Source organism: Candidatus Methanocrinis alkalitolerans, assembly GCF_029167205.1.
Taxonomy (GTDB): domain Archaea; phylum Halobacteriota; class Methanosarcinia; order Methanotrichales; family Methanotrichaceae; genus Methanocrinis; species Methanocrinis alkalitolerans.
Window position 1 is genome coordinate 1 of the sequence record NZ_JARFPL010000010.1, and the last position, 54,360, is coordinate 54,360.

At 57.4% G+C, this 54,360-nt stretch carries 64 protein-coding genes, 1 tRNA gene and 1 pseudogene; 14 read left to right on the forward strand and 52 right to left on the reverse strand.

Annotated features, from left to right (window positions below; genetic code table 11):
* The 7 genes and pseudogenes from P0O24_RS04280 to P0O24_RS04310 all read right to left on the reverse strand — a co-directional run.
* A pseudogene (locus tag P0O24_RS04280) lies at positions 1–199 on the reverse strand (IS1 family transposase); the annotation flags it as partial.
* A gap of 295 nt (positions 200–494) precedes the next feature.
* Positions 495–989, reverse strand: coding sequence for a metal-dependent transcriptional regulator (locus tag P0O24_RS04285; RefSeq protein ID WP_316968501.1), 495 nt, complete (start codon positions 987–989; stop codon positions 495–497).
* 159 nt (positions 990–1,148) lie between these two features.
* Complete coding sequence (locus P0O24_RS04290; protein WP_316968502.1) at positions 1,149–1,571, reverse strand: hypothetical protein; 423 nt, start codon at positions 1,569–1,571, stop codon at positions 1,149–1,151.
* 12 nt (positions 1,572–1,583) lie between these two features.
* Positions 1,584–2,888: a ferrous iron transport protein B gene (feoB, locus tag P0O24_RS04295; RefSeq protein WP_316968503.1), complete on the reverse strand. Its 1,305-nt coding sequence runs from the start codon at positions 2,886–2,888 to the stop codon at positions 1,584–1,586.
* The gene (locus P0O24_RS04300; RefSeq protein WP_316968504.1) at positions 2,888–3,589 is read right to left on the reverse strand and encodes a FeoB small GTPase domain-containing protein; all 702 of its coding nucleotides are present in this window, start codon (positions 3,587–3,589) and stop codon (positions 2,888–2,890) included. Before P0O24_RS04300 ends, feoB begins: the two co-directional genes overlap by 1 nt.
* A gap of 81 nt (positions 3,590–3,670) precedes the next feature.
* Positions 3,671–3,904 (reverse strand): FeoA family protein, encoded by a 234-nt coding sequence (locus P0O24_RS04305; RefSeq protein ID WP_316968505.1) that lies wholly within the window; start codon positions 3,902–3,904, stop codon positions 3,671–3,673.
* A gap of 245 nt (positions 3,905–4,149) precedes the next feature.
* Positions 4,150–4,803 carry a hypothetical protein gene (locus P0O24_RS04310; protein WP_316968506.1) on the reverse strand — a complete coding sequence of 218 codons (654 nt, stop codon included), beginning with the start codon at positions 4,801–4,803 and terminating at the stop codon, positions 4,150–4,152.
* 299 nt (positions 4,804–5,102) lie between these two features.
* Between P0O24_RS04310 and P0O24_RS04315 the strand changes: the two genes are divergently transcribed.
* From P0O24_RS04315 to P0O24_RS04325, 3 genes are read left to right on the forward strand one after another with little or no spacing between them, the layout of a single operon-like run.
* Complete coding sequence (locus P0O24_RS04315; RefSeq protein WP_316968507.1) at positions 5,103–5,555, forward strand: GerW family sporulation protein; 453 nt, start codon at positions 5,103–5,105, stop codon at positions 5,553–5,555.
* Positions 5,556–5,573: 18 nt separating this feature from the next.
* Positions 5,574–6,272 carry a DUF2953 domain-containing protein gene (locus P0O24_RS04320; RefSeq protein ID WP_316968508.1) on the forward strand — a complete coding sequence of 233 codons (699 nt, stop codon included), beginning with the start codon at positions 5,574–5,576 and terminating at the stop codon, positions 6,270–6,272.
* Positions 6,273–6,277: 5 nt separating this feature from the next.
* The gene (locus tag P0O24_RS04325; protein ID WP_316968509.1) at positions 6,278–7,333 is read left to right on the forward strand and encodes a ketopantoate reductase family protein; all 1,056 of its coding nucleotides are present in this window, start codon (positions 6,278–6,280) and stop codon (positions 7,331–7,333) included.
* Between the two features lie 44 nt (positions 7,334–7,377).
* On the opposite strand, the gene P0O24_RS04330 is transcribed toward P0O24_RS04325, so the two are convergent.
* From P0O24_RS04330 to P0O24_RS04345, 4 genes are all read right to left on the reverse strand, one after another.
* Positions 7,378–7,833, reverse strand: a complete 456-nt coding sequence (locus tag P0O24_RS04330; RefSeq protein ID WP_316968510.1) for a P-II family nitrogen regulator — start codon at positions 7,831–7,833, stop codon at positions 7,378–7,380.
* Entirely contained in the window at positions 7,833–8,546 is a 714-nt protein-coding gene (locus P0O24_RS04335) for a DUF1538 domain-containing protein (RefSeq protein WP_394356692.1), read from the reverse strand. Before P0O24_RS04335 ends, P0O24_RS04330 begins: the two co-directional genes overlap by 1 nt.
* Before the next feature lie 8 nt (positions 8,547–8,554).
* On the reverse strand, positions 8,555–9,250 hold the full coding sequence (locus P0O24_RS04340; protein WP_316968512.1) for a DUF1538 domain-containing protein: 696 nt from the start codon (positions 9,248–9,250) through the stop codon (positions 8,555–8,557).
* A gap of 111 nt (positions 9,251–9,361) precedes the next feature.
* Positions 9,362–11,032, reverse strand: a complete 1,671-nt coding sequence (locus P0O24_RS04345; protein ID WP_316968513.1) for a DNA-directed DNA polymerase II small subunit — start codon at positions 11,030–11,032, stop codon at positions 9,362–9,364.
* A gap of 108 nt (positions 11,033–11,140) precedes the next feature.
* On the opposite strand from P0O24_RS04345, the gene P0O24_RS04350 reads away from it, so the two are divergent.
* Positions 11,141–11,917 carry a S24/S26 family peptidase gene (locus tag P0O24_RS04350; RefSeq protein WP_316968514.1) on the forward strand — a complete coding sequence of 259 codons (777 nt, stop codon included), beginning with the start codon at positions 11,141–11,143 and terminating at the stop codon, positions 11,915–11,917.
* A 39-nt stretch (positions 11,918–11,956) separates the two neighbouring features.
* Here P0O24_RS04350 and P0O24_RS04355 read toward each other — a convergent pair whose 3' ends face one another.
* Both P0O24_RS04355 and nikR read right to left on the reverse strand, forming a co-directional pair.
* Positions 11,957–12,673: a fibrillarin-like rRNA/tRNA 2'-O-methyltransferase gene (locus P0O24_RS04355; RefSeq protein WP_316968515.1), complete on the reverse strand. Its 717-nt coding sequence runs from the start codon at positions 12,671–12,673 to the stop codon at positions 11,957–11,959.
* Between the two features lie 43 nt (positions 12,674–12,716).
* Complete coding sequence (gene nikR, locus P0O24_RS04360) at positions 12,717–13,139, reverse strand: nickel-responsive transcriptional regulator NikR (RefSeq protein WP_316968516.1); 423 nt, start codon at positions 13,137–13,139, stop codon at positions 12,717–12,719.
* A gap of 226 nt (positions 13,140–13,365) precedes the next feature.
* On the opposite strand from nikR, the gene P0O24_RS04365 reads away from it, so the two are divergent.
* From P0O24_RS04365 to P0O24_RS04380, 4 genes are read left to right on the forward strand one after another with little or no spacing between them, the layout of a single operon-like run.
* A complete protein-coding gene (locus P0O24_RS04365; protein ID WP_316968517.1) occupies positions 13,366–13,929 on the forward strand; it encodes a hypothetical protein in 564 nt (187 codons plus the stop codon).
* A gap of 38 nt (positions 13,930–13,967) precedes the next feature.
* Entirely contained in the window at positions 13,968–14,348 is a 381-nt protein-coding gene (locus P0O24_RS04370) for a hypothetical protein (protein WP_316968518.1), read from the forward strand.
* 55 nt (positions 14,349–14,403) lie between these two features.
* Positions 14,404–15,171 (forward strand): hypothetical protein, encoded by a 768-nt coding sequence (locus tag P0O24_RS04375; protein ID WP_316968519.1) that lies wholly within the window; start codon positions 14,404–14,406, stop codon positions 15,169–15,171.
* Positions 15,172–15,202: 31 nt separating this feature from the next.
* The gene (locus P0O24_RS04380; RefSeq protein WP_316968520.1) at positions 15,203–15,724 is read left to right on the forward strand and encodes a GNAT family N-acetyltransferase; all 522 of its coding nucleotides are present in this window, start codon (positions 15,203–15,205) and stop codon (positions 15,722–15,724) included.
* Between the two features lie 328 nt (positions 15,725–16,052).
* On the opposite strand, the gene P0O24_RS04385 is transcribed toward P0O24_RS04380, so the two are convergent.
* The 13 genes from P0O24_RS04385 to P0O24_RS04445 all read right to left on the reverse strand — a co-directional run bounded on the left by P0O24_RS04385 (position 16,053) and on the right by P0O24_RS04445 (position 26,350).
* Complete coding sequence (locus tag P0O24_RS04385) at positions 16,053–16,445, reverse strand: hypothetical protein (RefSeq protein WP_316968521.1); 393 nt, start codon at positions 16,443–16,445, stop codon at positions 16,053–16,055.
* A 20-nt stretch (positions 16,446–16,465) separates the two neighbouring features.
* A complete protein-coding gene (locus tag P0O24_RS04390) occupies positions 16,466–16,627 on the reverse strand; it encodes a hypothetical protein (protein ID WP_316968522.1) in 162 nt (53 codons plus the stop codon).
* Between the two features lie 16 nt (positions 16,628–16,643).
* Complete coding sequence (locus P0O24_RS04395) at positions 16,644–17,063, reverse strand: DUF61 family protein (RefSeq protein ID WP_316968523.1); 420 nt, start codon at positions 17,061–17,063, stop codon at positions 16,644–16,646.
* A 1-nt stretch (position 17,064) separates the two neighbouring features.
* Positions 17,065–17,451 (reverse strand): DUF22 domain-containing protein, encoded by a 387-nt coding sequence (locus P0O24_RS04400; RefSeq protein WP_316968524.1) that lies wholly within the window; start codon positions 17,449–17,451, stop codon positions 17,065–17,067.
* A 9-nt stretch (positions 17,452–17,460) separates the two neighbouring features.
* Positions 17,461–18,120 carry a V-type ATP synthase subunit D gene (locus P0O24_RS04405; protein ID WP_316968525.1) on the reverse strand — a complete coding sequence of 220 codons (660 nt, stop codon included), beginning with the start codon at positions 18,118–18,120 and terminating at the stop codon, positions 17,461–17,463.
* A 24-nt stretch (positions 18,121–18,144) separates the two neighbouring features.
* On the reverse strand, positions 18,145–19,539 hold the full coding sequence (locus P0O24_RS04410; RefSeq protein WP_316968526.1) for a V-type ATP synthase subunit B: 1,395 nt from the start codon (positions 19,537–19,539) through the stop codon (positions 18,145–18,147).
* Between the two features lie 5 nt (positions 19,540–19,544).
* Complete coding sequence (locus P0O24_RS04415) at positions 19,545–21,308, reverse strand: V-type ATP synthase subunit A (protein WP_394356689.1); 1,764 nt, start codon at positions 21,306–21,308, stop codon at positions 19,545–19,547.
* A gap of 13 nt (positions 21,309–21,321) precedes the next feature.
* On the reverse strand, positions 21,322–21,648 hold the full coding sequence (locus P0O24_RS04420) for a V-type ATP synthase subunit F (protein ID WP_316968528.1): 327 nt from the start codon (positions 21,646–21,648) through the stop codon (positions 21,322–21,324).
* A complete protein-coding gene (ahaC, locus tag P0O24_RS04425) occupies positions 21,645–22,820 on the reverse strand; it encodes an ATP synthase A1 subunit C (RefSeq protein WP_316968529.1) in 1,176 nt (391 codons plus the stop codon). The genes P0O24_RS04420 and ahaC overlap by 4 nt, the downstream gene beginning before the upstream one ends.
* The gene (locus P0O24_RS04430; protein ID WP_316968530.1) at positions 22,817–23,452 is read right to left on the reverse strand and encodes a V-type ATP synthase subunit E; all 636 of its coding nucleotides are present in this window, start codon (positions 23,450–23,452) and stop codon (positions 22,817–22,819) included. Before P0O24_RS04430 ends, ahaC begins: the two co-directional genes overlap by 4 nt.
* Positions 23,453–23,469: 17 nt before the next feature.
* The gene (locus P0O24_RS04435; protein WP_394356693.1) at positions 23,470–24,006 is read right to left on the reverse strand and encodes a V-type ATP synthase subunit K; all 537 of its coding nucleotides are present in this window, start codon (positions 24,004–24,006) and stop codon (positions 23,470–23,472) included.
* Positions 24,007–24,081: 75 nt separating this feature from the next.
* Complete coding sequence (locus P0O24_RS04440) at positions 24,082–25,998, reverse strand: V-type ATP synthase subunit I (protein ID WP_316968532.1); 1,917 nt, start codon at positions 25,996–25,998, stop codon at positions 24,082–24,084.
* A gap of 40 nt (positions 25,999–26,038) precedes the next feature.
* Positions 26,039–26,350 carry a V-type ATPase subunit subunit G family protein gene (locus P0O24_RS04445; RefSeq protein ID WP_316968533.1) on the reverse strand — a complete coding sequence of 104 codons (312 nt, stop codon included), beginning with the start codon at positions 26,348–26,350 and terminating at the stop codon, positions 26,039–26,041.
* Positions 26,351–27,010: 660 nt separating this feature from the next.
* Between P0O24_RS04445 and P0O24_RS04450 the strand changes: the two genes are divergently transcribed.
* Positions 27,011–28,291, forward strand: a complete 1,281-nt coding sequence (locus tag P0O24_RS04450; protein WP_316968534.1) for a hypothetical protein — start codon at positions 27,011–27,013, stop codon at positions 28,289–28,291.
* A gap of 239 nt (positions 28,292–28,530) precedes the next feature.
* On the opposite strand, the gene P0O24_RS04455 is transcribed toward P0O24_RS04450, so the two are convergent.
* From P0O24_RS04455 to P0O24_RS04495, 9 genes are all read right to left on the reverse strand, one after another.
* Entirely contained in the window at positions 28,531–29,004 is a 474-nt protein-coding gene (locus P0O24_RS04455) for a hypothetical protein (RefSeq protein WP_316968535.1), read from the reverse strand.
* A 123-nt stretch (positions 29,005–29,127) separates the two neighbouring features.
* Complete coding sequence (locus P0O24_RS04460) at positions 29,128–30,000, reverse strand: universal stress protein (RefSeq protein ID WP_316968536.1); 873 nt, start codon at positions 29,998–30,000, stop codon at positions 29,128–29,130.
* A 49-nt stretch (positions 30,001–30,049) separates the two neighbouring features.
* Positions 30,050–31,081 (reverse strand): DUF1646 family protein, encoded by a 1,032-nt coding sequence (locus P0O24_RS04465; RefSeq protein WP_316968578.1) that lies wholly within the window; start codon positions 31,079–31,081, stop codon positions 30,050–30,052.
* A 320-nt stretch (positions 31,082–31,401) separates the two neighbouring features.
* Positions 31,402–32,277 carry a universal stress protein gene (locus tag P0O24_RS04470; protein WP_316968537.1) on the reverse strand — a complete coding sequence of 292 codons (876 nt, stop codon included), beginning with the start codon at positions 32,275–32,277 and terminating at the stop codon, positions 31,402–31,404.
* Between the two features lie 43 nt (positions 32,278–32,320).
* Positions 32,321–33,373: a DUF1646 family protein gene (locus P0O24_RS04475; protein WP_394356690.1), complete on the reverse strand. Its 1,053-nt coding sequence runs from the start codon at positions 33,371–33,373 to the stop codon at positions 32,321–32,323.
* A 1,010-nt stretch (positions 33,374–34,383) separates the two neighbouring features.
* Entirely contained in the window at positions 34,384–35,247 is an 864-nt protein-coding gene (locus tag P0O24_RS04480) for a universal stress protein (protein ID WP_316968539.1), read from the reverse strand.
* A gap of 324 nt (positions 35,248–35,571) precedes the next feature.
* Positions 35,572–36,555, reverse strand: coding sequence for an archaeosine biosynthesis radical SAM protein RaSEA (locus P0O24_RS04485; protein ID WP_316968579.1), 984 nt, complete (start codon positions 36,553–36,555; stop codon positions 35,572–35,574).
* 82 nt (positions 36,556–36,637) lie between these two features.
* Positions 36,638–37,537 carry an NAD(P)/FAD-dependent oxidoreductase gene (locus tag P0O24_RS04490; protein ID WP_316968540.1) on the reverse strand — a complete coding sequence of 300 codons (900 nt, stop codon included), beginning with the start codon at positions 37,535–37,537 and terminating at the stop codon, positions 36,638–36,640.
* Between the two features lie 392 nt (positions 37,538–37,929).
* Positions 37,930–38,130 (reverse strand): AtpZ/AtpI family protein, encoded by a 201-nt coding sequence (locus tag P0O24_RS04495; RefSeq protein WP_316968541.1) that lies wholly within the window; start codon positions 38,128–38,130, stop codon positions 37,930–37,932.
* A gap of 88 nt (positions 38,131–38,218) precedes the next feature.
* On the opposite strand from P0O24_RS04495, the gene P0O24_RS04500 reads away from it, so the two are divergent.
* A complete protein-coding gene (locus P0O24_RS04500; RefSeq protein ID WP_316968542.1) occupies positions 38,219–38,350 on the forward strand; it encodes a hypothetical protein in 132 nt (43 codons plus the stop codon).
* 116 nt (positions 38,351–38,466) lie between these two features.
* Here the strand turns inward: P0O24_RS04500 and P0O24_RS04505 are convergent, their stop codons facing one another.
* Genes P0O24_RS04505 through P0O24_RS04520 form a run of 4 tightly spaced genes read right to left on the reverse strand, consistent with a single transcriptional unit; the run spans position 38,467 to position 39,630 of the window.
* Complete coding sequence (locus P0O24_RS04505) at positions 38,467–38,670, reverse strand: hypothetical protein (RefSeq protein WP_316968543.1); 204 nt, start codon at positions 38,668–38,670, stop codon at positions 38,467–38,469.
* Entirely contained in the window at positions 38,667–38,930 is a 264-nt protein-coding gene (locus P0O24_RS04510) for a hypothetical protein (RefSeq protein WP_316968544.1), read from the reverse strand. Before P0O24_RS04510 ends, P0O24_RS04505 begins: the two co-directional genes overlap by 4 nt.
* Positions 38,878–39,276: a hypothetical protein gene (locus P0O24_RS04515; RefSeq protein WP_316968545.1), complete on the reverse strand. Its 399-nt coding sequence runs from the start codon at positions 39,274–39,276 to the stop codon at positions 38,878–38,880. The genes P0O24_RS04510 and P0O24_RS04515 overlap by 53 nt, the downstream gene beginning before the upstream one ends.
* A gap of 57 nt (positions 39,277–39,333) precedes the next feature.
* Entirely contained in the window at positions 39,334–39,630 is a 297-nt protein-coding gene (locus P0O24_RS04520) for a hypothetical protein (RefSeq protein ID WP_316968546.1), read from the reverse strand.
* A gap of 98 nt (positions 39,631–39,728) precedes the next feature.
* Here P0O24_RS04520 and P0O24_RS04525 point away from each other — a divergent pair.
* Positions 39,729–39,800 (forward strand) — tRNA-Gly (locus tag P0O24_RS04525).
* A 202-nt stretch (positions 39,801–40,002) separates the two neighbouring features.
* On the opposite strand, the gene P0O24_RS04530 is transcribed toward P0O24_RS04525, so the two are convergent.
* Positions 40,003–41,223: an ORC1-type DNA replication protein gene (locus P0O24_RS04530; RefSeq protein ID WP_316968547.1), complete on the reverse strand. Its 1,221-nt coding sequence runs from the start codon at positions 41,221–41,223 to the stop codon at positions 40,003–40,005.
* Between the two features lie 1,071 nt (positions 41,224–42,294).
* On the reverse strand, positions 42,295–42,555 hold the full coding sequence (locus P0O24_RS04535; protein WP_316968548.1) for a UPF0147 family protein: 261 nt from the start codon (positions 42,553–42,555) through the stop codon (positions 42,295–42,297).
* A gap of 206 nt (positions 42,556–42,761) precedes the next feature.
* On the opposite strand from P0O24_RS04535, the gene P0O24_RS04540 reads away from it, so the two are divergent.
* Together P0O24_RS04540 and P0O24_RS04545 are read left to right on the forward strand one after the other, a co-directional pair.
* On the forward strand, positions 42,762–43,289 hold the full coding sequence (locus tag P0O24_RS04540) for an autoantigen p27 domain-containing protein (protein ID WP_316968549.1): 528 nt from the start codon (positions 42,762–42,764) through the stop codon (positions 43,287–43,289).
* A 186-nt stretch (positions 43,290–43,475) separates the two neighbouring features.
* Entirely contained in the window at positions 43,476–44,576 is a 1,101-nt protein-coding gene (locus P0O24_RS04545; protein WP_316968550.1) for an Ada metal-binding domain-containing protein, read from the forward strand.
* Positions 44,577–44,636: 60 nt separating this feature from the next.
* Here the strand turns inward: P0O24_RS04545 and P0O24_RS04550 are convergent, their stop codons facing one another.
* From P0O24_RS04550 to P0O24_RS04590, 9 genes are all read right to left on the reverse strand, one after another.
* Positions 44,637–45,227 (reverse strand): cobalt-precorrin-7 (C(5))-methyltransferase, encoded by a 591-nt coding sequence (locus P0O24_RS04550; protein WP_316968551.1) that lies wholly within the window; start codon positions 45,225–45,227, stop codon positions 44,637–44,639.
* Between the two features lie 128 nt (positions 45,228–45,355).
* Positions 45,356–46,474, reverse strand: coding sequence for a cobalt-precorrin-5B (C(1))-methyltransferase (locus P0O24_RS04555; protein ID WP_316968552.1), 1,119 nt, complete (start codon positions 46,472–46,474; stop codon positions 45,356–45,358).
* Entirely contained in the window at positions 46,461–47,093 is a 633-nt protein-coding gene (locus tag P0O24_RS04560; protein WP_316968553.1) for a precorrin-8X methylmutase, read from the reverse strand. The genes P0O24_RS04555 and P0O24_RS04560 overlap by 14 nt, the downstream gene beginning before the upstream one ends.
* Positions 47,094–47,109: 16 nt before the next feature.
* Positions 47,110–48,609, reverse strand: a complete 1,500-nt coding sequence (locus P0O24_RS04565) for an SAM-dependent methyltransferase (protein WP_316968554.1) — start codon at positions 48,607–48,609, stop codon at positions 47,110–47,112.
* On the reverse strand, positions 48,593–49,516 hold the full coding sequence (gene cbiG / locus P0O24_RS04570; RefSeq protein WP_316968580.1) for a cobalt-precorrin 5A hydrolase: 924 nt from the start codon (positions 49,514–49,516) through the stop codon (positions 48,593–48,595). Before cbiG ends, P0O24_RS04565 begins: the two co-directional genes overlap by 17 nt.
* Positions 49,471–50,181 (reverse strand): cobalt-precorrin-4/precorrin-4 C(11)-methyltransferase, encoded by a 711-nt coding sequence (locus tag P0O24_RS04575; RefSeq protein WP_316968555.1) that lies wholly within the window; start codon positions 50,179–50,181, stop codon positions 49,471–49,473. The genes cbiG and P0O24_RS04575 overlap by 46 nt, the downstream gene beginning before the upstream one ends.
* The gene (locus P0O24_RS04580) at positions 50,178–50,885 is read right to left on the reverse strand and encodes a cobalt-factor II C(20)-methyltransferase (protein ID WP_316968556.1); all 708 of its coding nucleotides are present in this window, start codon (positions 50,883–50,885) and stop codon (positions 50,178–50,180) included. The genes P0O24_RS04575 and P0O24_RS04580 overlap by 4 nt, the downstream gene beginning before the upstream one ends.
* Entirely contained in the window at positions 50,863–51,393 is a 531-nt protein-coding gene (locus tag P0O24_RS04585) for a methyltransferase domain-containing protein (RefSeq protein WP_316968557.1), read from the reverse strand. Before P0O24_RS04585 ends, P0O24_RS04580 begins: the two co-directional genes overlap by 23 nt.
* 72 nt (positions 51,394–51,465) lie before the next feature.
* Entirely contained in the window at positions 51,466–51,948 is a 483-nt protein-coding gene (locus P0O24_RS04590; protein WP_316968558.1) for a hypothetical protein, read from the reverse strand.
* Between the two features lie 99 nt (positions 51,949–52,047).
* Between P0O24_RS04590 and P0O24_RS04595 the strand changes: the two genes are divergently transcribed.
* Complete coding sequence (locus P0O24_RS04595; RefSeq protein ID WP_316968559.1) at positions 52,048–52,734, forward strand: thymidylate synthase; 687 nt, start codon at positions 52,048–52,050, stop codon at positions 52,732–52,734.
* Between the two features lie 67 nt (positions 52,735–52,801).
* Here the strand turns inward: P0O24_RS04595 and P0O24_RS04600 are convergent, their stop codons facing one another.
* Positions 52,802–53,614: a dienelactone hydrolase family protein gene (locus P0O24_RS04600; protein WP_316968560.1), complete on the reverse strand. Its 813-nt coding sequence runs from the start codon at positions 53,612–53,614 to the stop codon at positions 52,802–52,804.
* Positions 53,615–53,670: 56 nt separating this feature from the next.
* The gene (locus tag P0O24_RS04605; RefSeq protein WP_316968561.1) at positions 53,671–54,285 is read right to left on the reverse strand and encodes a superoxide dismutase; all 615 of its coding nucleotides are present in this window, start codon (positions 54,283–54,285) and stop codon (positions 53,671–53,673) included.
* Between the last annotated feature and the right edge of the window lie 75 nt (positions 54,286–54,360).

Here is a 54,360-nt window from a genome sequence, read left to right on the forward strand (position 1 = left end):
GGAGGCTCATTCCTTTCAAGACCAGCTTAAGTGCTAGCAGTATCTTTTCTTCCTCTGTCCTTAGATCGTAGAACGCGGTGTTGGTTCTGCTACAAAAAACTCTGCCACATGTGCGACAGATATACTTTTGCACCCTGCCACTCTTCGTGTTGTATGTGCCGTTACCTAATACATTTCCTTTGCCTGCAATTCCGTACAAGTCACAATCCTCGTTAGAACATGCAACATCATTGAATCCAGGTTTTGGACCTCTTCGACCCATCTTGCTACACCCACAATGAGATAGAACGTAATAGTATAAATAACATCAACTCACTGCTGGTTCACTACCATCGCCTGCGGTGCCGTCAATTCGCCTTCGCCCTCCAATGGAGAGGTTTCGAGGAATGAATGATAAACGTGTCGGCGATCCTTCGATGGCCCTCGGCCCATCCTTTAGAAGGGCGCAAGATCCGGCGGCAAATCCGGGCGAGAAAGGCGTATGCGGGAGGACCTCATTCGACGGACGTCTCCGCCGCCCTCCTGCGGGGCAGGGGTTTCTCAGATTCGCAGACGTGCTCTCCGGTCCTGCAGAAGGCGTCGAAGTGGTCCAACCAGACGGGGCGGTCCGGCCCCTCCTCGACGAACTTGACGAGATTTTTGATCTGCTCTACCGTCTTGGGGTCGAGCTTATGCTCCATGACGCAGGCGTCCTTGTCGGCGACCGGCCCGGGAACGCCGATGAGGACGAGGAACGCCTTTATCGTCTCGTGCCGGTCCTTTATCACCCTGCCCACCTCCTCCCCCATGGGAGTGAGATAGACCCCCTCCTGCTTCTTGTGGACGACATAACCCATCCCGTCGAGCTTCTTGACCATCTCGACGACGCTGGGGGGGCGGATCGATAGCTCGCTGGATATGTCCCTGATCCTGGCGTATCCCTTCTCCTGGGATATGCCGTAGATCGCCTCGAGGTAGTCCTCCGCCTTCCTGGATAGTCTGTTCGTCATGATATCCCGCCGCCCTTCGGCCCCGTCCTCAGGTTGGGGTTTGGATCAGGCTATCCGAAGGGCTGAGGTATCGGTGCACCTAACGTATTTAGGCTTGATGGTCATAACCTAACGGATGCACCCCCACAACACCACACCCCTTCCTCCCCTCACCATGGATCACCAGGCCATCCCCGCCAACAGCCGCCTCACCCTCCGGGCCAGGGGCAGGGAGAGGAGGAAGATCCAGAACTCGGGGCGCAGGTCAAAGATCCCGGGGAAGGCCTCCGCCTCTCCCAGGAGGTACATGAGAGCCTCCGCCCCGGCCGTCAAAAGATACAGGACCCCGAAGACGGCGGTGAGAAATAGCCCCCCCACGATGAAAGAGAGCCCCTCGTACCTCCCAGAAACCGCGCCCTTCACCCCCAGGAGATAGGCTGCCGCCGTCACCATCAGGACGAGGCCACCGAACTGATCTTCAGGGATCGCACCTCCCCATCCGCCAAAGATCTCCAGGAGGCCTACGGCGAGGGCCGCCGCCCCCAGAATCGAGGCGCCTATACCGAGGATCCTGCCGGTCTCTTTGCTATAATCCGCATCCATCACCATACCACCTCACGAAAACCCAAGGAGCCCGCCAACCCCTACTATCAGGCCGGAGACGATGAAGGCCAGGGCGAAAAGATATGCAGCGGCGAAGGCGGCCCACCGGTATGAATTCATCTCCCTGGCGATGGTGACCACGGCGGCGAAACAGGGGGCGTATATCAGTACGAAGGCCATGAAGGCGAAGCCGGAAAGGGGGGTGAAGAGCCCCAGGGTGACCAGGGACATTCCGAGGGCCCCCTCTTCTGACCCGAGGAGGATCCCGTAGGTCCCCACCACCACCTCCTTGGCGAGGAGGCCGAAGAGGAGGGCTACAGCCGCCATCCAGTCCCATCCGAAGGGGCTGACGAGCGGCTCCAACCGGTGGCCCAGGGCTGCGATGTAGGAGTTCTCGATCAATACGCCGCCGGCCGTCGCCTCCCAGGGGTGGGCGGCGAGGAACCAGACGACGAGGACGGTCCCAAATATGACCGTCCCCGCCCTTACGAGAAACCACTTCCCCCGCGCCCACATGTGGAGGATCGCCGTCTTAGCCCCCGGGACTGCGTAAGGGGGAAGCTCCAGGAGGAAGGGGGACGGCTCTCCTCGAAATAGCGTCCTTCGGAAGACGAGGGCCATGATTATCGCAAGGGCGATCCCCAGGAGGTATATGGAGAAGATCGCCGTCCCCGCAAAGCCCGTCCCGAATACGGCTCCGGCGATGAGGACGTAGACGGGCAGCCTCGCCCCGCAGCTGATGAGGGGGGATATGAGGATTGTGATCATCCTCTCCTTCTCGCCGTCGATGGACCGGGCGGCCATGATCGCCGGGATGTTGCAGCCAAAGCCCATCATCATCGGTATGAAGGAGCGGCCGTGAAGGCCCAGGCTCTGCATCACCCTGTCCATCAGGAAGGCGGCCCTTGCCATGTAGCCGCTGTCCTCCAAGATGGCGAGGGCGAAGAAGAGCATGAATATCGGAGGGACGAAGACCAGGACCGAGCCGAGGCCGCCGAATATCCCGGCAGCGACGAAGGAGGCGATGCGGGAATTTTCTACACCTGCCGCCGCGAGATCCCCCATCCATCCGAAGAGGAGCTCCGTGCCCACCATGAAGGGCTCGGAGAGGGTGAAGGTGAAGGTGAAGACCGCCCAGAGGAGGGCCAGGAAGATGGGAAGCCCCAGGGCCCGGGATAGGAAGACGTGGTCGAAGATCTCGGTCCGGGTCCACCTCCCTTCGCCCCTGGAGACGGACGCCTCCATGATCTTGGATATCGCCTGGTACCTCCTCTCGGCGAGGACCTCGGCCATATCATTTCCCGACGGCTCAGCCATCACCTTCTCACCCTGACCATGATCTCGTCCCGATCTCGGCTCGCCTCCAGCAGCCCCATCACCTCGCCATCGCCTTCCAGAGCCTTTATGGCCAGCCATCGGGTCGGGTACCCGGAGAGGAGGGGATCTCCCCGGATCGCCTCTTCGACCTCGTTTATGGCCTCCTCCACATCATCGCCGTATCCTATCGCCGGATCCCTCTTTCTGCCCTTCCCCTTTGAGGCGGCGAGGATCGCCTCCTTCAGCAGATCGAGCCCCTCCCCTGTGGTGGCGACGATGGGGACGACGGGCGACTCCAGGATCGCCGAGAGCTTCTCGACGTCTATGGAGATCCGCCTCTCCCTGGCCATATCCCACCGGTTGAGGGCGACCACCAGGTTCGCCTCCAGCTCCAGGAGGAGGAGGGTGAGGTAGAGGTTCCTCTCAAGGTTCGTCGCATCGACTATGTCCACCACCACCTCCGGCCTCTCCTCGACGATGAAGTTCCTGCTGATCAGCTCGTCCTTGGCCCTGGAGGTGAGGCTGTAGGTCCCGGGCAGGTCGACGACCTGGAACTCGACGCCACCGAAGAGAAATCGACCCGTCTTCTTCTCCACCGTCACTCCCGGCCAGTTGCCGACGTGCTGCTTCATCCCGGTGAGCTCGTTGAAGAGGACGGTCTTTCCGACGTTGGGGTTTCCGATGATCGCCACCGTCTTCATCGACGGTCAGCTCCCATGGCCGCGTACGAATGAATATTCGTGTAGATCCCCCCGGAGGCGGCGGCTGCAAAGCGGCTCAGGCTAGGACACCTCCAGCAAGACCCTGGCCGCCTCCCCCCTCCTCAGGGTGAGCCTGTACCCCCTTAGGAGAAACTCCAGGGGGTCGCCGAGGGGGGCGCGCCTCACCATCTCGACCTCTGATCCTCTCACCATCCCCATGTCCATCAACCTCTGGCGGAGGGAGCCGCCTGGAGATATCTCTATAACCATACCCCTCTCGCCCCTCTCCATCTCGTGTAGCCGCTTCTTTGCCATTCTTTCTCCCCTTAGGCCCATCGGACCGTTCCGAAGGCTATATTCTATCCGGGTGAGAGCTGACTTATGCCGTTAGGTGGAGAAATTGGTATCCCGAAATATGTTAGATTCCAGAGGATAATCCGAACGAGGCGGAGAAAATTATAAGTTCCGGCTAAAAAAGGTTCGGCGGCCCCGGAGGCGTCCGCCGTTTGCCCGCAAGATCCGGGCCGCGGTCCCGGGTCCCATATCAGATAGTCCTCCCATCACATCCGGCAGCATCCGTAAGCCCAGCTGCACCATCGAGCGCAGCCGCAGCTGCAGCAGATCGAGGCGCTGGAGAAGGCAAGACCGCAGTTGGTGGCGACGCAGCCGATGTAGCCGACGATGGAGGTGGCCGGGCTGCATCTGTCGATCGAATCTCCGCACTCCTCGCCGACGGCGGGCAGCTGCCCCAGAATGCAGGTCCACCAGCTATTCGCCTCTCCGATCTCGAGCTTCCCCGGAGACCCCCCGACGTAATACTCCCGGATCGAGGAGACGTCGGCCTTCGGAGCCTCCAGGATGAAGGTGTAGGTGCTGGCGTAGGTCCCCGCCGAGTCCCTCAGGACGATCCTGCCGACGGCGGCGGTCATCTCCGAGGCGGGGTTGGAGTACTCCTGGAGGTAGAGCTCGTAGCTCTGCTCGGCATCTGCCCCCTCCGGCTGCCCGGAGTAGGCGTGCTTAATCCCGAAGAAGTTATCCGCCGTATCCTCCGTCGCCGGCGTGAAGCCCATGCTTGCAAGATACTGGTCCGCCTTCTGGACCCGATCGTCCCGGGCCCGCAGGTCGTCCATCGCCAGGCTGACGCTGGATCCGGCCAGGATCTCAGACTCGCCCGTGGCGGCGATCCCGCCCTCTTCATCCGCTCCGCAGATCATTGGAGAGGCCGCTAAAATCAGGCAGATCATCGTGGCAATACAAACTTGCGCGCTAATTCTCATATTTACCCCCCTCAAATCAAGGGATGGCCGATCTCCTTCGATTCGGTCATCACCACATTTTTAGAGGCGTTTTGGATATTTGACCTTTGCGCCAGCCCGAGATCATCGGGCCGTGCCGGCCGATCGCTGCAAATTGTCAGCAATTTTCAGGCGGCCAACCCACCCCCAACCCTCTTGCACCACTTCATCGAAAAAGTTTTTAATCGGTCAGGACTACACCTATCCGGAGATGAACTATGACCGAAATTGAAGCTCTCTTGAAGGCCACCATCGGAGAGATGGAGAGGCTCCTCGCCAGCAAGACCGTCATCGGCGAGCCGATCACCGCGGGAGGAAAGACGGTGATACCCCTTTTGAGCGTCGGCGCCGGCTTCGGTGTCGGTGCGGGCTCGGGCAAGGGGGACGAGGGGATGGGAGGCGGCGCTGGGGGAGGCTTCGGGATGAAGCCCATCGCCGTCATCGTCATCGAGGAGGACGCCGTCCGGGTGGAGCCGGTCCGGAAGGGGGGCGGCTCCATCATCGAACAGCTGGCAGATAAGGTCCCCCAGCTGATCAAAAAGGAGATAGAGGAATGGGAAGAGGGGAGGGAGGAGAAGAAGGAGAAAGAGGCTGAAGAGAAGGAGGGAGAGGGGAAGGGCAGAGGAAAGGAGAAGGGAAAGGAGAAGGGAAAGGAGATCAAGGTGGATTGAGCAGGGTGAAGCCTCGCCATGATCCATCTTTCGATCCCGGATCCGGGGCTTGCAGCCCTCATCCTCCTTCTCATATCGCTCTGCCTCCTCCTCGTCCCCATCGATCTGGAGGGGAGGGTCTCGGTAGGCGGGGATCGCCCCGAGACGAGGATTAAGATAGGCTGGCTCTTCGGCCGCCTTCATAGAGTCGTCTTCACCTCCTCCGGGGAGGAGGGCTCAGAAGAAGGCGACGGCGAGGAGGAAATGGTGGGCAGAGGGGTAGATGAGGAGGGATTTGAAGAAGAAGGAGAAGGAGGCGAAGAAGAAGGGGAAGAAGAAGGGGAAGAAGGAGAGGGGCAGAGCCCTTCGAGGATCGGCCTCCAGCTCCTGAGGACCGAGGGCTTTCTCGGAAACCTGGCCCGCCTCTTGAGGGGGCTCTTGGGGACCCTTCAGGTCCGGACCCTCTCCATCGATATGATGATCGGCCTCTCCGACCCGGCGGAGACGGGGGAGGCAGTCGGCCTCCTGACGGCCGCCCTCGCTCCCCTGGAGGCGCTGGCACCGGTGAGGGCGAGGATAGTTCCCAACTTCGCCGAGGAAGTGGTGGCGGGGTCTGCAGAGGGAATGATCCGGATCGTCCCCATAAGGATCGTCCCGCCCTTCGCCCGGTTCCTCATCTCGCCCCCCACCTGGCGGGCGGGGTGGAGGGCGGCCTCAGCCTGGCGGGAGAAGAGGTGAAGTAGATGGAGCTTGAAGGGGCCCTCGGAGAGAGAAGGATGAGGGCTCTAATCTACGGGGGCGGCGCCGTAGGCCTGGGGATCGCCAGCTGTCTGATCTCCTCTGGCGAAGAGGTCGATATAATCGCTCGGGAGGGGACGGTCTCGGCCCTGAGGAGGGAGGGCCTTGTAAGGACCGGTATCTTCGGCTCCTTCGAGTTCGGTCCCGAAGAGTTTGGGGCTTATGCCTCTTTAGACGAACTCCTCGGGGAAGAGAGGCTACTGCGCCAAAACGGAAGCTTCGATCTCGATCGCCGCTACAACTACGACTACGTCCTCGTGGCCACCAAGTCCCACGGCTCCGAGGGAGCCGCCGCAGACCTCTCCCGCCGCCCCGAGATCCTCGCCCCGGCGGGGAAGGTCGTCCTCTTCCAGAACGGCTGGGGGAACGCCGAGATCTTCAATGAACATTTTCAAAGAGATCAGATCTACAGCGCCCGGGTGATCACAGGGTTTCAGAGGAAGAAGGAGAACGTCGTCGACGTCACCGTCCACGCCGACCCGATCCACCTGGGAAGCCTCTTCGATGCGGACCTCGCGCCGATGGTCCCCCTCGCCGAGGCGATATCCAGGGGCGGCATCCCCACGGAGGTCGTGGAGGTGGTGGGAAAGGACCTCTGGGCGAAGATGCTATACAACTGCGCATTGAACCCGCTGGGCGCCATCTTCGGCGTCCCCTATGGCGACCTCGCAGAGGTGGGGGCCTCAAGGGAGCTGATGGAGGCGGTGATAAGAGAGATCTTCTCGGTGATGGAGGCAGCGGGATACGAGACCCACTGGTCGACCCCCGAAGAGTACATCGTCTTCTTCCACGAGAGGCTGCTGCCTCCGACGGCGAGCCACGAGTCTTCGACCCTCCAGGACATCCGGGCAGGAAAGCCCACAGAGATCGATGCCCTCAGCGGCGCCGTCGTCCGCCTCGGGGAGGAGGCAGGGTTCCCGACGCCCGTCAACTGGACGCTATACAAGATGGTGAAGTTCATGGAGGCGAAGAGCCCCTCGAAGGCTAGGGATGGGGGGTAAGCCCCCGACCCCTCGTCATCCCATCCGAAGGAGCGCTGGCCCCATCAGGTTGGAGTCCTCCCCTCCTTTTCAACCTCGGAGGCGGTCTCCTCCGGGGACTCTTCTCCTACTGGGGGCACCTCTTCGAGGGGCTCCTCCTCGACAGACCCATCTTTGACCGCCGGCGGGTCCGCCTCCGCCACCTTATGCGCCCTGCCCAGGAGCTTATCGATGGATACGAGGAACGCTATCCCCTTTCCGGGCTCCTGGAGCTTTCCGGCCTCGACGACCGATTCTAGGACCCGATCGGCCTCGCAGTTGGATACGACGGTCAGGACCACCTCCTTCTCCGGCTCGATCATGATGTTGAAGAGCTTCTTATGCTCGCGGATACCGACTCCCCTTCCAAAGAGGATCGTCCCGCCTTCTGCGCCCGCATCCATGGAGGCGCAGAGGATCTCATCACCCCAACCCTTCTTCACTATGGTGATGATGAGGGAGAGATCTGTCTCGCACTTCATCAGTCATCACCCTTTCTCAACCTGATTAAAACGCCCAAAGACAATACGAAGATTATAGGAGCGAGGGCGATGAGGGCGATGAGGCCGAAGCCGTCGACCAGAGGATCGCTCCGCTCCATCATCGACGCCGCCCCGATGGCCACGGCCATGAGGAACGTCACCGCCATGGGGCCCGTAGCCACGCCCCCCGCATCGAAGGAGATACCTATGAAGTCCCTGTCGCTGACGAAGAGGAGGAGGATGGCAAGAAGGTATCCTGGTATTATTATATAAGATAGCGGGATCCCATAAATGATCCTTGCCATGCCGATGCCCACCAGAACCGCCACCCCCAGGGATAGGGTATAGAGCATGAGGCTGTACTTGATGTACCCGGTGGAGGCCTTCTCCACCTGATAGCAGAGGACCCTCACCGCAGGCTCTGCGAAGGTGGCGAGAAAGCCTAGAAGGACGCCGACGGATATTAATACCCACTTCTCTTCGTAGCTCCCAAAGAACCGGCCCATATCCTGTCCTGTGGGGAGGAAGCCCAGGAAGACCCCCGATAAGAAGAGGATCATCCCTACGGCGGTGAATGCCATACCCAAAAGGAGCTTCATTACCTGACGCCTGGGATAACGGAGGTGGAAGACCTGGAATACCAGGAAGAATAGGACCAGGGGGATTATCGCCTGGAGGACGTCGATGAAGGCGTGTCTCAGGACGTCCAGCATCGCGCCGATCAACTCAAAAACACCCCCAGGAGCATAACGCCCAGGATGGGGCCGATGGAGGCGAACCCGATGAGCCCAAAGCCGTCAGATAAGGCGGACCTTCCGGCCATCACCGAAGCCACCCCCGTCCCGAGGGCGAGGATCAGGGGGACGGTCATGGGGCCGGTGGTCACCCCCCCCGAATCGAAGGATATGGCGAGATAGTCGGGAGGGGTGAAGAAGGATAGGACGATGACCAGAAGGTAGCTGGCGGCGTAGAGGTACTGGATGGGGACGTTGTAGACGATCCTGAGCATCGATAAGACGACGAAGATCCCCACGCCTAAGGCTATGGAGATTATGAGGGCGGACCTGGAGATGAGATCTCCGGATACTGCGGTTATGGTGCTGGTGAGGACCCTGACGTCCGGCTCTGCCACCGTCGCGAGGAAGGTTATCATGAACGTCACCACGACGAGAAAGATGATCGATCCCCGCTGTGCGAGCTCCCCGCCTATCGCCTCCCCCATAGGAAGCATCCCGATCTTCACCCCCATCAGGAAGAAGGAGAAGCCGAGGGCCACCATGACGACGCTCAAAAGGAATGTGGCGATCTTATCAGCCGGAGACCCGATGAGGAAGAGCTGGATCAGGAGGACGACGAGGCTTATGGGGACTATCGACTGGACCACCTCCTTCAACGCGTCCTTAAAAATCTCCCTCATGGCGAAACTCCTCCGGCTCGACTGCTCTCATCCAGCGTCGACCTCGATGATATATCAACATATCCGCATCTGATCCCGCCTCGTTTGGCCCATCTATCACCACCTAGACTGTCAATCGAATATCAGCCTCCTCGCCCGCATGGTGGACAGGTCGATGTAGGGTACGATGGCGGGGGTCGGCTGGATGTTCATCTTCTTCTGGAAGTCCGTCTGCCCCTGCCAGGTGCCGCTGTTTATCGCCGTCACCCCCTTGTAGCGGGTCATCCCGACGGTATGGACGTGGCCGCAGTGGAGGATCGTCGGCTGCCTCTGGATGACCAGGTGGTCTTCCACCTCCGGGGCTATCGAGACCCGGTTGCCGTATATGGGGGACAGGTGCCTCCTCTTCAGCATCTCCACCATGGCCTTCTGCGGCTCGGCGTAGGATAGACCCGGGATCTTGGGGACCAGGTCGTCTATCGATCTGCCGTGATAGACGAGCCATTCGACTCCCCCAAGCCTGAAGGCCGCCGGGTTTCCGACGAAGGTTACGTTCTTTTTGAAGAGATCCCGAAGGGAATCGGGTAGGGCGGGCTGCGGCTCCGCCTGCCTCACCATGTCGTGGTTTCCGGGGGATAAGATGATCTTTATCCTCTCAGGGATCTCGCTCAACAGCTCCGCCGCCCGGCCATACTGCTCCACGACATCCTTTATCGCCAGGTCCCCCTCCTGTCCTGGATATATGCCGATGCCGTCGACGAGGTCTCCAGCGATGACGGCGTACCTCACGTTGGAGGCGATCCCCAGGGGGTCATCCGCCTCCCCCCGGATCCAGCCGATGAACCTCTCCCAGGCCTCCTCCATGAAGTAGGTGGACCCGACGTGAACATCCGATAGGAGGAGGGCGCCTCCCTCTCCGGTGGCGATGGAAGACCGGGCCTGGAGGTCGGGCTGGACCAGGGTCTTGGCGAAGAACCTCCCCTTCCCATCCGTCGTCCCGGTCACGCCGATCACCTCGTCGGGGACGATCGTCCCCACCTCCTCCGACCCCGGGGCGCCCTTCGAGAAGATCACCGTCACCGTCCCGGTGGGGTCCTCCAGCTCCACCACCCGGTTCCCCTTGGCGCTCGTCCTGACGTCCATCACCATCCCGATGATGGAGATCTCCCTCCCGGCGACGCCCCGTCTCAGGCTTTCGATGGGCCTGGCGTTCATCCTTCCCGAGAGGATCTCCCTGATCTTCGAGTATCGGTCCCTAAAGTACCGGACGAAGTCCCGATACTCACCGACGCAGGTGGACCTGCCGGTGATGTCGTAGAGCCCCTCGAGGGATGAAGAGACGGGAGCTTTTGGGAGGGCTCCATCCCATCGGAGGGGAGAGACGGCTTCAGAACGAGCGGCGACGGCAGAATGAGGAACCTCGAGGTCGCCTCGGGGCTCGAAGGTCACGGACGCTCCCGTTCGGGGCGGTGGGATGGCACAGGAGGGTGGTGTCGGCGGACCTGCCGGAGACGGAGGACGGCGTGGGATCGATTGCTCAGAGGGAGGGCGCCGAACGGAATCATGCCTCTTCAGATCCGAAGGCATCCTGTGAGGGGAGCCGCCGTCGCCCCCCGCCACCACCGTCCAGCGGGGGCAGCACCGGACCTCCGGCGCCCCCACCACCAGCGTAGATCTATCGAGCCCCGCGATCACCCCCTCCACCAGCTCTTCGCAGGGGCCGGGATAGGAAGCGATCAGCTCCAGGGCCTCGGGATCTATCATGTACCCCTCCTCGGCGAACCTCTGGACGATCTCCTGCATCGATACCCCATTATGGCCAGAGCCTTTAGATAAAGGGTGCTACTTGGACCATCGGAGGGGTGGGGACAGAAAACGGTTATATCGGTAGGGTGCGGATAGAGGGCCACGATGAAACTCGTAGAGTGGCTCAGAGGAGAAGGGAAGATCCAGGGCTTTCTCCGGGACCTTTTATTCGTCGCCGCGGTGGTGGCCGCCATCTCCATATTCTCTCAGGCGACCCTGGGGGTCTGGACGCCGATGGTGGCGGTGGAGTCGGGGAGCATGCACCCCAACATGAAGGTGGGGGATATCATCGTCATCCAGGGCGCCTCCAGAACGGAGGTCGTCACCTGGGAGGAGGGTGAGGCAGAAGGCTACACCACCTTCAACAACCCGGGAAACGTCATCCTTTACAGGCCCTACGGGAAGGAGAAGCTGACCCTCACCGACCAGGTGGCCCATATATTCCTCCGCAGGCCCTATCCCCCGGATAAGGCCACCCCCGTCATCCACAGGGCTATGGCTTGGGTCGACGCGGGAGAGCCGATGTGGGAGGGGGGACCCGAGGCGCCCTTCGCAGGATACATCACCAAGGGGGACAACAACTCAGAGATAGATCAGAACGCTGGCCAGCTTTTGGGCGTCGTCAGGGAGAGCTACTTCAATGAGCAGATGGCCAAGGGAATGATCGAAGAGGTGGGGGCGGGGACCTACCTCGACCACGAGTTCGGGTACACCTTCATAAGGCGGGGGGACGAGACCTACGTCATCTTCGGCATAAATTATCTGATGCCCGTTCACGAGGACTGGGTTATAGGCGTCGCCCGCTTCAGGGTGCCCGTCGTCGGATACGTGAGGCTCCTTCCGAACATCATAGGAAACGAGATAAGAGAGCTATTGAGCTAGAATCCGAACCGCCATCGCCGGACGGGCCCACCGCAGGACCTAGGCCCGCCTCCTCGCCACCACAGCCCAGTGGTCCTGGTGGTAGGGTCGAAGGTCGGTGGTGGAGATAACCTCGACCCCCGCAATCCGCCCGACCTCCTCCCTCGCCACCTCTTTTGGGTCCCTCGTCACGTCGATGGACCTCGCCTTGATCATCAGGACGAGGGCTCCTCCGGGCTTAAGATAACGGGCGACATTCCGATTTGCGATCTCCGCCTGGTTCCTCTGGGCCACGTCCTGATAGACGAGGTCCGCGGGCTCCAGAAATGGCCCGTACCTCTCGGGGGAGGAGGCGTCTTCGAGGAGGGGTACTATGTTGTCGCGGGCCGCGCAGAGGACCAGAAGGTCGCGCATCGACCTCGGCGAGAACTCCACAGCGTAGACGAGGCCGGTGGGGACGAGATCGCTGACGTGGCTTGCCGTCGTCCCGGTGGCGGCGCCGAGGTAGAGGACCTTCGAGTCGGGGGATAGGTTTAGATCATCGATGAGCGCCTCAAGGCAGCCGGCGAGACGGCCCTTCAATATGAGAGCTGCGAGCTTGCTCCTGTAAGGGTCCCAGATGCGAAGGCCGTCGACGATCCTCTCGCCGTAAACGGGAACGGGAACTTTGGGGCGGGTCGCCACCCTCGTCTCGCCAAAATGGTCCAAGAAGTAAATTCCGATGGAAGGCTCCGAGACCTGCAAACTCAAAGCCGCCCCTTTTTCGGTCCAGCTCACCTGCGACCTCCCACCATCAGCCTTTTGATCTTCTGCTCCTCGTTCAGAGCTCGTGGCCCAGGGAGGTGGTCGTCAGCTTGACGTGCTTGACCCCTTTGAGGGCCATCATCTTCTCCGCCGCCTTCCTGACCTCCTGCCCCTCGCCCCTGAGGGTGACGATCTCGAGGCAGTTCTCGTGGTCCAGGTGGACGTGGAGGGTAGACTGGATGATATCAGTGAACTCATGCTGGATGTTGGTGAGGGCGTCCACAAGCCCCCTCTGGTGATGAGAGTAGACCATGGTGATCACCCCGACCCGGTCCCCTTTGACGTCGCTCATCCACTCGTAGTGGACGATGTAGTTTCTGATGGCGTCCCTGATCCCCTCAGACCGGGATGAGTAGCCCCTCTGCTCGATTATACCGTCGAACCTGGTCAAGAGCGATTCCGGAAGAGAGACCCCAATCCTCATCAGTTCCTGTTCCATAAATATAACCTCTGACCTAGATTAGAGTCATATATAGTAATAAATCTATTGGCACAGATTCTGAATAAATAGGACGAAGTGGGAGATCAAGGGAAGAGGAGAGATCAGAGGAAAGCCAGAGATCAAAGGTGGGGCGAGGATCAAAGGTGGGGTGAGGATCAAAGGTGAGGTGAGGAGGTCTGCGGCATAAAAGCTTTAGACCAGCTGAGAAGAAGGGCCTTCAGAGATGGCAGATATAGCGATAATCGGCGAGAAGACCTTCCTCTTCGATAAGCTCCTGGCGGAGACGGGAAGGGAGCACCAGTTCGTCAAGCCCGAGATCCTGGGAAGCCCCTTCCTCCCCCGGTTCAGGATGGTGATGATACCGACGGGCTTCGCCAACCCCCAGTACTCCAGGGCCCTCCCCGCCCTCCGGGCCGCCAAGTCCAGGATCGCGGAGTTCCTGGAGAGAGGGGGGGTCGTCACCGTCTTCGGCCCCCTGGTCCCCGAGCATGACTACGAATGGCTCCCCCTCCCCCTCAAATACGTCGGCGATTACCGGAGCGCCGATCTCGTCCCGGCATCTGACCACCCCTGCACCGCCCTCGTCGACGCGAAGGCCGCGGAATGCGACGGCTACCTCGTCCCAGGAGAGGGGTTCTCGACCGCCCTCACCGACGAGCGGGGAAGGGCCGTCCTCGTCGTCGGGAAGTTCGGCCAGGGCAAGATCGTCGCCACCACCATCCACGAGTTCCCCTCGACGGAGTTCCTCTGCTGGGCCGCCGACGAGGGAGAGCCGGCTAAGATCTGAAGAGATGATAGATCTGAAGATGAGAGAGGGACGATGATATGGAGCTGGAAGAGGAAGGCAGAGGAGAGCGAAGGGATGAGCTGGCCGGAGAGGAGCCGGCAGGAGATGAGGCCGCCGAAGAAGATCTCTACGAGGTCGACGAGGACGAGATCTCCCGGGAGATGGAGGCCCTGGGGGCGCGAAAGAGGAGCCATCGGCGCCAGGAGATCGAGGCCGCCCTGAAGGCCGCCCGAGAGAGGGGCGACGCAGGAGAGGGCGCCCTCATCCTCCTCAATCTCGACGGCGGCGAGTGCCTATCATTCGACGGCTACCCCGAGGCCCTCGAATACATGGGACGGCATAAGGGGAGGTGGTATCTGGCGCCGAGGGGGATCGACCGGAGGATCACCGGCAGCCACCGGGACGCCCCCGAGGGGTGAGCTGGCGTCAGCCCAAAGCACAACAATTTTCTTTCATGGAAGAGAAGATAACGCCATGAGATCCTTCGTCCTCTCCCCAGCAGCAGGAAAACGACTTATCGGCAGAGCGATGGCGAGCCACCCCGCCATCGAAGCCGCCCTCGAATCGAGAACCATCGTCATCATCGCCGGGACGACCAACGGATACGTCGCAGAAGAGATCCTCGCGAAGATCGGACAATTCAACGGGTTCTCGCGAGATAGGTTCTTCCGGGGGATAACCCTCCCGCCATGGCTCCCCACCGACGAAGACGGGATGCTCCACGACATGTCCGGCTTTCCCGGAGACGTGGTCATCGTCAGCGGCCGCTGGCAGAAAGGGAAGACGATCCTCAACGTGGTGAACAAGCTCAAGGAAGGGGACGTCATAGTCAAGGGCGCCAACTCCCTGGACCTCTGGGCGAAGCGGGCCGCCGTCCTCATCGGCCATCCGAGAGGAGGGACCATCGGCCTCGCCCTCCAGGCGGTGGTGGGCCGCCGGGTCAGGCTGATCCTCCCCGTGGGGCTCGAGAAGCGGGTCTATTGCGACCTCGACGACCTGGCGGCGAGGCTGAACGCCCCCGGAGCCCAGGGGCCGCGGCTCCTTCCGGTATCCGGCGAGGTCTTCTCTGAGATCGAGGCGATCGAGCTCCTCACAGGGGCGAAGGCGGAGCTCGTGGCCGCCGGCGGCGTCTCCGGCGCTGAAGGGGCCGTCTGGCTCGCCGTCGATGGAGGCGTCGAGGAGATGGCGGCAGCTGAGGAGCTCCTGGCGGCCGTCGCGGCGGAGCCGGGGTTTGAGCTCTGAGCTTTCGAATTTTGACCCCCCAGGTGAATAGATGATCATCATCCGAGAAGAGCACCCCGAGGACGTCGAGGCGATCCGGCGGGTCAACGACGCCGCCTTCCGCCAGCCGGCCGAGGCCGAGGTCGTCGACCGGCTCCGAGAGAACTGCCCAGACCTCCTATCCCTGGTGGCGGTGCACAGGGACGAAGTGTTGGGCCACATCCTCTTCAGCCCCGCCTCCATCGGAGGAGAGGGGGCGACCCCCGCGGTCATGGGGATGGGGCTTGCGCCGATGGCCGTCCTCCCGGGATGGCAGGGGCAGGGGATCGGCTCCCTCCTCATCCACAACGGGATAAAGATGCTGAGGGAGAGGGGATGCCCCTTCATCATCGTCCTCGGCTACCCGGAGTACTACCCCCGGTTCGGCTTCGAGAGGGCCTCCCGCTACGACATCCACAGCCAGTGGCCGGAGGTCCCCGACGAGGCCTTCATGATCCTCATCCTGAACAAGACGGCGATGGTGGGGGCATCAGGGATCGCAAGCTATCGAAAGGAGTTCGACGAGGCCGTGTAAAAGTATGAAGAGGCGCTGAACCGGATGGGCTGTTGCCCTCAGATCAGCGCCGAATTTGGGTAGAGGTTGATAAGGATCGAGCGGATAATACAACTGCAATTTCATCCCATGTTCTTCTTCCTGAGATACAACGCACCCCATATCAGGCCTATGACGACAGTAGCTGTGAACGCCAAAGCACTTAATAATATATGATCTTGAATATATAAAATATAACTGATTATTAAGCCAGCTATGCCAAATAGAATCATATTTTCATCGCGATTCATCTTTATCCGACCTCAAAAGTCTCGAGAACTCTTTACCGTGCGGGGATATACTCCCCAAATTACCGCTTCTGGACATCCTCTCTGGTCCTGCGCCGTGACTTCAGAGAGAGATCACGTCCCGACGCCATTGAGAGCCTCCTCCACTCGACAATGTGATGGACCCGTTCTATAATCCCATCAAGATGCTCTGCTTCAATCTCGGGGGAGAGATCGCCGGAATCGAGCTCTTTCAGGAACTCGGCGAGCTTCATTCTGATGAGATGCGCCTCGGCATCGTCCCTGTATCTCGAAGAGATCTCGTCCAGCTTTTTCATGGAGCTGTTCAGAGACTCTCGATAACGGTCATACGCCCCCGGATCCGGCCTCTCGATCTCGGCCTCCGTGATCGCTTCTTTTGCCACCGTTAAAAGCGCCTCAACATCCTGGAATATGTATCCACTCGCCTCGACCATCGTATCTCCCTCGCCGACGCCTAAATCAATCCGATGTAGCGGATCGCAAGATAGACCATGTAGGCGCCCCCGATGAAGAGCGAGATTGTAGCACAGATGGAGGCGATCCATATGATGAAGTAGATCTTGACCCGAACATCCTTCTTATTCAACATCCGTTCCAGATAATAATCATCATGCACAAACCACCCCTCCTTTTCATGACGTGGAAATGAGGAACGCGTACTGGCTGGCCGATGGGAGCTCTCTTCTCAGCCTCCTTATGTCGGGCCTAAATATCACCATCTCATCAGTGGTCTTCCGCTCCTCGCCGAGGATCGCCTGCACGACGTCGCAGTATACCCGCCCCCTTATCCTGGCGGCAGAACGGCCGTAATCAGGAGCCATTTCGATCAGGATGGGAAGCTTCAGCCTTTCGGCCTCCTTTCCCCACTTCGACCCCACGATCCCATTGATCGCCTCGATCTCCTCCCTCCTGATCCTATGGGCGGATCCATCCCGACAGACTACTCGGGGTTTCTCCTCCCTCAATAGCTCTCCGAGGGTCTTTCGCTCCGCCGGAAGATGATCGTTCAGCGATCTAACCAGCTTAGCTAAGACCCTCGATTCCGGGTCCATTTCACCTCCTTATTTGCGGGATTATGGGGATGAGCATCATGACGCCTATGAGCTCCTCTCTTTTTACCGATCCGTCCACCCCTGCCACAAATAGCGCGTGATCCGCCGAACGATCCAATTCGACCGGCATCGCTATCACCTCGCCGATGCTTATCACCTGACCGATCCCGTGCCGACCGTAAGGGCTTATAAGCAGGATGGTGTTTCGAGGGATCACCACTTTCTTTATCTTCACCGGCTTTGCGTCCCCTGAACTGAAGTCTTTATCCTCCTCAGCGATCAGATAATCGATATGGCAAATCCCTTTGAGAGCGAAGTCAAAAGGCTCCCTCGCCTTTTCGTCGATCTCTTCTATTATTTTCTTTACCCTGTGAGTTATGACAGGCATATTCTCACCTCAGGCTGCCTCGGCTCCCTCCTCCCCAGCCTCGATCGCGGCTTTTATCTTCTTGAGACGGGTGAAGTTCTCCCTCTCCATCTCGGCAAGCCGCATTCTAATGTGAATCGCCGTAGCTTTGAGGCGGGGTATAACGATGTACTCCAGAGCGTTCACCCTCCGTTTCGTCTTGATCACCTCACCTGCCAGGCTCTCCACGCTCTTCTGCACCTCGGCCAGCTTTATCACTTCACCGATGGCCTCCTCGAAGCTTCTGGCTGCGTCGTCCAACTTTGAGGAGGTATCTGCAAAGCCGTACCCCCTATCGATCATGTCTCTTTTATAATCCTCGATGACGATCATCGGAACTTTTACACCCATGATGTTCATCGTGTCCACGTCAATTTCGATCTCTTGACCTGTGACCTGAGAGATTTGCCATACAGCATCTGAGCCCATCACCGCCTGGGCCATTAACAGATCCTTGAAACCCTCCTCAAGCTTCTTATTTGTTCTGTCACGCGACTCTTGTACCCTTTGAACTACATCCAAAAACTCGGAGACCAGAGCATCGCGTTTCTCTTTCAAGAGTTTATGCCCCTTCTCGGCGAGCTTTATTCTTCGCCCCAGCTTCAAGAGTTCCATTCTGGTAGGGCTTATCCCCTCGATGATATCTGCCATCTAATTGAACCCCCTTTCAGAAAGCTAGGCGGTTTTGTACTTTGGGTGATACGTCTTGATGTACTTCTCGTCGATCCTCTTGAGCTCACCCTCGGGCAGATCTGTCAACAGCTCCCACCCAAGATCGAGGGTCTGCTCGATGGTCCTGTCCTCGTCCCTTCCCTGGGTCACATACTCTTTCTCGAAGCGATCTGCGAACTTGAGATAAAGCCGGTCTCTCGTTGAGAGAGCCTCCTCCCCAACCACCGCCACAAGATCTCTCATATCACGCCCCTCGGCATACCCGGCATAAAGCTGGTTCGATACGCCGGAGTGGTCCTCCCGTGTTCTCTTCGGACCGATCCCCTCGTTCATCAACCTTGAGAGGCTCGGCAGAATGTCCACAGGAGGATAGATCCCCCTTCGGTGCATCTCTCGACTCAGCACGAACTGGCCTTCTGTGATATAGCCGGTCAGATCGGGTATCGGATGGGTGATGTCGTCGTCAGGCATGCTTAGTATCGGAACCTGAGTTATCGAACCTTTGGCACCTCTGACTCTACCAGCGCGCTCGTAAAGGGTCGCGAGGTCGGTGTACATGTAACCAGGATATCCCCTCCTCCCGGGAACCTCTTCTCTTGCGGCGGATATCTCTCGGAGAGCCTCACAGTAGTTCGTCATATCCGTCAGCACCACCAGGATATGCATATCGCAGGTATAGGCGAGGTACTCGGCTGCGGTGAGAGCCATCCTTGGGGTTATGATCCTCTCTATGGCAGGGTCATCTGCGAGGTTGATGAAGGCGACTATTCTCTCGAGAGCACCGGTTCTCTCGAAATCCCTCATGAAGAAGCTCGCCTCTTCGTGGGTGATACCCATGGCTGCAAAGACCACCGAGAAAGGCTCCTCAGTGCCGCGAACCTTGGCCTGTCGCGCTATCTGTGCCGCCAGATCATTGTGCGGCAATCCTGCGCCAGACATGATGGGAAGCTTCTGGCCGCGTACAAGCGTATTATTCCCATCGATCGTCGAGATCCCCGTCTGGATGAACTCGTTTGGAAAGGCTCTGGCTGTGGGATTTATGGAAGCGCCCGCTGTGTCTAGGTACTCCTCGGCGATGATATCGGGACCCCCATCTATGGGCCTGCCGAGGCCGTCGAAGATTCTGCCCATCATGTCCAGCGACACCGGCATCCTCATAATGTCCCCGGTGAACCTCACCTTTGTCGAGAGCGTATCGATACCGCTGGTCCCCTCGAAGACCTGAACCACAGCGACGCCCTTTCGAGATTCCAGCACCTGACCCCGCTTTGTGCTGCCATCGGGTAAGACCACATCTACTATCTCACCATACGCTACGCCCTCAACGCCTTCTACCACCATGAGGGGACCTGCCACCTCTCTTACGGTTGTATATTCACGAGTTGTGGTTTTTGTCATCTGATCTACCCCTCCAGTGCAGAGAACTGGCTCTCGATCGCCTTGAGCATCGATTCGTACCGCTCTGGAAATTCCGTATTGTGCACATACTTCATCCTAGCTATCTCATCTTTCACCTGGACGGTCTCAATCTTCGCGATAGATGCCCCAGCATCCATCGCCTTCAATGCCCTGTCATAGAAGGCCAGGATCGTCCTTGCCATCATCAACTGCTTCTCCTTGGAGCAGTATGAGTCTATTTCGTGGTACGCGTTCTGCTGGAGATAATCCTCCCTCACCATCCTGGAGACTTCCAGCACCAGCCGTTCCCTCTCCGGCAAGGCATCCGCGCCTACGAGCTGCACGATCTCCTGGAGTTCCGCCTCTTTTTGAAGAAGAACCATCATATTAGTCCGAATCTCGTGGAAGTCCTCTGAAACGTTCTTCTTGTACCAATCGGCAAGCACGTCTAGGTAAAGAGAGTAGCTTCGAAGCCAGTTGATGGCTGGGAAGTGTCGCCTGTCTGCCAGCGTCGAGTCGAGAGCCCAGAAGACGCTGACGACGCGGAGCGTGTTCTGTGATACTGGCTCTGAAAGATCACCGCCCGGTGGAGAGACTGCACCCACCAGGGAGACGGAACCCAACCTTTCCTCTCCAGATCCAAGAGTAATCACACGTCCGCTCCTCTCGTAGTAATCAGCCACTCTTGACGCAAGATATGCTGGGTACCCCTCTTCGCCGGGCATCTCTTCGAGCCTACCCGAAACCTCTCTCATAGCCTCTGCCCAGCGCGACGTCGAGTCCGCCATCACCGCCACGTCGTAGCCCATGTCACGATAGAACTCGGCTAGGGTAACCCCCGTATAGACCGACGCCTCTCTGGCGGCGACCGGCATGTTAGAGGTGTTGGCTATAAGCGTCGACCGCTCCATTAACTTCTCGCCGGTGGTGGGATCGTCCAGAAGCGGGAAAGTATCCAGAACCTCAGTCATCTCGTTTCCGCGTTCACCGCATCCTACATAAACGACCACCTGAGAATCGGCCCATTTGGCAAGCTGATGCTGAGATACCGTCTTGCCCGTGCCAAACCCGCCCGGAATGGCCGCAGAACCTCCCTTCGCCAGAGGGAAGAAGGTGTCATAAATCCGCTGACCGGTAAGCAGGGGCACGAAGGGATCCAGCTTCTTTTTATAGGGTCTCGCCACCCTTACGGGCCACCGGTGCGACATGGTGAGATCGACCTCTTTCCCGTCCTCTTTGGTGAGGGTTGCTACGACGTCGGTTACATGGAGTTTTCCCTCACGCACCTTTGTCAGCTTTCCGCTGATCCCAGGGGGGACGAGAACTCTGTGCGTAATGACCTTAGTCTCGGGCACTGTACCGAGAACGTCTCCCACCTCAACAGAAGAGCCTTCCGAAGCGACGGCTTTATAATCCCAAACCGTGTTGGGATCTAGAGGGGGCACGGTCAGCCCACGGGTGATGTAATCTCCAGCCGCTTCTCTCAATCCCTCAAGAGGTCTCTGGATCCCATCGTAGAAGTTTTTCAGGATCCCAGGGCCAAGGTCCGCCGTCAGCGGCGACCCCGTCGTCTCCACCGGTTCGCCTGGTTTTAAACCCTCGGTGGCCTCATAGACCTGGATATAGGCGCGATCGCCATCAAGCCGAATGGTCTCTCCCATCAGGCCGATGGCTCCAATCTTGACCAATTCGTACATGACGCAACCTTTTACGTCTTCGGCGACAACGAGAGGTCCTGAAATTTTATAAATGCGTCCTGTAATGCTCAAACGATATACCTCCTTAAATCTCAACTCCGATGGCGCTCTTGATAAGAGCCTTCAGTGGATCTACCTCACGCACGATCGGCCCGTTTTTATCCGAAATCTCCACCAGAATTGGAGTGACACGCTTCTTGCCTTTGTTAGCCTCATCTATGACCGAACGGTTTGCTTCTGCCAACCGCTCGGTTATCGCTATCACACCAACCATTTCATCGGCTATCAGCTCCGCGAGAATGGCATCGATCGGCTCCTCAACTTTGACCACGTAAGATCTAGTCACTCCCCCCAGCCTGAAACCGCTCACAGTATCCGAGTCGCCGACAATGGCTATCTTCAACGCGCTCAAGACCCCACCTTCATGATAAGATTGCGTATTTCGTCAGCAGAGAGGCCCGCCTCTATGCCCCTGGCAAGAGTTCTGACGTTCCGGATCTCCATCTCCTTCATGGAGAGATAACCGATCGCAGGACCAATTCCGAAAGGCTGTGTGATTGAGATGTTCTTGCCGACCAGGACCAGGAAACCGTCCAGGGCGAGCTCTATCGGGAGGACCGATCCCGTAGATTCGTACTCTGGAACTGCTCCCAGAACAGGCTGGTAATACTTCGTCCCCTCAAGAGCTGCCACGACGTTATCGACTGTATCTACTTCGAGGATGCTCTTGAACAAGCTCTCCGGGAGACCGCCCCCCTGCACCAGATAGCCCTCTATGCTTCCAGATGTCAATCCATCCTTCTTCGCCCTGAACAAGAACTTCAGGTTCACAACGTCTATGTTGGTGGCCAGGTAATTCTTCAGAGCGAGAAGGTTCTCGTCGATAGGTTTACTCGTCACATCCTTCCAAGCATCTTCATAAAGGATGTTATCGAGTCTCGCTTCGAGAACTGTGAGGTTTCTGGTCTGATCAAAGAGTTGGAGAGATTCGGCCAAGCGAGTATAAGGGGTTCCATCGAGGTTGGAAACCAACTCTTCCAAGCTTCTGGCCTCTGCCAGCTCGCTTATCTTTGATGGTGCCAACTCGCCCACAGGCACCAGATCAGCCCGAATCTCGTCAGGAGATCTTTCAGCGTAGACCCCTCGAAAGATCAGCTTGATATTGTAGACGTCCCACTTCCTTAGGAGGACGGACAATATCGGTTTCAAGTTCATCGGCACCATTGTGGCCACCTCTCTGTACGAATCGGCGGTATGTCTATTAAGCGCCCTCTCGATAGCCTCTGATCGCTCCTCCATCATATCATGCAGATATGGAGAGTAATCCGTCGGCTCCAAGGCCGCCACTACCTCTGCCAGAGAGGACGCCTCGATCATCTCCCTGAGCTTCTCCTCCGGGATGATCCTGCTTGACATCACTTGGATCCGAGAATTCGAGTAGGCGTAGTTTGCTATCTCGATCACCCGGAGGAGGATCGGCACAAGGATGATGAGACCGACAACCAGAGCCAAGGCCAGCGCTATAGCGAATAGGAGCACGAATGAAGGGAGGCCCAGGCTGGCGGCCAACTCTTCTAGTGTCACGATGCTCCCCCGAATAGTATTTCAGCTACCTTGAACCGTAACTCACTCCCGATTCTGCTGATCCTGGACTCTATGGTGTTATCTGCCTCAATCTTGCCACCTTTGCTGCGAACGACGGCTCCACCGATGGTGGTTATGACCTCCTCCGATAGTTCAAGGGTGGTATCCTTACCGGTCGCCTTTGAGATCTCCTCGCCGAGATCTGCCAGAGCCTTCTCAGAGAGGAGGGCCCGATCCTTTTCTCTCACTAGCACTTCGAGAGGGCCGCCTCCCACCACAACTCCAGACTCCACGATCAGTCTTCTCAGAACGTCGTCGTAGTCTGAAGTATCTGCCAATCTCTTAAGCCGTACCTCCGCATCCCCAAAGGCCTTCTTTATGAGATCCTCCTTCACATCGAATATCTCTCGCTTGACATGCATCTTCGCGTCTGCCAGGATCCTTTGACGTTCCCTCTCAGCCTGCTGCTGCCCCTTTGCCAGTATTGCCGATTTCTTCGCATGTGCCTTCTTCTCGGACTCTCCTCGGATCTCATCGGCATCTTTCCGGGCTTCCTGAAGGATCAACCCAACCTGGTCATCTGTGATCCTGACAATCTCATGAACGATCTTATCGGCCCCTTCAGAACCCATGATACATCACCCGAGAGTTATGCACCAAGGAGATTCAGACCAACCAGGATCAAGATCATTATCAGCAGCCCGAAGACCGCAAATGTCTCGGACATGACGGTAAGGACCATACACTTACCAAAGGCTCCGGGTTCCTTTGAGACAGCCCCTATGCTACCAGCTGCAGTGATCCCCTGACCGATAGCCGAAAGCCCTGCAAGCCCAACGGATAAGCCACCACCGACGGCGGCAAGACCCATGATTAGCGCTGCATTCTCCGGGGTGGTATCCATTATTCCAGCCAACGCCGTGGCCGCCGACTCAAACGCCGCAAAACCGCCAAGGATGCCCGTACCGATCATTATCAGCACCGCTCCAAGAAAACCGTAGATACCTTGAGTCTGGGGGAGTGCCTGAAAAACGAGGGCCGTTCCAAACTTGCCCGGATCCTCTGCTATCGCACCAGCACCAGCGGCACCGGCGATACCAACACCTATACCGGAACCAATGGCGGCCGCGCCCATTGATATGCCAGCCCCCACTGCGGCAAGAGCCACACCTGTACTTATATCCATGCTTTTATCCTCCCTAATAACCAACGTTTCTGTCGCACCAATCGTCACAATATATTTCAACCATAATTCAAACAACTACTCTTTGGTCAGCTCCCGTCTCATCCTATAAGGCCTGTACTCAGATCCACCGCCCTCGTAGAACTTATTAAAGAACTCTACATAGTGCAATCTTATCCCGTGTACAAAGCCGCCTAGACCATTCATCCCCCAATTGAAGATGTGCCCGATGACAAAGACGATAGCCGCAAGCACGATTCCTATGATAGGAACTCCCTCCACCATGGTTGATAGGATGTTTACGGTCATCGCTATCCCGGTGGTGGCCAAACCTAAAGCCAGAAGCCTCGCGTATGATAGCACATCTCCCAGATATCCTGTGATGTCGAAGAAGAAGAGCGGCCCGTGGACTATGGCGACCAGTACGACGCCGATCAAGATCAAACCCACGCCTATTGACTTCATATCTATCATGAGAAGCGCAAGACCGATCTGCAATAAGAAGAGCCAGAACTGATCTCCAAAGGCATCTTTGTACTGCTTCTGCCGGACGTTCTCCTTAAACCCGATGATGAGTCCGAGGTTCAGATGGATCAGCCCGATCACCAGAACAAGAATCAAGAAGAGCTGCACGTCAACCATCGGATCGAAGATTATAGGTCTAAGCGCTGATATTCCAAGATACTTCAACGCAAAGTCGCCTAGATACCCCCCCGTCAGGATGCCGAATCCTATCGTCGCTAACCCGATCGCTGCAAAGATGACGCCGAAATCCTTGACCGATGAGCTGTACTTACCACCGCCTCGAAGTATCAGCAATCCCAGTAGCGCCATCATCACGCCATATACGGCATCTGTTAGCATGATCCCAAAGAAGAGCATGAAGACCGGCGCTAGCAGGATAGTCGGATCGATCTCGTTGTACTTGGGACGCCCGTACAGCTCCGTAAGCACCTGGAAGTGTCTGATGAACGGCGGATTCTGAAGGTATACTGGAATATCACCCTCAGAAGGATCCGGGTTGGTCTCCTTGACCACAGAGAATCCCTTGGTGACCTTCAATACCTCTTCTTTTACGGAATTGATGGATTTTGCAGGTATCCACCCCTCTAAGATGAAGGTCTCATCGGTCCTCATGAAGTTGGTTTGAACGTCGAGCCTATCACGCTCAATCTGAAGAAGCTCCCGATGTACCAGCAGCTTTTCCCTCCAACGTTCAGCCAGTTTTGTGATCTCAGACCTCAGAGATTCCTCTTCATAACCGAGAGATGCTCTTCGTTCACCAAGCTTCGAGAGCGCTTCCGCAGGAGTTCCTGAGAGCCCGCTCACATCCATCTTCTCGAAACCAAGCCTTCTCAGAGAATCTGAGACTTCCTTCGAGGCCTCTGAGAGAGCCACCACCAATACGACGTATTCGATCTGTGAGATATCTTGAGATCCGATGTAGCAGACCCCATTGGTTACCTCTTTGAGCTTGCTCGATATCTCACTGGCTTGCTCCTTAGGCGCGATGCCGATCTGAACGGTGAGATGATCCGTTTTAACGACATCCGCCAGATCAACCCTGAAATCTCGTATCTTCTCAAGAGATTCCACCTTGGTGGAGATTTCATTGAGCTCCGAAGTTACCCTGTTCAGGCGCTCTTCCGGCTCCCTTATAGCCGCATTAACCTCTTCTAGAAGTCTCTCTGCTCCCTCCAGCAGTTTCGTTCCATAGACATTTTCAGCTGCCATCTTCTTGGGTGGTGATGGGCTGAAGAGCATCTTGAAGAAGTTGTCCTCGGGAAGCGGTGAAATTGATTCGAAAAAGTCGAGGATTTTGTTAAAAGACATGACCTGGGCGGTTATCTGCCGTATAGTCGGATCTGATGGGTGATTTTCTAGAATCTGCTCCCATTCGGGTGATTCCATCGTCCTGCCTACGTCGGTCATCTGAACGACGCCGAGCTCATGGAGCCGTTTGATAAGGGGGTACTTGTACTTGCTCAATGCCACGATATGTAACCGTCGCATCTGGACTGGTCGAAACATCTGATCACCCGATAACTTCTGACGCTACAAATTCTCCTGCGTCTGAAATCTTCGACTGGGCCCGCTCGGCAAGTTGTCGTGCCTCGCGCTCACCTTCCGTGATAATCTCGTTGGCGGATCTCTTTGCCTCTGAAATTTTATCTTCAATAAACGACTCAACCTCCGCATCTGCCTCGTCAATCGCCTTGTTTACCAGCTCCTCTGCTGCCTTTTTCGCCTTGATTACCAGCTCTTCGGCGTCCTTATTGGCGCGTTCGAGCTTGGATAGAGATTCCCTCTCCGCCCCTTTCACCATCTTCAGCGTCTCAAAGACCATTGCAGTCCCCCTAACGACGGACCACAACAATTCTAACACCAAAATTATGATCCATCATGATTATACGTGTCAAATCACATATTAAACCTTTTTGGTTAGGAGAATACGCACGTGATTATTAAATGAACGTTCTCATTAACAATTATAATTATTAATCGTGATAATTGAAGACATTTTGATCTGTAAACCCGCTTTTAATAGGCAAAAATTATCTATGAATTCCTGTAAGATTAGTTCAGCAAATATTTTCAGGATTTTCAAATACAGCGATATTAAATGGATTATATGGATTTTATTTATGCCAAAGCGCTATTTTTTGGTGGGAATTGGAAATATGTATAAATTAATACTTTAGATACTTGTGACTATCATTTATTTGATTATTGATCGAGGAGGATTCAATAATATAGCTTATCTTGAAATGGATTTCTTTACTATTGCTGCAATATACTGAAAAAATTACAAAAAAGTGTTAATCTTAGAAAAAATCTCGTATGTCAGCAAAAATGGCCGGCCTGATGACATGATATAATAATAATCTTTTATAGTTTATTTTTTGTTGATCGGGCGGTGCGTTGTGCAAACAAAAAACACTTATACTATCACTATTAATAATGATCATTATTGATAATGAAGAACTAATTGCAGGTGGTGTTAATTGTGGCGATCATCGAGAAGGGATTGGTTGTCGGAGTATTCTATTTGCTAGTGATTTCTTCAGTATTAGCAGATAATGAACCCACAACTCAGGAAGACGGCTGGGTGAGAACCTTCGGCGGCGCCGGTGAAGATGTGGGAACATCGGTCCAAAAGACAAGCGATGGAGGATATATCTTAACGGGAAGCACAACATCTCACAAGAAGAACATCGCTTATTCTTGGATGATAAAGGCTTCAAGAATAGGCGAGATCTGGCTGATCAAGACCGATTCGGAGGGAAATCCCCTTTGGGAGAGGACATTTGGCGGGATGGGCAAAGATATTGGTTTTATGGTGCAAGAAACGAAAGACGGTGGCTACATCATCGCGGGTGCTACAAAACCGCATATGATCGGAGATTATGATATCTGGCTGATCAAGACCGATTCCGAAGGGAACCCAGAATGGGATAAGAGTCTTGGTGGACGGGGTAATGACTGGCCCAATGCGATCCAGCAAACCGCCGATGGGGGCTACATCATTGCAGGCGGCACAGAATCTTATGGCGCCGGATTTAATAACGCATTTTTGGTGAAGACCCCTCGAAATGTGAACCTCTGGCTCATCAAGACCGATTCGGAGGGAAATATAGCCTGGGACAGAACCTTCGGGGGATCCGGCTTTGATGAAGGATCATCCGTCCAGGAGACTGATGGCGGGGGCTACATCGTCACAGGATATACAACCTCCAGCGGTGCAGGAGGTAGCGATATCTGGCTAGTAAAAACGGATCCGAGAGGTCGCGGGCTCTGGGAGAGAACCTACGGCGGACCCCGCGAAGACGTTGGCTTCTCTGTCCGCGAGGCGAAGGATCTCGGTTACATCATCACAGGCAGCACAGAATCTTACGGGAATGGGAGCAAAGACGTCTGGCTGATCAAGACGGACTCAAACGGTACCAAAGAATGGGAGAAAACGTTTGGCGGCCCAGGTTTTGATGAGGGGATAGATGTCAAAGAGACAAGAGATGACGGCTATATCATCGCAGGATATACAACGGAACACGATGAGGGCGCATTGCAATCCTGGCTGATAAATACGGCGGACAAAAGTCATGTTTGGCTGATTAAAACCGACTCGAAAGGAGATAAGGAGTGGGACAGGACCTTCGGCGGAAAAGGCAATGACTGGGCCAATGCAGTCGACGAAACGACCGATGGGGGCTACATAATCACGGGGGCGACGGAGTCTTATGGTGATGGAAGCAAAGACCTCCTGCTGATAAAAACGAGGGGATGGTAAAGCTTTAGTCTCTCGCAAGAAGCCGCAATCCCGGTGCTGGTTCCGGCAAACGCTGCAGATGAATTTATTTGGGTTATACCCCCGATATGCAAACCATCTGGAACCAGCACCCGGTCACAAATCCCCGCATATGCCCCTGTGGGAAAAATTGAGGGAGGGGTTGAATTCAACCCCTTAATTATGAGGCCAGATGGATCGAAGGATCACAACTGCTTCTCACTTGGGATCAGAAATTTGCGTCAAGCTGCCTTTGAGCCATAAGTCCTGATAGTTCTGATCTCCTGTGCACCCAAGACGATCAGCAGGAGTCCAAATATCGATTCGATCCCAAACCCACCTACGGTAACGTTTATGAGACCTGCAAAGATCAAGGCCATTCCAAGGGGTACAAACATGCTCCGCTCTTGAATGCCCAGCGCTGATGCCCCGAAGATCACCAGAACTATGCCCCAAACGGGGTCCATAAATCCGGAGAGCATGATGCCAGAGATGCCTATGGCCACGATCACTGAGCCCCAGATTCGAAGGTCTCTCTTCATATGAACGACCGTTTTATTTGGCACAGCCGATGGAAGCCACTTCGGACGCGTTGAGTAGCCTTCAAGCCACGTTGTACGAAATACGATCCCACTTAAAAGTACAAATAAGAAGCATTTGGAGATTCTAGTCTGCAGGAATTTCTTGTTTGATTCCGATCTCTCTTTGCTGTGCATCTCTTACCACCTACCTAATTGGAGCCTATTTTATCATTCTTAATAGTTAAGATTTGCGCCTTGCTCTGCCGAATTTAAATGTAATTGCAAATAATATAATAAATTGAATCAAAAAGGTGAGATCTAAGCGGCTTTCTTAGATCTCACGATCAGTACCGGCCTCTCTGCGGTCCTCACGACATCAAAGGTGGTGCTTCCCACCATCATCTGCTTTATCCAGCCCTTGCCCTGGGAACTTATAACGATCAGAGATACATCCTCCGTCGTGGCCAGGGACGTGATCTGCTCTCGGGGGTTGCCGACGTCTACGTGGGTTCTAACTTTGAGGCCCGAGCTTTCGAGATCCTCCTCGATCTCAGCGAGCTTCTCCTTCGCCTCTGCGACGTAGCCCTCGATCTCCTCCTGGGCCTCTCCCTTGGAGACGACGTACTCTAAAATGACCTCTCCGACGACGTCCTTCAGACCCTTGATCGTCGAGATCGCGGACTGTGAAGCCTCAGAAAAGTCTGTGGTGCAGAGGACCTTAGAGAATATCATGGGGCAGAACTTCTCGTAGGTTGCCCCTTCAAGACCCTCCAGCATCTTGTAGCGCATGATGAGGGTGTCTTTGTCGCTGAAACGGACAACTCCCGTTGAAGCGCTCCCCAGAAGGATCCCTGAGACGCGGCCCTTTCCCAAAGCACCCATCACTATCAGAGAGACCTCCTCCTCTTCTGCAACCCTCTGAATGGTCCTGGATACGTCCGCCTCGGTGATCACCTCGAGCCGAGAGGTGACCTTGAAGCCGAGGTTCTCAAGCCGCCCTTTTATGTCGGCGAGATCGATCTTGGCTCCCTCGACTTTGGGGCCCCGGGTCCATCCCCGTTTTGAGGGATGGGTGGCATCCACCACGTGGAGGAGCACTATCTCCTTCAACCCCGGAACATCCCCTATGCACTCTATGACTTTCTGCGCATACTTTGAAAAGTCTGTTGGAACTAACACCTTTTCGAACATCGTAACCCTCCTAGCATCAGTTTATCCTCAAACATCAGCCCCTCGGAATCTAAATGTAGAATATCCACCCGAAGTAGACCAACATCGCCACAAGGCCGATGGGGACCCCGGTGCGAGCCCACTCTTTGCTGGTTATGCCCATCTTGTTTGCAGATATGATATTCGGGATATTACCGGGGATGAGCATCCCTCCGGAGACGAGAAGTCCCATAAGAATGGCCTTGATCTGGAAGAGATCCATCGAAGGGCCGATCTCCGCTGCCGTCAGGGTGGCGTTGTCCAGGACCGCCGACGACATATTGACCCAGTAGAGGATCATCGCGGGTATGTGGATCAGATAAGTATCTATGATGATCTTGAAGCCGCTGCCCAAGAGCAGGAGAGCCATCACGAAGAGGTATACCTTCGCACCCCTTATACCCACGTCCCGGAGAGTGTCACCGCCTCTAGCAAAGGCATCCGTCTCCTTTACGACCGTCTTCTTTCCAACGATGAAGGTGCTCAATATGCCGAAGGCCAGCACTCCTGGGATAATATACATGCCTACTGTTTCTAGCAAGAAAGTGAAGCCAGCGTAATATGGCGGACCCTGCAGCTTGGTGATGGCTATGGTGGAGAGGGGCTCGCCCACCGGGGTCAGAGCTGCTCCAAGACCTATGGAGAAACAAGCCACCACCGTGAGTTTGATCCTGGTATTGCGATCAAGGGGCATGAGGCTTACCACCTCAACCAGCACCAGGGCTGCGATTATGGCCGTGATCAGGCTTGCGGATAGGCCCAGGATCACCACTATCAGAAAGACCAGTATCTTAAGGGGGACCTTATCCAAGAGGACGTTCATTATTTTCTGCGCGTGAGATCTTCCGTAATAGAATAAAAGACCCGCGACGAGAACCGCCGGAACTATCCCCTTCATGATCGGCTCTTCGATGGCTTCTATCACCAGCTCCATATGCCAGGCGTTGGCGATGGTAACCGCAGACACGCCCATAACAAACAGGAAGGCCTCAAGCTGCTCTTCAACCTTCTTTATAAAAAATGGGCATAGCAATACCAGCAAGAATATGCCGAACAAACCCATGTCGACTGTACTTACCATAATGACTCCTTGCGCATTATATCCGATTACTGTGATATTTTACAGCTCCTACTAACATCACAACCTTGCAACTCTGTTATGTTTTTAGGAGTTGGAGATACCCTTAATTCAATGGTCGATTCGTCTGGGAGAAGATCCGAGATCCATCCGGTCCACGAACTCCGGCCTTCAGGCCCCTTCGGGGGGAAAACTATCGCAGCGCGTAATAGATGCAGAAAGCGTTTCCCCTGGGATCTTGATGGCCCCGATGCCGAGTCCGTAGCGAAGCACCCCTTGAACGATAAAAAGAACGGGTTTGAGATCTAAGCGGCTTTCTTAGATCTCACGATCAGTACCGGCCTCTCTGCGGTCCTCACGACATCAAAGGTGGTGCTTCCCACCATCATCTGCTTTATCCAGCCCTTGCCCTGGGAACTTATAACGATCAGAGATACATCCTCCGTCGTGGCCAGGGACGTTATCTGCTCCAAGGGGTTGCCCACATCGACGTGGGTTCTCACTTTGAGGCCCGAGCTTGCAAGATCCTCCTTGATCTCAGCGAGCTTCTCCTTCGCCTCTGCGACGTAGCCCTCGATCTCCTCCTGGGTCTCTCCTTTGGAGACGACGTACTCCAAAATGACCTCTCCGACGACGTCCTTCAGACCCTTGATCGTGGAGATCGCAGACTGTGAAGCCTCCGAAAAGTCTGTGGTGCAGAGGACCTTAGAGAATATCATGGGGCAGAACTTCTCGTAGGTTGCCCCTTCAAGCCCCTCCAGCATCTTGTAGCGCATGATGAGGGTGTCTTTGTCGCTGAAACGGACAACTCCCGTCGAGGCGCTCCCCAGAAGGATCCCTGAGACGCGGCCCTTTCCCAAAGCACCCATCACTATCAGAGAGACCTTCTCCTCTTCCGCAACCCTCTGAATGGTCCTGGATACGTCCGCCTCGGTGATCACCTCCAGCCTGGGGGTGACCTTGAAGCCGAGGTTCTCGAGCCGCTCTTTTATGTCGGCGAGATCGATCTTGGCTCCTTCGACTTTGGGTCCCCGGGTCCATCCCCGTTTTGAGGGATGGGTGGCATCCACCACGTGAAGGAGCACTATCTCCTTCAACCCCGGAACATCCCCTATGCACTCTATGACTTTCTGCGCATACTTTGAAAAGTCTGTTGGAACTAACACCTTTTCGAACATCATAACCCTCCTAGCATCAGTTTATCCTCGGACATCAGCTCCTCGTTCAATGAAGGTAGAACAACCATACGAAGTAGACCAGCATCGCCACAAGGCCGATGGGGACCCCGGTGCGAGCCCACTCTTTGCTGGTTATGCCCATCTTGTTTGCAGATATGATATTTGGGATATTACCGGGGATGAGCATCCCTCCGGAGACGAGAAGCCCCATCAGAATGGCCTTGATCTGGAAGATATCCATGGAAGGGCCGATCTCCGCCGCCGTCAGGGTGGCGTTGTCCAGGACCGCCGACGACATATTGACCCAGTAGAGGATCATCGCGGGTATGTGGATCAGGTAAGTATCTATGATGATCTTGAAGCCGCTGCCCAAGAGCAGGAGGGCCATCACGAAGAGGTATACCTTTGCACCCCTGATACCCACGTCCCGGAGAGTGTCACCGCCTCTCGCAAAGATATCCGTCTCCTTAACATCCGTCTTTTTTCCGACGATGAAGGCGCTCAATATGCCGAAGGCCAGCACCCCTGGGATAATATATACGCCGATGTTTTCGAGCAGGAAGAAGAAACCGGCATGATACGGCGGGCCCTGCAGCTTGGTGATGGCTATGGTGGAGAGGGGCTCGCCCACCGGGGTCAGAGCTGCTCCAAGACCTATGGAGAAACAGGCTACCACCGTGAGTTTTATTTTGGTATTGCGATCTAGGGGCATGAGGCTTACCACCTCTACCAGCACCAGGGCCGCGATTATGGCCGTGATGAGGCTTGCAGATAGGCCCAGGATCACCACTATCAGGAAGACCAGTATCTTAAGGGGGATCTTATCCAAGAGGACGTCCATTATCCGCTTCGCATGAGATCTTCCGTAGTAGAATATCAGGCCTGCCACCAGCACCGCAGGGACTATCCCCTTCATGATCGGCTCTTCGACGGCCTCGATCACCAGCTCCAAATGCCAGGCGTTGGCTATGGTAACCGCAGACACGCCCATAACAAAAAGGAAGGCTTCAAGCTGCTCTTCAACTTTCTTTATGAAAAATGGGCACAGCAGCACCAGCAAGAATATGCAGAACAAACCCATGTCGACTGTACTCACCATAAAATCCATTCCTCCATACTTTATATCTGATTCATACGAGATTTCGCAGCTATTGCCAACTCTACACCTTTTGCGACTCTCCTATGTTTTTGGGAGATGGAGATCTCCTCTTTTCGGTGGTCGGTTTGTCTGGGATGGAACCCGAGATCCATCTGGTCCACGAAGTGCAGCCTCCAAGCCACTTTGTGCGAAATACAACCGAGGCGCATAATAGATACAGAAGCCGTTTTCCTGGGGACCGCTTTTTTTTCATGTCAGACATATATACCCTCCAACTAACCGCGCCCTCTTAAACTCCTGATATTAAGTCCTTTTGGGTCAATAAACGATTATAATGATTAATAGTGACAAAAAAACCGTTATAATTGTTTATAAGCATGAACAGGCTATTATAACGATTTATAATGACAAAAACGTGTGCATAACGATTAATAATGATATAAAAAGCAATTTTAAATTTTTTATGGTCAAGAGAGATCTGTTATGATTTTAAATGACGAAAACGATATGGAGATGATTTATCATGATACAGACCTCAAGTCGAAGAGGTGAACAATATTATGGTCTGAAAAGAGGAGTTAAAAGAAAGAAACTGACAATAGATTCAAAAATTGCCGGATATCAAGATCCGTGTCGTTTCAAAGTCTCGAATAAAAATAAGGTTTTCAGAGATATAGTATTAAAATAAAAATTAAAAATACCACGATCTCTGGCGGGTTGGCGCAGAGAAATTCGTGAGATCGCATCTTCGGGAGGGCAATTTAGGGCTCTCCTAAATGCGGCGCCCGAAAGCTGCGGATCCCCAGCTCTGGCGGCTTGCGCCGGGATAGAAGGTCACTAGCTGTCGAAATCATCAACGACCTCAGCTTCCTGGCTGCGACCTCTTATCGCCTTTGCGACCGCCTCGCCGCACCCGCCCCGGGCGCGAAGCCCTCGCCACCCCGCTTCGCAGCCGATTCAAGGGGTGGATATCGCCCTGCGGGCGCGATCCCCGCCATGATTATGGAGGCTCAGGAAGCTTTGCGGGCCCTCAAAACTAGGACGGGCCTTGTGCCGTTCTTGGATACCTCGTAAGCGACGCTGCCGACCAGAAGCTGTTTCATCCATCCCTTGCCGCGGGAGCTCATGGCTACCAAGGAGACCTCCTCGTCTTCGGCCAAGGTTATGATCTCTTCAGCAGGGTCTCCCATCCCGACCCGGACGGAGGCCTTGATGCCGTCTCTCTCGAACTCCTCCTTGATGACGGTGAGCTTCTCTTTAGCCTCCTTCATCTTGGCATCAACCTCATCCTGGCTCTCCCCGCTGAAGACGACGTTCAGGAGAACGACCTCCCGGACGCCCCCCATCCCCTTGAGGAGGCGGATCGCCTCCTCTGAAGGTTCAGAGAAGTCCGTGGGGCAGAGTATCTTGGTGGTTATCATGGCGCAGTGCTCTTCCAGATCTATGCCGCCCTCCAGCATCTTATAGCGCATGAGAAGGAGGTGCCTGTCCCCATACCTCAATACGTTCTTGGCGACGTTCCCGAGGAATATGTTCTGGAGGAAGCCCTTCCCGCGAGCTCCCATAACCACCAGGTCGACCCCCTCCTCTTCGGATACCGCCTGGATCTTCCTGAATATCTCCCCCTCCAGCATCGGCTCTGCCCTCTGCTCGACCTCGAGCCCCTGGGCCTCCAGAAGCTTCGCCTGATCTGCCAGCTTCTTCTTGGCCTCCTTCAGCCTGGCTCCAGGGTCCCAGATCCTGGCCAACGGGTCTGCAGGACCGATGACGTTCAGAAGGACGACCTTCTTAACACCCGGCAATCCGCCGACGCACTCGAGGACCTTATTTGAATATTTAGAGAAGTCCGTGGGAACCAAAACCGTTTCGAACATTCTTATCGTACCTCCTTATAATTTTCTAGATCTGCGCTCTAAATATACCTCGATAGCCGCATATGCTACTTCGAGAGCTGATATCCAATCCGTTATATTTCAATCTGCCGACCATAAAAAGATATTTTTCGGAGGCATATCATCGAAGCTGCGGGAGGATAGCAGGACGAGGACCGTCTCGAAAACAAAAGGGGCTCTCCTCGGATCCCGAACAACCGGAGCTCGAAAATCGAGGTCGCTATGAACTATCGCCCGAAGAACCTGTATGATCAACCCAAGCCCAGGCTTGAAGATTTGATTTCCATTTTGAGAAGATGATAGGCTTTAAAGTCTCCTCGAATCCGATTCCAGGGGAGATCCGAAGGCGAGGTCCTCCAGCTCCAGGACCTTCTTCCACGCGGCTTTGCAGCTGCAGTCGAGATCCTCGAAGACCCCCGGATCCTGGGTGAGGGCGTGCTCCCTTATCGCCTTCGCGACGGCCTCGTCGCACCTGCCGCAGTTTCTGGGACCCCGCCTCGTCCCCGCCGCCACCGGATCGGAGATGATCGGGACGGAGGAGACGCCCTTCAAGACCTCGACGGCGCTCCAGAGCCACGGGGGGCGGTAGTCGCCGACCAGCCACATCCTCTCCAGGGGAGTACCCCTCTGGATGTTGGTGAGGTTGAGGGAGATGACGTCCGAGGAAGCCGTCGCATCCCGGGCAGACCGGAGGGCGTCGGCTATCGCCGAGGCTTCGGAGAGGAAGGGGGGCTTCAGGAGGAGGTACGTCTTGACAGATCCGCCTCCGCGGCGGACGGCCTCTGCAGCCTCTTTATAATCAGCGAAGGTGAACCCTTTACCGATGGAGTGTTCCCTGACGATGTCGCTGGAGCTCTCAAGGCCGATGGCCACCTCCGTCCTGATCTCTGCTGCAGAGGCCTCCACCAGCTCCCTGGTTATGTACTCGGGGCGCGATTCAAAGACGAGCTTCTCGACCCCGGCTGCGGCGAGGGCATCTATTATGCGGCCCCGGACCGATTCCGGGACCTCCTCGGGATCGAGGAAGCTCCCGCTGGTGTATATCTTGACCACCCGATCCTCGGAGGATAGGTCTCTTGTTGCCGCCCGGAACTGGACGGTGAGATCCTCCGCGCTCGCCGGCGCCCCCTCCGAGGGGTAGCCGCAGATCGCGCACCTCCGCCACCTGCATCCTCTCGTCCTCAGGATCACGGTCAGAGATCCTGCCGCCTCCCCGTCCAGGAGGTCTCTTGACCGCCAGACGGCTACAGGCCTGGTGAGATCAGGCCTCTCTCGCCTCTTCTTCGTGATATTTCACCACCGGATTCATCCATATTGATGGATATTATTGGATACGTTGGAGACCAATGGGGTCCGCTGCATACATTGGAGATCACTGTATATACCTCATGGCGCTGATCGCCGCGGAGGTCCCAGCGCCGACGGCCGTCGTCACCTGCATCCTCCCGCCGGTGACGTCCCCCGCCGCAAAGACCCCGGGAACGCTCGTCTCCTGGGTCAATCGATTCACCTTTATGAAACCGCCTTTGGTCAGCTCGACGCCGAGGTCGGCGGCCAATTCGACGTTGGGACTGACCCCCATCTCGACGAAGACCCCGTCCACGTCGAGGGTGCGGACCCTACCTCTAGCCTTGAACTCGACCCCAGTAACGAACCCGTCCCCCAGGATCCGGATCGGCTCTACCCCCTCAACGACGGCGAGGTTGGTCAGCCTCCCGATCCTGTCGAGGTAGACCGCCTCCGCCACCAGCTCCTCCCGGACGTTCAGGAGGTGGACCTTCTGACAGAGCCCCACCAGATAGAGGACCGCCCTCGCCGCGCCGTTCCCGTATCCCACCACCGCGACGGTCTTGCTTCTGAAGAGGGCTCCGTCGCAGTAGGCGCAGTAAGAGACGCCCTTTGTGGCGTACTCTTCCTCTCCGGGGATGAGGATCTTGCGATGGCTGGCTCCGGTGGCCAAAATCAGAGCCCTGGACTGGTACTCCCAGCCATCGGTCTTGACCCTGAATACGCCGCTCAGATATACGACCTTAGCCGCCAGCTCCTCATGAAGCTCTGCGCCGTACTTCACGGCCTGGTCGCGCATCCGCTCGGAGAGCTCGATACCCTGGATTCCGTCGGGAAAGCCGGGATAGTTCTCGTAGAGGCCGCCCATCGACTGCTGGGATCCGTAGAGGTTTCCGAGGATGAGGGTCTTCTTCCCGCCCCTGGCACAGTACATCCCGGCGGTAAGGCCGGCCGGGCCCGCTCCGATGATTATGACGTCGTACACGATAGGACACCACCAGCGCAAGATCGAGTTTGAAGTTGATTATAGATAAAATGTGTGCAGAAAATATGTGCGAAGGAGAAGATACCTGTTGTAATCGGGGTGAGAAGGGGTGGAGACAGGAGATGAAGGTCGAGGCTTCGTCGATGATCGGCTTAAGACTTTTCGAGCGGCCCCGAGGGTTTTTGCCTTAAATGGTATGGTCCGAAAAGTCGGAGAGTTATGAAGATTCCGGGCTGGAGAACGAGCCTCTATGGCAGGAGAGAAGATGGAGGAGTTTGAAAATTCGGTCCGATAGTCTCTGGTCACGAAGGCGACCTCAGCGGCGAATGGTCGATCTATTGAGCCATTGCCCGGGGCGATCTCTTCACATGAGATCTCGGCAGCCTGTAACCTTACCTGTACCTTCTGTAGAGGTTGTACGTCCCTGAAATGAGCCCCAAAACCGCTCCGATGAAGAGGCCGATGTAGCCGGAGCCTTCGTCGAAGAATCTGGCGCCAGCGTATCCGATGACGCTCCCGATCAGTATCGCGATCGCCATCTCGATGCCGGCGGATGCGGCCTTGAACGCCTGGTCCAGGTTCTCTATCTTCATCTCGGACGGTCCATCCCTTCTTCAATAATCCAGTTATGAACCAAATCGCTCGCCACATTTATCTAATATTTCCTATCAGCGATATGGTATGAAGCGAAATGAGGCCCTCCGAGAGGCGCTCCAAGAGAACCCCTATCTCCGCTGGAGGTACACCATCCTCTCCGCCGTACTGCTGGTGGCGATTGTTGCGTTCCTCCTCGTCTACGTATTCTTATTCTAAGGCCACCGGTTGCTGCCAGATCGATAGGGTGAAAGGCCCAGGGGATGGGGTCCTGACCGATCCGGCTGGATATCTCGGCGGTCGCCCCGGGCGAAAGAGGCGGAGATGCTCTGCCATCATCTCGTCGGAGAGATGGTCAGGTTCAGAGTCCGAGATCCTGGCGGGGGTCGCCGGTCGCCGACGTCATGAGCATCTGCCGCTACATCCTCTCGCTTCCCTTTATATCGCCTCCCCCGGCACCACCCCCTCCCAACCGCCGGGAGGGGCGTCGATGAGGATCTCGCCGTATCCGGGGAGTACCCATCCTGCATCTCTATCATCGCCCGTCCCCTCCGCTGCGGTCTCCGTCGAGAGGTCCATGGATCCCAAGAGGCTGGGGCCGAGGATCGAGCCCCCCCGAATTTAGCCCCTCGATATCTCCGCCAAGTCCCATATCGGCGGCGATCTTGCCGCCGGATCCGATCGGAAGGCTCAGGAAGGACGCGACCCTCGCTGAGGACTCCCCCCGGGGGCTGATGACGTCCAGGTCAACCATACCGGCCCCGGTCCCGGAGATCTCGAGGCTGTACTCGAGGTCCATCGGGAGGAGGTATATCTCCACCTCCCCCGACGAGATCATCTCCGCCCCGGGGATCTCGTTTGTGACCCGGCCGCCGACGGTCCTCCGCCCCTCCGTCCCGCGAGGTCGGTAAAGAGAGCGTCTGCGGGGCAGCGGACCGCTGCCGCAAACCTACCCCCTTCCTCAGGGCATCGACGAAGCCCCTGGTCATCTCCTTCAGACCTGGGAAGAAGGAGCCTGCCTCCTCCAGGGGTATCGTCCTGAAGACGGGGTTTGCGGCGATCTTGGTGGGGTCACTGGATCCATATTCTTGTCCACCGCTCTGGACGGAGTAGTAGAGGAAGCCGTCGAGCCAGAGTATGGCCACAGGCCTCGGTTAATTCAAGCTCTCCAGCTCCGTCACGAGGGTGTTGGAGCCGTGGATTTAGACCTGCTTGTAGTCCTTCCCCTCCACCGCCACCAGCTTGTAGGCGAGGACGGCATGGCCCCAGGTCCCTTTCCCGTCCGGCTTATTACCCCGGAAGCTGATGATCAGAGACCTGCGGTCCTCTTTCAGGGAGCGCTTCACGCCTTCGTAGGTCCTGCTCTGGCTCTCGCTGCTGCTCGAGCCGTAGCCCCTATTGAAGTTGAGGTTCGCGTCAGAGAGGATCGACCTCATCACCGGGACCATCTGGTCCCGGTGGTTGATGTCTATATTCTGGCTCGCCTCCTCGAATGACATCTGATAGGTCTTCTTCGCAACGGGCCGGAGAGGGGGCTGATCTACCCGCAATGTTTTTACGCTGGAACGTTATGGGGTCTGTGGCGACCAACAACAGAGCGCCGATAGTGTAGTGGTCATCACTAGGCGTTGCCAACGCCTAAACCCGGGTTCGAATCCCGGTCGGCGCACTTTTCGCTTCTGGTAGGTACGCTTCTGGTAACTGTTTTGCGCCCATTTCATACCTTGAAGCGCTGTGATCCCTCAAGCCTCGTTGGTCTGTGAAGACCCTATGGCTCTATTGATGCTAAAAGTAATAAGCCGATGGCTAAAGACCGGCTCTTCCCGCCTTAAGATCCGCATCTTCAAATCCATCTATTCAGACCAGTATCTTCAGACCCACCTGCTCTGGAGGGAAGAGGTGCCGCCGATGAGGTCTTTGAGACGGTAATCGTCGAGGATCATCGACTTGAGCTTCGCGAGGGGGATGGAGAGAGATATCTCCTTGGTCCTGCCGTACCTCCCCTTGCTCACCACCACGGTATGGATTATCCCCAGCATGTCCAGCTCTGCGATAAGATCTGCTATCCGCCGATGGGTGAGGTAATCCAGGTCCACCAGGGGGCAAAGCTGCTTGTACATGCCGTAAACGGCCCCGGTTGTGACGTTCTTTATCCCCTGCTCCTCCAGGAGGAGGACGCTGTAGAGGACGAGCTTCGACTGGGTCGGGAGGGTCATCACCACCTCCCTCACCCGATCCCTTTCGATCTTGGCCCTGGCGGATCTTACGTGATCTTCGGATACCCTGTCAGAGCCCACCCTCTCCGCCAGCTCTCCCGAGACCCTCAGAAGGTCGAGGGCCCGCCGGGCGTCTCCATGCTCCTGAGCCGCCAGCGCTGAGCAGAGGGGGATCACGTCCTCGGCGAGGACTCCGGGCTTGAAGGCCATGGACGCCCTCTGTTCCAGTATGTCTTTTATCTGCTCTGCGTTGTAGGGGGGGAATATTATCTCGTCTTCCCCAAGGGAGCTTTTTACCCTCGGGTCCAGAAAGTCGGTGAACTTCAGGTCGTTGGAGATACCTATCAGGCTGACCCCCGCCTTGTCCAGGTCAGAGTTGATCCTGGTCAGGTTGTAGAGGATATCGTCCCCCTTCCTCGTCAGCTTGTCGACCTCATCCAGGACCATCACCACCATCCGCTGGTCCTCTTCCAGAGACTTTCTCACCTCCTCGTAAACCTGATCAGTAGGCCAGCCGGTCATGGGAACCTCCCTTCCGAAAGATCGGGCCAGGTGGGCCAAGACTCTGTATTGGGTATCAATGACTTCACAGTTGATGTAGATAAAAGAGCATCTGGATTTGTTGCCGCCCCCTGCCGCCTCCAATTCAGAGCCGACGTACTTGGCGACGGCGGTCTTTCCTGTGCCGGTTTTCCCATATATCAGAACGTTGGAGGGGGTCTCACCCCGGAGGGCGGGGACGAGGATGGACGCCATGTTGTTGATCTGATCCTCCCGATGGGGGAGTTTTGAAGGGGTATAACTCGACCGCAGTACATCTCTGCACCCGAATATCTCCCCTTTCTTAAGCAAATCCGCGAATAATCCACCCGACATGAAAGACGAAATCCCCCCAGACAAAAAGCAAATACATTCTGTCTGTTATTAAGAGTTGCGGTAAGGCCCCCTTCGTTTCTACTGCAACCCCCCCACCCCATTGTTTCTACTGGAGTGGCGGATATACGGAAAAGTGCTTCTTGAAAACTATATGGATATATCTGGTTGTAGCTAATATGCTGATCGTACTTAAAGATTCTGATCTCCATGACAACGATCTCGATAGCGACTTACGGCCCCTCCATGATTACATAAAAACCAGTAGCTGTAACCATATCGATCAAAGGACAATTTTTGGACCTACAGTTCCGTATACTTTTCTCGATTAGATCTTATGCAAAATGGTTCTATCTTTCATGATTCAACAACTACATTCGGCCTTTTCTCTCTCATGAAGATGGGAGATAAACGTCCTGGTGAGTTCCAGTGGAAATTATGGGGGGTGGATGTTCCAGTAGAAATATCAGAGTAGTGCCCCCCGATATCATTTTATTTAAAATGAAAAAATATTGATATTATTTTATCAACTCCCGGATCGCGACCCCGTCGACCATCTCAGATGCTCCAGTGGAAATTATGGGGTAGGGGGGTTGGCCGAGGAGGTACCGGGGTCGGGGTCACGGTTGGGGTTTTGGGGCTGCAGTGGAAACGAAGGGGTCTTCATATGGGATCTTCATATGGGATCTTCATATGGGATCTTCATATGGGATCTTCATATGGGATCTTCATATGGGATCTTCATATGGGATCTTCATATGGGATCTTCATATGGGATCTTCATATGGGATCTTCATATAACGCCTTCCTTGAGGCGAATAGATGAGAGCTTTATGCGAAGGATCTGATTTCTTTGGCTGAGGCGATCTAGGTTTGATCTTGAGGAGGTGGTTTTTGCATCCCTGGCGATATGGCCGACGCAGCTAAGAGGCTTGTTTATGGTGTGATATGCATCTATAGGATCGAATCTGGCCTAAAGGAGTAAATCCAATTAGTTCGCGGGGGCGGTTTGCCCTCGCCTCGCCTCCGGGGTTACGGCCTATCGGGGTTACGGCCTATGGTACTTCGGCGAGATCAGCCGATGGGTACGGTCTCGAGCTGGCTCGCGACGTTCCAGATGAGGGTTCTGGTATGAAGGGGGATGTTTGGATCGTTGCTTATCTCGTCGAGGATCGATATGGCCGAGGCGGCCCTGACGGCTTCAGAGTCTTCCTCGTTGAGAAGGGTCGATTTAACGCTCTCTGCAGAACGCCTTATATTTCTGGGAACGGTATCGTCGCTCATTATGCGCTCTAAAACTTCGACGCACTGCTTAATCACATTTTCAGCTGCCATGGAATCACCACATTTTCGACACACTTTCAAGACGGCAAAAAGGTTAAAGATGAAGCCCGTCCCAAAGGATTATGTCATGGTCGTCATATTTAAACATATGGCAGCTTCAATCCGATTTAATTCAGCCTCGATCCCTTCGATCCCCGATGATGTGGGTCGAGGCTAGTAGATCCCCGATGATACGGGGCGATGCTTGGTGATCTTTGATGGAAGAAGAAGAGGCTATTAAGAGGATAACGAGGCTTTTGGAGATGGGGGGGACGATGCTGGCCTCTCATCATGACTGCGGAGCACCTTTCTTCCGCTACAAAGGGGAGGTGGTATGTCCAGTCTGCTCTTTTGAGGAGGCACAGGCGGCAAAGACTCCATCGATGGGGGAGAAAGTCGCTTTTGAGCCTTTAAAGGGTTCTTCGATGAGAGAACGGGGTTTCATACCTGCAGATGGAAGGGGGGAGGGATCAGGGTCCGGCTTTGGGGGTAGGACGGCCATTGAGGAGCCTTCGCCTCAGGAGCCCAAAGAAAAAGGGAGGAAGGGCCATCGCGAAGGTGGATCCAGGGTGATGGTGGCTGAAGAAGAGGTGGATCTCGCCTTGGAGGAGCTGAAGGCTGTCATCCTCCATAAGATCAGGGATATATCCCATGAGATGCGGGATGAAAAGGATTTGGGGAGGCTGATGACCCAGCTGGATTGCGTCAAGGAGGCGCTGAAGGTTTTGGAGCGGCTGGGGGATTGAGGGCCGATCTTAAGGGCTATGGTCCCCGGAGATGGGCTTCATCCTGTGGGTCTAACGGCCTTTAGGGAGGTGGATCTATCGGCCTTTAGGGCTTTGTCGACCACCGCCGATTCGGATGGAGCTCTCCATTAGAAACGGGCTCTCCAATAGAAAAGGGCTTTCCAGTAGAAATAAAGGGGTCTACAATTGTCGGCGAAGCTTCTATCCAAGAAGAGGATCCTTCTCCTCTCCGTCCTTCTGGTGGCAGTCTCGGCATCTTTGCTCCACCTCCAGGTAGGGGGCAATATCCGGCTACCATCAGAGGCGGAGGCTGCCCTCTCCTCGATCCGGGAGGACGCAGGGCCCTGGCTTTCGCGGATGGGCTCCTCGATCTTCGGAGATGGGTCCTATTTCGGGGAGGACCTTTTGCATCCATCAGACTCGATGGGTTCAGGTCCCACCGGCCACCAGTTCAGCCTCGACCCCGGCGAGGATTTAGAGGAGGGGCAGGATCAAGACGGATCCGCGGAGGTCTCTGACGATACGGCCTATTTGCCATCGATTTCACCGATCGTGGAGTTCAACTCTTCCGTAAGCAGCACCCTCTTTCGGACCTGGGGAAGTCTGACCCTCCAGGGCCGGTCTACCCTTCCTTATCTGATCCTCAACGCCACCCTCTGGGATGGGGATCGGCTCGTCGAGAATACCAGGTACATGATGATGGAGGTGGAGCCGGGGGAGAGGAGAGATTTCGATATACGCGAAAGGTGCCTTCTCACCCCGGAGCGGGGCTATTCCTCCATTCTGGAGGTGGAGGAGCCCGGGGGGCTTTTTCTCCCAGAACGGCGAGATTGCATCATCGCTGAAGACGGCCCCAAGATCGTGATCTGGGACGATGGCCGAGATCTATATGGCAAGGAGGCTACACCTAAGGCACCGTCTAAAGAGCCTCTCACCCTCTCCAGATCCGCAGATGAAGCTATAGCCTCCTCGAAGTCGACCCCCGTCTATCGAGAGACGGCCGCGTATAGAGAGATCCTCCCCCATCAAGAGACACCCGTCTATCGGGGGGTCCCAATAAATCAAGGGGCATCCGTCTATCGGGAGACCCCAGCCAATATTGAAGCAGAGGAATCTTTTGAGGATCTCGAATATCGATATGTAGGGAGCAAGAACTCCGACAAGTATCACCTCCCCGACTGCACCTCGGCCAAGAAGATCAAGGACGAAAACAGGGTATACTTCTCCGACGTCTGGGAGGCTCGGGAGGCGGGCTACTCCCCCTGCAAGGCCTGCAACCCGGGGTAGATATAATTTTTTTAATAAATCTATTTTTGAGGCTCCCGTCGGCGGGAGCTCCAGTGGAAATTAAGGGGTTCTCTCAAACCCCAGGTCTCCTATCATCACCGAGGCGAGCCCCTTTGAGGTCGGGGGGCATCTCGTCGTCCCCCGGAGGATCTCCTCATTCGGGTAGCCGAGGTCGGTGAAGACGGCGACGTCCCTGGAGAGGCCCCTCTCCTCCAAGAGCCGGCAGAGTCCCGGAAGGTCGGTGGAGTCGTCTACAAGGAGGAAGACGGTCCTACCGCGAGCGATCTCCGCCAGGATGGGCTCCGGGTCCATCCTTCTGCCGTGAACGGTTATGGGGATGACCTTCAGCTCGCTTGCCTTCAGCCTGGCGCAGGCGACCTGCATGCTGGATATCCCCGGGATCACGTCTCCGTCCAGGTAGCCGAGGCCGCTTAACATCGGGTCTCCTGTGGAGAGGACGACGGCCTCGGGGGGTAGCTTTCGGAGGGCTCCGTAATCTTCGATCACCCTCACGTCGGTTCCGGGATAGATCTCGTCTCTCGCGAGATCGATGGCCCTCTCCGACCCGTATATGAGCCGGGCCTCTCTTATGGCCCTCGCCGCCTCCATTGTGAGCATCCCCGGGCCCGCTCCAACTCCGACGATCTTCATGGTGCGACCTCGCTCCCGCGTATCATGACCTCGCCCCGAAGCTCTACTCTCCCCTCTCCTCCTTCGTCCACAGTCTTCCTCTCCCGTCTACTCCTTCGTCCACAGTCTTCCTCTCCCATCTCCTCCCTCTATCTCCGCCAACTCCCACCGGGCAAGGGACCTCTATCCCTCAGGATCGATCCGTCCCTGTTGAGGAGGATGATCCTCGTTTTGGGGAGCCTCTCTGCCGTCTTACGGAGGCCCTCGTCGATCCGGGGGTGGCCGGGCTCACGATCTGCCATCTCCGCCACGGTACCGTATCCGGTCCCTTCCAGGATATCGGGCATGCCCCACTTGAGGATGAGGGCGGGAAGGCCGCAGAGGACGCTCTCCTGGTCCTCTCTGAAGCGGATCCGGTCTAGGCGGTTTCCTGCGAGGACGGCGACGTGTCCTGGAAAGAGGAACCGCGAGTACTTGAGGCCGACCCTCCCGGTGGTGACCACCACCCGGTCAGGCTCCAGGATCTCCGCCTCCCGGCTCTCGGCGAGGTGCTCGTTCCAGGGCTCGACGAAGCCCGTAGACCCTAGGATCGATATTCCGCCTGTGATCCCAAGGTGGGGGTTCATCGTCCTTCCGGCTATCCTCTCGCCATCTCTCACCGAGAGGACCACCCGGACTGCACCGATCCCCACCGCTGCCATCCCCTCCTCGATGGCTCTTTTTATCTCTCCCCTCGACGAGGGGCTGATGGCGGGCCTCCCAGAAGGGGCGCAGAGGCCCGCACCCCCGATCTTCCCTATCCCGGGGCCAGCGACGATCTCGATCTTCTCTTCCGGCCCGTGGGACTTCTCAGGTCCCATATCCTCGCCAGACTCCATCCCCAAGATGGGGGCCGCCTTCGCCTCCATCACCGCCCCGGCGGTGACGTCGGATTCGTGGTCTCCGCCGATCTTGACGGCGGAGCAGGATCCGTCGCGGCCGTCGACGGCGACGGCGACCCTGATCCCCACCGGGGTGAGGACGGCGACCTCGTGGACCGGTTCTCGAAGGGAGATGACCGCCCCCTTTGCGGCGGCGGCGGCCGTCGTCCCCGTGGTCAGCCCCCGCCGCAGGAGGGTCCCGTCGGATAGAAGCGCCCAGAGGCCGCTTTTGACCTTCTCCAAGACCTCGGGGTCGGCGGACCTCTCGACCCAGTCGGTGGGTATCGATAAGCCCGAGACGGGGTCTATCGCCCTTCTCCTCTCCTCTTCAGAGCTATTCTCTTCCATGGTGCATGTTTATGATCTCGTTTATCGCGGCGACGGCGATGGGGGTTCCGCCTCTGGTGCCCACCGTCGATATCGATGGGACGTCGATCTCCCGGAGCCTCTCCTTGCTCTCGGCGGCGTTGACGAAGCCGACGGGGACGCCGATGACGAGGGCTGGCTCTGCCTCGCCTCCCTCGATGAGGTCGCATAGGGTTAGGAGGGCCGAAGGGGCGTTTCCTATGACGACTATGCTCCCGGAGAGCTCCTCTTTTCCCTCCAGGAAACCCGCCGAGGTCCTGGTGATCCCCTCCCTCTCGGCCAATCGATCGCCTCTGCCGATGGCGGTGACCACGGGGCTTTTATGTCCCCGCTTCACCACCCCCGCCTCCACCATCTTTATGTCGACGAATATGGGGGCGCCTGCCTCCAGGGCTGAAAGCCCCGCAGCGACGGGGTCGCCCTGGAACCTGAGGATATCGGCGACGGCGAGGTCGCCGGTGGCGATGACGCACCGCTGTTTGATCCCGTCCTCGGGGGTCTCATCCCCCACGATCCCGGCGATGAAGCTTCTGCTCCTGTTGTAGATCTCCATCCCCTCGGGGGTCATCGCCCCCAGATCTGAATATTTCTTCTCGGTCATCAAAAACCCCCCGGCTTCAGTAGTAGTACTTGGTCTGATACCCTCTTCGGTTGATGATCTTTCCCTCGGTCATCCGGGCCTCGGGACCCGCCAGGATCAGGGTACACCTTCTCCCCTCAAAGCTCGGGCGGGCGAGATCCGCCCCCCTCCCGATATAGATCCTCTCGTCGGGACGGGTGGCGTCTTGGACGAGGCCGAAGGGTCTCTCCGGGTCGAGGTCGGATACCGCCTCGGCTAGACAGTCCATTCTTCCAGAGTTCTGGTTGTAGACGACTACGGCAAAGCCGCCCTCCAGGAGGCGGCGGGCCCTCCACGGGGTCTCTTCGCTGAGCCCCGAGATGAGGGCGAAGTCGTTCACCAGGGGTGCTCCGAGCCTCGCCGCCGCCGCCGAGAAGGCGCCGACCCCCGAAGATACCTGAGCTTTTAAGGGGGCGCGCACCCTCCAGGAGGAGCTGAAGGTGCTGGGGTCGCCCCCGAAGAGGATCGATGCGGTCTTGCCGAGGCGGGCCGCCTCCTCAGCAGCCCGGACCCTCGCTGATATCCTATCCTCGAACTCTCCCTTTCCTTCGTGAGAGTTCGTCTCGCCTTTCGAAACCCCTCTGACGGCGCAGAGGTGCCTCTCCGCCCCCAGAAGGAGGTCCGACCTCTCGATGATCTCCTCCGCATCGAGAGTGAGGTGGCGGGGGTCGCCGGGACCCGTCCCTACGACGTGGACCCTCGCCGAATGGCCACCGGCCGGGTGGCTCCTCGCCTCCGGTCCGGCGGCGCCCCTTCTCCTATTCTCGTCGCAGGCGGTCCCTTCTCCTCTCACCATCCCCTCTCCTTCCAGGATCAGGAGGGTGAACATATCCACCTCTTCCCGGAGATCCTCCTCCTCCAGCATCTCCCCGGCCCTCGTCCAGAAGAGGGCTTCCCCCTCCCGGGCGACGTTCTTCGCCACCAGAACCTTCGGGTCCCTCTCGCCGTCGAAGGTGGCGATCTCCAGGACCCGATCGAGCTGCCAGGTCCTCCTCCTGGACCGGGGGTTATAGATCGCCATGGGCATCTTCAGCTCCGAGGCGACCCTTGCCCTCTCCTCGATCTTATTCCAGGGGGTGAGAAGGTCGCTACAGCTGATGGCCGCCACCGACTCGGTGAAGGTGACGCCGGCCCTGCAGGCCGCGGCCGAGAAGGAGGAGATCCCGGGGACGACCTCGACGCGGCTGAGGTCGACCCTGCCGGAGGCGACCTCGAGGCCCAGCCCCGCCATCCCGTAGACGTTGGGGTCACCGCTGCTGATGAGGGCGACAGAGCCCTCCTCCAGGAGGTCGACGGCCTCCTTAGCCCTCTCCACCTCCCGTCCCATCCCTGTGGAGACGACCCTCTTGCCCACCAGGAGGTCGGAGACGAGGTCCAGGTACGGGCGGTATCCGACGACGCTTTCGGCGTCGGATATCGCCTCTATCGCCCTCCTGGTCATCTGACCCCTCTCTCCGGGTCCAATCCCCACGATGTAGAGCCTATTCTCCGAGGGCAACGGTCACCCTCCCGTAGGCCTTCTTGGGCATGATCAGCCTCTCGGATAGGGCGAGGGCGGCGGGCTCCGCCACCCCCACCAGCCCCAGGTCTCGAGCCCTCGACTCCGTCGTCGGGGACTGGGCGTTGAGGACCTCCTCGTCGAGGTAGATGACGGGGCGGCCGAGCCTCTCCGCCGCCTGGGAGATGCCGGGCTCGTCCCTCTTTATCTCCCCGGTGGCGATGGCCCTGATCTCGTCTATCCCCCGCCCTACCGATTCCAGGGCCATCCTTGCCGCCTCCAAGACCTCCGAGGCCTCGACGCCCCTCCTGGCGCCGATCCCAACGACGACGCCGCCCTTGCTCTTGAGGACCGCCACGTCCTCATCCACCAGGACGATCTTCGGCCCCGCGAGCCTGACGACGGGGACGTCTTCTCGCAGGAAGGCGAGGTTGACATCCCTGGAGGAGCTGCGGTTGACGATGCGGGCCCCGAGCCCCGCCGCCGTCCCCTCCAGGGAGGGGCGGCCGGCGGCGTCGGTGGCTGTGGTGATGGCGGGATAGGCGCCGAGCTTTTCGAAGAGGCGGAGGGCGAGGTCGTTTCCGCCGTGGTGGCCTCCGACGACCGGGACGGCGGACCGGAGGGACGAGTCGACGGCCACCACCGGCGTTCCGGTCCACTTGTCGGCGATGCCGGGGCAGATCATCCTCACCACGATCCCCACCGCCATAACCGCCACCACCAGGTCGAAGCCGGCGAGGGTGCCGACCATCTCCTGAGCCCTCTTTTTGCTGTATACGAGAACCTGCGGATCGTACCGGTCCCTCAGGGCGGCGGAGATCTTCTCCCCCTCGGGGATGTTGCGGTCGAAGACGAGGACGGCTACCGACTCTGGTATAGGTGAGACCTCCCATAGCCGCTCCTCGATATGACGTTCCCGACGAGGATCATGGCGCTCTTGGTGACCCCTGCCTCCTCGGCCCTGTCGGCGATGTCCCCGACGTTCCCGACGATCACCAGCTCGTCGGGCCAGGAGGCGTGGTAGACGACGGCGGCTGGGGTCTCTGCCGGGATCTCCAGCCTGTCCACCGTCTCCCTTATCTTATCCGCCCCGAGAAATATCGCCATCGTCGTCCCGAATCGGGAGAATTCGGCGATGGAGTCGTTCTCCAGGGTCGTCCCCGCGGGCCTCGTTACGATCAGCGACTCCGAGACCCCCTTCAGGGTGAGCTGGGTCTTGAGGGCGGCGGCGACGGCGAACAGTGATGAGACGCCGGGGATGACCTCGACTTCGACCCCCGCCTCCTCCAGGGGTCTCATCTGCTCCAGGATGGCGCCGTAGAGGGCGGGGTCGCCGCTGTGGAGCCTCACCACCCCCTCGCCCCTCCGGAGGGCGGAGAGCATAATCCCGTTGATCTCCTCGAGGTTGATCCTGTTGCTGTCGACGAGCCTTGCAGAGAGCCCCTCCAGGAGGGTGGGGTTGACGAGGGAGCCGGCGTAGACGATGAGGTCCGCCTCCTCCAGGAGGCGAGCGCCCCTGACGGTGATGAGGTCGGGGTCACCGGGGCCGGCGCCGACGAAGTGGATCTTCATCTCCTCCTCCTTCTGGCGCAGAGGACGCTGAAGTAGTCGCTCCTCTCCGGCATCTCCTCCCGAATTATCGACTCCTCGGGGGTGTAGAGCCGGACCCCCAGGGTGAAGTCGTCGAACCCCTCCCTCGCCAGCTCTGCCGCCATCTCGGCAGGCCTGACCGCCTTCATCCTGATCACCGTCTGAACCTGGGATCCGTCGGATACCAGGAAGGACTCCGAGAGGTCGACCCCGAGCCTCGCCGCCAGGGCCGGGACGGTCCCGACGCCGGGTATCGTCTCGATCTCCACCTTCGGGTGGCGCTCGATCACCAGCCTCTTGAGGTGGGAGAAGGTGGAGAAGGTGTTGACGTCGCCGATGCAGGCGAAGGCGGCGTCGCCGCCGAGGGCCCGGGAGGCGACCCGGTCGGCGTTGTCGGCCCAGATCTCCAGAAGCCTCGCTTTATCCGAGATCATGGGAAAGTCGAGGACCTCCGGTTCGGCGAAGGGCCTGACGAGTTCGGCGGCCATCTCCCCGGGGACGAAGACCTCATCCGCGGCGGCGAGGGCCTTCTCCGCCTTCCGGGTCAGAAGCTCCGGATCGCCGGGGCCGAGGCTCACCCCTATCAGCAAGCCACCATCTCCATCTCCTTTCCTGACATCTTCCATCCTCTCCGATAGTCCCCCATCTTCGATCTTCCTCCCGTCAAGGGCTGCGACCTCCAGCAAGCCTCCCCACCACCATGAAGATGGGGTTCTCCGGCCGGAGGGCGACGTCCCCGGCGAGATCGTATCCCCGGGCGATCCCGATCTGGAGGAGCTCCTCAAAGATCCCCGCCCCCTTCATCAATTCGACTACCTTCGACGCCATCCCGATCCTGGCGAGGTCGGCTACGACGACGGCTCCGGGAGAGAGCCTCTCCATCAGGGCGGGGAAGAAGGCCTCTATCCCCCTCGTCCCGCCGATGAAGCACCGGTCGATATCTGGAAGCGTTGGGATCAGCTCCCCGGCTTCGCCGCAGAGGAAGGTCCCGGCCTGGACCCTTCCCTTCGAGATCTCCACCGCCTCGGATCTTCGATCGATGCCGTATATCCGGTCGGTGAACCTAGCAGCGGCAAGGGATACGGCCCCCGAGCCGCACCCTAGATCGAGGAAGGCCATCCCCGGCCTGATATCGAGCTTTCCTACGGCGATATGGACGTTCTCCGGCTGGGTCGCGGTACCGGGAAGCTTCATGGTTTTTGGGAGCGGCGGAAGGGGATATAAGCTTAATCCAAATTCTCTTGTCTCCAGTAAAATTGATTGGCCTTAGATCTCCAGCCTTTCCAGGTCCCCGGCCTCAATCCGGTAGGTCCCGTTCTTCCTTCCCAGGGGCGGAATCGCCTCGATCCTCTCCACCGGGATTCCTGGGGACTGGGACCTGAAGCCGTCGATGACCGTCTTCCAGGGTATGAGGTGGGCCCCTTTTGGCTTGCCCGGACCCTGCCGCAGCTCCACCGCCAGGACCCCCCGCCGGCCGGAGGCTTCGATGAACCGGTCGACCCTCTCGATCTGATGGACGCCGCCGGCGAGGGAGAAGTGCTGGCTGTAGTATAACGTCTTCGCCTTCCGGGCGTCGATGCTCTTGCACTCGACGGCCAGATAGTAGCCGGGGCGGGGCGAGTCGACGAGGAGGTCGACGACCTGGGGGGTGTAGCGGCTCTGCTTGAGCCGGTAGGCTACGCCCCTGATCTCTTCGATCTCGAAGAAGCGGTTTATGGCCGCCACCAGCTCCCACTCGAAGTCGGGCATTTTGAAGGTCTCCAGAGTTCTGCCGAATCCATTCCGGCCCTTCCACCTTCAAGAGCCAACTATTTCAGCCCTTGGTCCCTACCAACTAAAGGTGGTTATTTGAGGGTCGGAAGGTTCATCAGGGCGGATACGATCCCCGAGGCGTGGCGGCGGGGGCTCGGCCTCATCTGGCGCGGGGGCGAGGAGATCACCGACGAGCGGGGCACAAAGACCCGGGAGATCCTCGCCCTGGAGGTGGTGGTGGAGGACCCCAGGAGGGATATGATCCCGTTGGAATACTTCTCCTGGAACCAGTACCGTCTGGAAGAGTACGCAAGGCAGCTCATCAGCGGCGATAACCCCGGCTTTGAGTACACCTACGGCGAGCGGCTCCGGGCCTGGGCTCTGCCCGGCTCTCAGAAACAAATAGATGATGATTCCCATGGGCCCGTCGACCAGATCGATCAGATTGTCCGCCGCCTCAGGGCGAGCCCCAACTCGCGGAGGGCCTCGGCGGTGACGTGGATTCCGCCCGTCGATACGGAGAAGGAGGAGGTCCCCTGCATGATGGTCGACGACTTCAAGATCCGGGAGGGCCGCCTCCACCTCGCGGCCCTATTCCGGAGCCACGACTTCGCAGGCGCTTACCCCGCAAACCTCTACGGCCTCACCAGGCTCCTCGAATACGTCGCCGGGAGGGTGGGGGCGGAGCCCGGCTCGATCACCACCGTCAGCTGCTCGGCCCACATCTACGATCACGACTGGGACTGGGTGGCCGAGATGGTCACGGGCCGGTCGGAGGTTTGACGCGAAAAAAAGAGATAAGGGGCGCGGCGCGGTCTCTTTCAACCCCGCGCCCCTTCGAACGACTTCATCATCCTTTAAGCGTCCTATCGAAGAACCTCGCCATCTCTCCTTCGGCGTCCAGGGCGGCGAAGCTCTCCGACCTTTCGCCCTCATGGATCATGAAGCCATGGCCCTCCCCCTGGTAGACCTTCAGCTCGAAGTACTTGCCAGCGGCGTCGAGGGCAGCTGCATACTCGTATATCCCGGAGATGGGGCTTGGTACGTCTCCGGTCCCGTGGATGATCAGCATCGGCGCATCGAGGCCGTCGATGAGGTCGGCGGGCTTCGTCTCGTCGTTGAAGCCGCCTGAGTAGGGAAATCCGTACCAGGCTACACCGGAGCGAAACTCCTCCATCTGGGGGAGAAATAGCATCGTGTACCTGCCGCCGGCGCAGAAGCCGGTGAGGCCGAGGCGGTCGCCGTTCACGTCCTCCCTATCGATAAGGTAGGCGGCGCAGGCCCCTACGAGCCCGTCGACGGCTTCGTCCAGGGGCGTCCTCTCGAAGGTCTGCCACTCCGGGGCGATGACGACGTACCCGGATGCTGCGAGCCGGTCGGCTAGGTCCCTATAGCCGGGCTCCAGGCCGTTGAAGGAGTGGATCATCACCAACCCCGGATAGATCGGATCGTCGCCTCCTCCCCGGCTCGGAGCTGGGGCCGCTACGTAGGCGGGGTAGGTGAGGTTATCGCTCTCGATCATCGCCGTCGAGCTCTCGGCCCGGAGAGGGCCATCTGCCTCTCCGACGGCTTCTGGGTGGTCATCGATCCGATCGGCGCAGCCCGCGGTGATGACGAGGGCAGCTAAAGTCAGGATCAGAAACGGCATCTTCAGGAATTTCATGTCCATTCCTCCTCAGTAAAAAAAATTGTCTATTGTGGCCCATTGCGGTCATCTGTTTATTTTATCGCCGCCTCGAGCCTGCGGTTCACCTCGTCCCAGTCGACGATCTTCCAGAAGGCCTCGACGAACTTCGGCCGCTCGTTCTTGTAATCGAGGTAGTAGGCGTGCTCCCATACGTCCAGGACCATGAGGATCCGAAACATGGGGTATACGTTGACGTTATGCTTCTCGATCTGCATGATGAGGGGCCGCTTTGTCATGGCGCACCAGGCTAGGGCCGCCCAGCCGGAGCCCTCGGCGGTCGCCGCGGCGAGGGAGAACTCCTTCTTGAACCTGGCGAAGGAGCCGAACTCTCTCTTCAGGGCGTCGGCGAGGGCGCCGCCGGGCTCCTCTGCCGCCTTCGCGGCAGCAGTGAGGTTCGACCAGAAGAGGCTGTGGAGGACGTGTCCCCCCGCCTGGAAGGATAGCTCCTTCAGGGTGGACTTCATATCCAGATCATCTCCCGCCTCCCGGGCCTTCTCCAGCCTCTCCAGGATGGAGTTGGCGCCGTTTACGTAGGCGGCATGATGTTTATCGTGGTGGATTCTGAGCTGAGCCTCGGAGATATGAGGCTCCAGGGCGTTGTAGGCGTAGGGCAGTTCGGGGAGGGTGTAGAATTTCTTGTCAGCCATGCCAATTTCTCTGTCGTATTCCCTTAAATTTTTTTCGGAAATATGAGGGGGAGCCCGACAATAGAAGCGGGAGAC

What these genes read in the sequence shown, in the direction of transcription:
- P0O24_RS04285 (WP_316968501.1), bottom strand. Translation starts at nt 989, where the DNA reads ATGACGAACAGACTATCCAGGAAGGCGGAGGACTACCTCGAGGCGATC.
- P0O24_RS04290 (WP_316968502.1), bottom strand. Translation starts at nt 1,571, where the DNA reads ATGGATGCGGATTATAGCAAAGAGACCGGCAGGATCCTCGGTATAGGC.
- feoB (WP_316968503.1), bottom strand. Translation starts at nt 2,888, where the DNA reads ATGGCTGAGCCGTCGGGAAATGATATGGCCGAGGTCCTCGCCGAGAGG.
- P0O24_RS04300 (WP_316968504.1), bottom strand. Translation starts at nt 3,589, where the DNA reads ATGAAGACGGTGGCGATCATCGGAAACCCCAACGTCGGAAAGACCGTC.
- P0O24_RS04305 (WP_316968505.1), bottom strand. Translation starts at nt 3,904, where the DNA reads ATGGCAAAGAAGCGGCTACACGAGATGGAGAGGGGCGAGAGGGGTATG.
- P0O24_RS04310 (WP_316968506.1), bottom strand. Translation starts at nt 4,803, where the DNA reads ATGATCTGCGGAGCGGATGAAGAGGGCGGGATCGCCGCCACGGGCGAG.
- P0O24_RS04315 (WP_316968507.1), top strand. Translation starts at nt 5,103, where the DNA reads ATGACCGAAATTGAAGCTCTCTTGAAGGCCACCATCGGAGAGATGGAG.
- P0O24_RS04320 (WP_316968508.1), top strand. Translation starts at nt 5,574, where the DNA reads ATGATCCATCTTTCGATCCCGGATCCGGGGCTTGCAGCCCTCATCCTC.
- P0O24_RS04325 (WP_316968509.1), top strand. Translation starts at nt 6,278, where the DNA reads ATGGAGCTTGAAGGGGCCCTCGGAGAGAGAAGGATGAGGGCTCTAATC.
- P0O24_RS04330 (WP_316968510.1), bottom strand. Translation starts at nt 7,833, where the DNA reads ATGAAGTGCGAGACAGATCTCTCCCTCATCATCACCATAGTGAAGAAG.
- P0O24_RS04335 (WP_394356692.1), bottom strand. Translation starts at nt 8,546, where the DNA reads ATGCTGGACGTCCTGAGACACGCCTTCATCGACGTCCTCCAGGCGATA.
- P0O24_RS04340 (WP_316968512.1), bottom strand. Translation starts at nt 9,250, where the DNA reads ATGAGGGAGATTTTTAAGGACGCGTTGAAGGAGGTGGTCCAGTCGATA.
- P0O24_RS04345 (WP_316968513.1), bottom strand. Translation starts at nt 11,032, where the DNA reads ATGCAGGAGATCGTCCAGAGGTTCGCCGAGGAGGGGTACATGATAGAT.
- P0O24_RS04350 (WP_316968514.1), top strand. Translation starts at nt 11,141, where the DNA reads ATGAAACTCGTAGAGTGGCTCAGAGGAGAAGGGAAGATCCAGGGCTTT.
- nikR (WP_316968516.1), bottom strand. Translation starts at nt 13,139, where the DNA reads ATGGAACAGGAACTGATGAGGATTGGGGTCTCTCTTCCGGAATCGCTC.
- P0O24_RS04365 (WP_316968517.1), top strand. Translation starts at nt 13,366, where the DNA reads ATGGCAGATATAGCGATAATCGGCGAGAAGACCTTCCTCTTCGATAAG.
- P0O24_RS04370 (WP_316968518.1), top strand. Translation starts at nt 13,968, where the DNA reads ATGGAGCTGGAAGAGGAAGGCAGAGGAGAGCGAAGGGATGAGCTGGCC.
- P0O24_RS04375 (WP_316968519.1), top strand. Translation starts at nt 14,404, where the DNA reads ATGAGATCCTTCGTCCTCTCCCCAGCAGCAGGAAAACGACTTATCGGC.
- P0O24_RS04380 (WP_316968520.1), top strand. Translation starts at nt 15,203, where the DNA reads ATGATCATCATCCGAGAAGAGCACCCCGAGGACGTCGAGGCGATCCGG.
- P0O24_RS04385 (WP_316968521.1), bottom strand. Translation starts at nt 16,445, where the DNA reads ATGGTCGAGGCGAGTGGATACATATTCCAGGATGTTGAGGCGCTTTTA.
- P0O24_RS04395 (WP_316968523.1), bottom strand. Translation starts at nt 17,063, where the DNA reads ATGGACCCGGAATCGAGGGTCTTAGCTAAGCTGGTTAGATCGCTGAAC.
- P0O24_RS04400 (WP_316968524.1), bottom strand. Translation starts at nt 17,451, where the DNA reads ATGCCTGTCATAACTCACAGGGTAAAGAAAATAATAGAAGAGATCGAC.
- P0O24_RS04405 (WP_316968525.1), bottom strand. Translation starts at nt 18,120, where the DNA reads ATGGCAGATATCATCGAGGGGATAAGCCCTACCAGAATGGAACTCTTG.
- P0O24_RS04410 (WP_316968526.1), bottom strand. Translation starts at nt 19,539, where the DNA reads ATGACAAAAACCACAACTCGTGAATATACAACCGTAAGAGAGGTGGCA.
- P0O24_RS04430 (WP_316968530.1), bottom strand. Translation starts at nt 23,452, where the DNA reads ATGGGTTCTGAAGGGGCCGATAAGATCGTTCATGAGATTGTCAGGATC.
- P0O24_RS04435 (WP_394356693.1), bottom strand. Translation starts at nt 24,006, where the DNA reads ATGGATATAAGTACAGGTGTGGCTCTTGCCGCAGTGGGGGCTGGCATA.
- P0O24_RS04445 (WP_316968533.1), bottom strand. Translation starts at nt 26,350, where the DNA reads ATGGTCTTTGAGACGCTGAAGATGGTGAAAGGGGCGGAGAGGGAATCT.
- P0O24_RS04455 (WP_316968535.1), bottom strand. Translation starts at nt 29,004, where the DNA reads ATGCACAGCAAAGAGAGATCGGAATCAAACAAGAAATTCCTGCAGACT.
- P0O24_RS04460 (WP_316968536.1), bottom strand. Translation starts at nt 30,000, where the DNA reads ATGTTCGAAAAGGTGTTAGTTCCAACAGACTTTTCAAAGTATGCGCAG.
- P0O24_RS04465 (WP_316968578.1), bottom strand. Translation starts at nt 31,081, where the DNA reads ATGGGTTTGTTCGGCATATTCTTGCTGGTATTGCTATGCCCATTTTTT.
- P0O24_RS04470 (WP_316968537.1), bottom strand. Translation starts at nt 32,277, where the DNA reads ATGATGTTCGAAAAGGTGTTAGTTCCAACAGACTTTTCAAAGTATGCG.
- P0O24_RS04475 (WP_394356690.1), bottom strand. Translation starts at nt 33,373, where the DNA reads ATGGTGAGTACAGTCGACATGGGTTTGTTCTGCATATTCTTGCTGGTG.
- P0O24_RS04480 (WP_316968539.1), bottom strand. Translation starts at nt 35,247, where the DNA reads ATGTTCGAAACGGTTTTGGTTCCCACGGACTTCTCTAAATATTCAAAT.
- P0O24_RS04495 (WP_316968541.1), bottom strand. Translation starts at nt 38,130, where the DNA reads ATGAAGATAGAGAACCTGGACCAGGCGTTCAAGGCCGCATCCGCCGGC.
- P0O24_RS04500 (WP_316968542.1), top strand. Translation starts at nt 38,219, where the DNA reads ATGAAGCGAAATGAGGCCCTCCGAGAGGCGCTCCAAGAGAACCCCTAT.
- P0O24_RS04505 (WP_316968543.1), bottom strand. Translation starts at nt 38,670, where the DNA reads ATGATAGAGATGCAGGATGGGTACTCCCCGGATACGGCGAGATCCTCA.
- P0O24_RS04510 (WP_316968544.1), bottom strand. Translation starts at nt 38,930, where the DNA reads ATGGACCTCGAGTACAGCCTCGAGATCTCCGGGACCGGGGCCGGTATG.
- P0O24_RS04520 (WP_316968546.1), bottom strand. Translation starts at nt 39,630, where the DNA reads ATGTCATTCGAGGAGGCGAGCCAGAATATAGACATCAACCACCGGGAC.
- P0O24_RS04530 (WP_316968547.1), bottom strand. Translation starts at nt 41,223, where the DNA reads ATGTCGGGTGGATTATTCGCGGATTTGCTTAAGAAAGGGGAGATATTC.
- P0O24_RS04535 (WP_316968548.1), bottom strand. Translation starts at nt 42,555, where the DNA reads ATGGCAGCTGAAAATGTGATTAAGCAGTGCGTCGAAGTTTTAGAGCGC.
- P0O24_RS04540 (WP_316968549.1), top strand. Translation starts at nt 42,762, where the DNA reads ATGGAAGAAGAAGAGGCTATTAAGAGGATAACGAGGCTTTTGGAGATG.
- P0O24_RS04550 (WP_316968551.1), bottom strand. Translation starts at nt 45,227, where the DNA reads ATGAAGATCGTCGGAGTTGGAGCGGGCCCGGGGATGCTCACAATGGAG.
- P0O24_RS04555 (WP_316968552.1), bottom strand. Translation starts at nt 46,474, where the DNA reads ATGGAAGAGAATAGCTCTGAAGAGGAGAGGAGAAGGGCGATAGACCCC.
- P0O24_RS04560 (WP_316968553.1), bottom strand. Translation starts at nt 47,093, where the DNA reads ATGACCGAGAAGAAATATTCAGATCTGGGGGCGATGACCCCCGAGGGG.
- P0O24_RS04575 (WP_316968555.1), bottom strand. Translation starts at nt 50,181, where the DNA reads ATGAAGATCCACTTCGTCGGCGCCGGCCCCGGTGACCCCGACCTCATC.
- P0O24_RS04585 (WP_316968557.1), bottom strand. Translation starts at nt 51,393, where the DNA reads ATGAAGCTTCCCGGTACCGCGACCCAGCCGGAGAACGTCCATATCGCC.
- P0O24_RS04590 (WP_316968558.1), bottom strand. Translation starts at nt 51,948, where the DNA reads ATGCCCGACTTCGAGTGGGAGCTGGTGGCGGCCATAAACCGCTTCTTC.
- P0O24_RS04600 (WP_316968560.1), bottom strand. Translation starts at nt 53,614, where the DNA reads ATGAAATTCCTGAAGATGCCGTTTCTGATCCTGACTTTAGCTGCCCTC.
- P0O24_RS04605 (WP_316968561.1), bottom strand. Translation starts at nt 54,285, where the DNA reads ATGGCTGACAAGAAATTCTACACCCTCCCCGAACTGCCCTACGCCTAC.